The organism is bacterium, assembly GCA_030690305.1.
GTDB lineage: Bacteria > Patescibacteriota > Minisyncoccia > Phycocordibacterales > JAGLPS01 > JBBUCK01.
The window spans coordinates 110,371-168,041 of the sequence record JAUYHB010000020.1 but is presented as its reverse complement, the minus strand read 5'-3'; the positions used below and the strand labels follow the sequence as shown (position 1 = coordinate 168,041).

The 57,671-nt window shown below is 44.3% G+C and carries 53 protein-coding genes, 4 tRNA genes and 2 rRNA genes (2 of these 59 only partly in view); 12 read left to right on the top strand and 47 right to left on the bottom strand.

The features are described from left to right. Together secD and Q8O71_02640 are read right to left on the bottom strand one after the other, a co-directional pair. On the bottom strand, positions 1–1,235 hold the 5' portion of the coding sequence (gene secD, locus Q8O71_02645; protein MDP2705271.1) for a protein translocase subunit SecD. 94 nt of this gene lie to the left of the window's left edge; 1,235 of the gene's 1,329 nt are visible here — the first part of the coding sequence; the start codon lies at positions 1,233–1,235; its stop codon lies off the left edge, out of view. A gap of 41 nt (positions 1,236–1,276) precedes the next feature. Beyond that, entirely contained in the window at positions 1,277–2,626 is a 1,350-nt protein-coding gene (locus Q8O71_02640; protein ID MDP2705270.1) for an exopolysaccharide biosynthesis polyprenyl glycosylphosphotransferase, read from the bottom strand. 125 nt (positions 2,627–2,751) lie between these two features. Between Q8O71_02640 and Q8O71_02635 the strand changes: the two genes are divergently transcribed. After that, positions 2,752–3,903 carry a glycosyltransferase family 4 protein gene (locus tag Q8O71_02635; protein MDP2705269.1) on the top strand — a complete coding sequence of 384 codons (1,152 nt, stop codon included), beginning with the start codon at positions 2,752–2,754 and terminating at the stop codon, positions 3,901–3,903. Here Q8O71_02635 and rodA read toward each other — a convergent pair. The 11 genes from rodA to Q8O71_02580 form a co-directional block, all read right to left on the bottom strand. Next, positions 3,900–5,033 carry a rod shape-determining protein RodA gene (rodA, locus tag Q8O71_02630; GenBank protein MDP2705268.1) on the bottom strand — a complete coding sequence of 378 codons (1,134 nt, stop codon included), beginning with the start codon at positions 5,031–5,033 and terminating at the stop codon, positions 3,900–3,902. The genes Q8O71_02635 and rodA overlap by 4 nt on opposite strands. A 57-nt stretch (positions 5,034–5,090) precedes the next feature. Next, complete coding sequence (locus tag Q8O71_02625; GenBank protein MDP2705267.1) at positions 5,091–6,527, bottom strand: VWA domain-containing protein; 1,437 nt, start codon at positions 6,525–6,527, stop codon at positions 5,091–5,093. 197 nt (positions 6,528–6,724) lie between these two features. Then, positions 6,725–6,832, bottom strand: a 5S ribosomal RNA gene (gene rrf / locus Q8O71_02620). Positions 6,833–6,918: 86 nt separating this feature from the next. Further along, a 23S ribosomal RNA gene (locus Q8O71_02615) occupies positions 6,919–10,266 on the bottom strand. A 388-nt stretch (positions 10,267–10,654) separates the two neighbouring features. Then, the gene (locus Q8O71_02610) at positions 10,655–11,347 is read right to left on the bottom strand and encodes a hypothetical protein (protein MDP2705266.1); all 693 of its coding nucleotides are present in this window, start codon (positions 11,345–11,347) and stop codon (positions 10,655–10,657) included. Positions 11,348–11,481: 134 nt separating this feature from the next. Continuing rightward, positions 11,482–12,099 (bottom strand): hypothetical protein, encoded by a 618-nt coding sequence (locus Q8O71_02605; GenBank protein ID MDP2705265.1) that lies wholly within the window; start codon positions 12,097–12,099, stop codon positions 11,482–11,484. A 153-nt stretch (positions 12,100–12,252) separates the two neighbouring features. Then, entirely contained in the window at positions 12,253–12,630 is a 378-nt protein-coding gene (gene rplL, locus Q8O71_02600) for a 50S ribosomal protein L7/L12 (GenBank protein MDP2705264.1), read from the bottom strand. Between the two features lie 58 nt (positions 12,631–12,688). Continuing rightward, a complete protein-coding gene (gene rplJ / locus Q8O71_02595) occupies positions 12,689–13,177 on the bottom strand; it encodes a 50S ribosomal protein L10 (GenBank protein MDP2705263.1) in 489 nt (162 codons plus the stop codon). A gap of 501 nt (positions 13,178–13,678) precedes the next feature. Continuing rightward, the gene (locus Q8O71_02590; protein MDP2705262.1) at positions 13,679–14,371 is read right to left on the bottom strand and encodes a hypothetical protein; all 693 of its coding nucleotides are present in this window, start codon (positions 14,369–14,371) and stop codon (positions 13,679–13,681) included. 174 nt (positions 14,372–14,545) lie between these two features. Beyond that, positions 14,546–18,097, bottom strand: a complete 3,552-nt coding sequence (locus Q8O71_02585) for a peptidoglycan-binding domain-containing protein (GenBank protein ID MDP2705261.1) — start codon at positions 18,095–18,097, stop codon at positions 14,546–14,548. Positions 18,098–18,781: 684 nt separating this feature from the next. Then, on the bottom strand, positions 18,782–19,585 hold the full coding sequence (locus Q8O71_02580) for a hypothetical protein (GenBank protein MDP2705260.1): 804 nt from the start codon (positions 19,583–19,585) through the stop codon (positions 18,782–18,784). Positions 19,586–19,817: 232 nt separating this feature from the next. Here Q8O71_02580 and Q8O71_02575 point away from each other — a divergent pair, with 232 nt between their 5' ends. From Q8O71_02575 to Q8O71_02560, 4 genes are read left to right on the top strand one after another with little or no spacing between them, the layout of a single operon-like run. Next, a complete protein-coding gene (locus tag Q8O71_02575; protein MDP2705259.1) occupies positions 19,818–22,022 on the top strand; it encodes a DNA translocase FtsK in 2,205 nt (734 codons plus the stop codon). Then, complete coding sequence (locus tag Q8O71_02570; GenBank protein MDP2705258.1) at positions 22,019–22,408, top strand: hypothetical protein; 390 nt, start codon at positions 22,019–22,021, stop codon at positions 22,406–22,408. Before Q8O71_02575 ends, Q8O71_02570 begins: the two co-directional genes overlap by 4 nt. After that, positions 22,368–23,387, top strand: a complete 1,020-nt coding sequence (recA, locus tag Q8O71_02565; GenBank protein MDP2705257.1) for a recombinase RecA — start codon at positions 22,368–22,370, stop codon at positions 23,385–23,387. The genes Q8O71_02570 and recA overlap by 41 nt, the downstream gene beginning before the upstream one ends. Positions 23,388–23,437: 50 nt before the next feature. Beyond that, entirely contained in the window at positions 23,438–24,001 is a 564-nt protein-coding gene (locus Q8O71_02560; GenBank protein ID MDP2705256.1) for an elongation factor P, read from the top strand. A gap of 189 nt (positions 24,002–24,190) precedes the next feature. On the opposite strand, the gene rpsR is transcribed toward Q8O71_02560, so the two are convergent. From rpsR to Q8O71_02525, 7 genes are all read right to left on the bottom strand, one after another. Further along, complete coding sequence (gene rpsR, locus Q8O71_02555; protein MDP2705255.1) at positions 24,191–24,391, bottom strand: 30S ribosomal protein S18; 201 nt, start codon at positions 24,389–24,391, stop codon at positions 24,191–24,193. Positions 24,392–24,396: 5 nt separating this feature from the next. Next, on the bottom strand, positions 24,397–24,852 hold the full coding sequence (locus Q8O71_02550; protein MDP2705254.1) for a single-stranded DNA-binding protein: 456 nt from the start codon (positions 24,850–24,852) through the stop codon (positions 24,397–24,399). A gap of 57 nt (positions 24,853–24,909) precedes the next feature. Beyond that, positions 24,910–25,395: a 30S ribosomal protein S6 gene (locus tag Q8O71_02545; GenBank protein ID MDP2705253.1), complete on the bottom strand. Its 486-nt coding sequence runs from the start codon at positions 25,393–25,395 to the stop codon at positions 24,910–24,912. 98 nt (positions 25,396–25,493) lie between these two features. Continuing rightward, positions 25,494–26,288 (bottom strand): TatD family hydrolase, encoded by a 795-nt coding sequence (locus Q8O71_02540; protein MDP2705252.1) that lies wholly within the window; start codon positions 26,286–26,288, stop codon positions 25,494–25,496. Then, positions 26,285–27,745 carry a methionine--tRNA ligase gene (metG, locus tag Q8O71_02535; GenBank protein ID MDP2705251.1) on the bottom strand — a complete coding sequence of 487 codons (1,461 nt, stop codon included), beginning with the start codon at positions 27,743–27,745 and terminating at the stop codon, positions 26,285–26,287. The genes Q8O71_02540 and metG overlap by 4 nt, the downstream gene beginning before the upstream one ends. A gap of 3 nt (positions 27,746–27,748) precedes the next feature. After that, positions 27,749–28,816: an AI-2E family transporter gene (locus tag Q8O71_02530; GenBank protein ID MDP2705250.1), complete on the bottom strand. Its 1,068-nt coding sequence runs from the start codon at positions 28,814–28,816 to the stop codon at positions 27,749–27,751. A 53-nt stretch (positions 28,817–28,869) separates the two neighbouring features. Beyond that, positions 28,870–30,144 (bottom strand): pitrilysin family protein, encoded by a 1,275-nt coding sequence (locus Q8O71_02525; protein MDP2705249.1) that lies wholly within the window; start codon positions 30,142–30,144, stop codon positions 28,870–28,872. 180 nt (positions 30,145–30,324) lie between these two features. Between Q8O71_02525 and Q8O71_02520 the strand changes: the two genes are divergently transcribed. Further along, positions 30,325–30,654, top strand: a complete 330-nt coding sequence (locus tag Q8O71_02520; GenBank protein ID MDP2705248.1) for a hypothetical protein — start codon at positions 30,325–30,327, stop codon at positions 30,652–30,654. 64 nt (positions 30,655–30,718) lie between these two features. Here the strand turns inward: Q8O71_02520 and Q8O71_02515 are convergent, their stop codons facing one another. The 11 genes from Q8O71_02515 to Q8O71_02465 form a co-directional block, all read right to left on the bottom strand. After that, on the bottom strand, positions 30,719–32,335 hold the full coding sequence (locus Q8O71_02515) for a glycine--tRNA ligase (protein MDP2705247.1): 1,617 nt from the start codon (positions 32,333–32,335) through the stop codon (positions 30,719–30,721). Between the two features lie 150 nt (positions 32,336–32,485). Beyond that, positions 32,486–34,420 carry a hypothetical protein gene (locus Q8O71_02510; protein ID MDP2705246.1) on the bottom strand — a complete coding sequence of 645 codons (1,935 nt, stop codon included), beginning with the start codon at positions 34,418–34,420 and terminating at the stop codon, positions 32,486–32,488. An 8-nt stretch (positions 34,421–34,428) separates the two neighbouring features. Beyond that, positions 34,429–35,037 carry a DNA repair protein RecO gene (gene recO, locus Q8O71_02505; GenBank protein MDP2705245.1) on the bottom strand — a complete coding sequence of 203 codons (609 nt, stop codon included), beginning with the start codon at positions 35,035–35,037 and terminating at the stop codon, positions 34,429–34,431. Between the two features lie 2 nt (positions 35,038–35,039). Beyond that, the gene (locus Q8O71_02500) at positions 35,040–38,573 is read right to left on the bottom strand and encodes a class I tRNA ligase family protein (protein ID MDP2705244.1); all 3,534 of its coding nucleotides are present in this window, start codon (positions 38,571–38,573) and stop codon (positions 35,040–35,042) included. 179 nt (positions 38,574–38,752) lie between these two features. After that, the gene (locus tag Q8O71_02495; protein MDP2705243.1) at positions 38,753–39,049 is read right to left on the bottom strand and encodes a hypothetical protein; all 297 of its coding nucleotides are present in this window, start codon (positions 39,047–39,049) and stop codon (positions 38,753–38,755) included. 284 nt (positions 39,050–39,333) lie between these two features. Further along, positions 39,334–39,903, bottom strand: a complete 570-nt coding sequence (locus Q8O71_02490; GenBank protein ID MDP2705242.1) for a hypothetical protein — start codon at positions 39,901–39,903, stop codon at positions 39,334–39,336. 253 nt (positions 39,904–40,156) lie between these two features. Then, complete coding sequence (argS, locus tag Q8O71_02485) at positions 40,157–41,821, bottom strand: arginine--tRNA ligase (protein ID MDP2705241.1); 1,665 nt, start codon at positions 41,819–41,821, stop codon at positions 40,157–40,159. A 1-nt stretch (position 41,822) separates the two neighbouring features. Beyond that, positions 41,823–42,245: a dUTP diphosphatase gene (gene dut / locus Q8O71_02480; protein ID MDP2705240.1), complete on the bottom strand. Its 423-nt coding sequence runs from the start codon at positions 42,243–42,245 to the stop codon at positions 41,823–41,825. An 84-nt stretch (positions 42,246–42,329) separates the two neighbouring features. Further along, positions 42,330–43,319, bottom strand: coding sequence for an ATP-grasp domain-containing protein (locus Q8O71_02475; GenBank protein MDP2705239.1), 990 nt, complete (start codon positions 43,317–43,319; stop codon positions 42,330–42,332). A gap of 93 nt (positions 43,320–43,412) precedes the next feature. Continuing rightward, positions 43,413–44,051, bottom strand: a complete 639-nt coding sequence (tmk, locus tag Q8O71_02470) for a dTMP kinase (GenBank protein ID MDP2705238.1) — start codon at positions 44,049–44,051, stop codon at positions 43,413–43,415. A gap of 127 nt (positions 44,052–44,178) precedes the next feature. Beyond that, positions 44,179–45,546, bottom strand: coding sequence for an FAD-dependent thymidylate synthase (locus Q8O71_02465; protein MDP2705237.1), 1,368 nt, complete (start codon positions 45,544–45,546; stop codon positions 44,179–44,181). Between the two features lie 172 nt (positions 45,547–45,718). Here Q8O71_02465 and Q8O71_02460 point away from each other — a divergent pair, with 172 nt between their 5' ends. After that, positions 45,719–46,258, top strand: coding sequence for a dihydrofolate reductase family protein (locus Q8O71_02460; protein MDP2705236.1), 540 nt, complete (start codon positions 45,719–45,721; stop codon positions 46,256–46,258). Positions 46,259–46,351: 93 nt separating this feature from the next. Next, a complete protein-coding gene (dcd, locus tag Q8O71_02455; protein ID MDP2705235.1) occupies positions 46,352–47,020 on the top strand; it encodes a dCTP deaminase in 669 nt (222 codons plus the stop codon). 53 nt (positions 47,021–47,073) lie between these two features. Here the strand turns inward: dcd and rplK are convergent, their stop codons facing one another. The 7 genes from rplK to Q8O71_02420 all read right to left on the bottom strand — a co-directional run bounded on the left by rplK (position 47,074) and on the right by Q8O71_02420 (position 50,137). Next, positions 47,074–47,499, bottom strand: coding sequence for a 50S ribosomal protein L11 (rplK, locus tag Q8O71_02450; protein MDP2705234.1), 426 nt, complete (start codon positions 47,497–47,499; stop codon positions 47,074–47,076). A gap of 17 nt (positions 47,500–47,516) precedes the next feature. Continuing rightward, the gene (gene nusG, locus Q8O71_02445) at positions 47,517–48,062 is read right to left on the bottom strand and encodes a transcription termination/antitermination protein NusG (GenBank protein MDP2705233.1); all 546 of its coding nucleotides are present in this window, start codon (positions 48,060–48,062) and stop codon (positions 47,517–47,519) included. Between the two features lie 4 nt (positions 48,063–48,066). Beyond that, on the bottom strand, positions 48,067–48,246 hold the full coding sequence (secE, locus tag Q8O71_02440; protein MDP2705232.1) for a preprotein translocase subunit SecE: 180 nt from the start codon (positions 48,244–48,246) through the stop codon (positions 48,067–48,069). A 233-nt stretch (positions 48,247–48,479) separates the two neighbouring features. After that, positions 48,480–49,280, bottom strand: a complete 801-nt coding sequence (locus Q8O71_02435; protein MDP2705231.1) for an SIMPL domain-containing protein — start codon at positions 49,278–49,280, stop codon at positions 48,480–48,482. 117 nt (positions 49,281–49,397) lie between these two features. Further along, complete coding sequence (locus Q8O71_02430) at positions 49,398–49,565, bottom strand: hypothetical protein (GenBank protein ID MDP2705230.1); 168 nt, start codon at positions 49,563–49,565, stop codon at positions 49,398–49,400. 31 nt (positions 49,566–49,596) lie between these two features. Then, a tRNA-His gene (locus Q8O71_02425) sits at positions 49,597–49,668 on the bottom strand. Positions 49,669–49,747: 79 nt separating this feature from the next. Continuing rightward, positions 49,748–50,137 carry a response regulator gene (locus Q8O71_02420; GenBank protein MDP2705229.1) on the bottom strand — a complete coding sequence of 130 codons (390 nt, stop codon included), beginning with the start codon at positions 50,135–50,137 and terminating at the stop codon, positions 49,748–49,750. A 455-nt stretch (positions 50,138–50,592) separates the two neighbouring features. Between Q8O71_02420 and Q8O71_02415 the strand changes: the two genes are divergently transcribed. From Q8O71_02415 to Q8O71_02400, 4 genes are read left to right on the top strand one after another with little or no spacing between them, the layout of a single operon-like run. Then, positions 50,593–51,033: a DUF4430 domain-containing protein gene (locus tag Q8O71_02415; protein MDP2705228.1), complete on the top strand. Its 441-nt coding sequence runs from the start codon at positions 50,593–50,595 to the stop codon at positions 51,031–51,033. Positions 51,034–51,038: 5 nt separating this feature from the next. Further along, positions 51,039–51,596, top strand: a complete 558-nt coding sequence (locus Q8O71_02410; GenBank protein ID MDP2705227.1) for a hypothetical protein — start codon at positions 51,039–51,041, stop codon at positions 51,594–51,596. After that, positions 51,589–53,853, top strand: a complete 2,265-nt coding sequence (locus tag Q8O71_02405; GenBank protein ID MDP2705226.1) for an ATP cone domain-containing protein — start codon at positions 51,589–51,591, stop codon at positions 53,851–53,853. Before Q8O71_02410 ends, Q8O71_02405 begins: the two co-directional genes overlap by 8 nt. A gap of 31 nt (positions 53,854–53,884) precedes the next feature. After that, positions 53,885–54,433: a cob(I)yrinic acid a,c-diamide adenosyltransferase gene (locus tag Q8O71_02400; GenBank protein MDP2705225.1), complete on the top strand. Its 549-nt coding sequence runs from the start codon at positions 53,885–53,887 to the stop codon at positions 54,431–54,433. 36 nt (positions 54,434–54,469) lie between these two features. Here the strand turns inward: Q8O71_02400 and Q8O71_02395 are convergent. From Q8O71_02395 to Q8O71_02355, 9 genes are all read right to left on the bottom strand, one after another. Then, a tRNA-Leu gene (locus tag Q8O71_02395) sits at positions 54,470–54,552 on the bottom strand. Positions 54,553–54,620: 68 nt separating this feature from the next. Further along, on the bottom strand, positions 54,621–55,079 hold the full coding sequence (rplS, locus tag Q8O71_02390; protein ID MDP2705224.1) for a 50S ribosomal protein L19: 459 nt from the start codon (positions 55,077–55,079) through the stop codon (positions 54,621–54,623). Between the two features lie 46 nt (positions 55,080–55,125). After that, on the bottom strand, positions 55,126–55,836 hold the full coding sequence (locus Q8O71_02385; GenBank protein ID MDP2705223.1) for an RluA family pseudouridine synthase: 711 nt from the start codon (positions 55,834–55,836) through the stop codon (positions 55,126–55,128). After that, positions 55,837–56,106, bottom strand: a complete 270-nt coding sequence (locus tag Q8O71_02380; GenBank protein ID MDP2705222.1) for an acylphosphatase — start codon at positions 56,104–56,106, stop codon at positions 55,837–55,839. Between the two features lie 196 nt (positions 56,107–56,302). Further along, positions 56,303–56,378: transfer RNA gene (locus tag Q8O71_02375), tRNA-Val, on the bottom strand. 88 nt (positions 56,379–56,466) lie between these two features. Further along, positions 56,467–56,538 (bottom strand) — tRNA-Arg (locus Q8O71_02370). Positions 56,539–56,605: 67 nt separating this feature from the next. Continuing rightward, positions 56,606–56,944, bottom strand: a complete 339-nt coding sequence (locus Q8O71_02365; protein MDP2705221.1) for a hypothetical protein — start codon at positions 56,942–56,944, stop codon at positions 56,606–56,608. A 1-nt stretch (position 56,945) separates the two neighbouring features. Beyond that, positions 56,946–57,536 (bottom strand): hypothetical protein, encoded by a 591-nt coding sequence (locus Q8O71_02360; protein MDP2705220.1) that lies wholly within the window; start codon positions 57,534–57,536, stop codon positions 56,946–56,948. 1 nt (position 57,537) lies between these two features. Then, positions 57,538–57,671, bottom strand: partial view of a hypothetical protein gene (locus tag Q8O71_02355; protein MDP2705219.1) — the 3' end only. 406 nt of this gene lie beyond the right edge of the window; the window shows 134 of its 540 coding nt (coding positions 407–540); its start codon lies beyond the right edge, outside the window; it ends in the stop codon at positions 57,538–57,540.

Here is a 57,671-nt window from a genome sequence, read left to right as displayed (position 1 = left end):
ATGGCGGTAAACATGCTAACAAGAACTCCAATGCCGAGGATAAGCGCAAAACCTTTAACGATTGAAGTATTGCTAAACCAATAAAGAATAACGGCGGTAATAAGACTTGAGAGGTTTGAGTCACGAATTGAAGTCCACGCGCGGGAGAAACCTTCTCTAATGACGCCGTCGACACTATTACTGCCCTTTTTAAATTCCTCCTTCATTCGCTCAAATATGAGAATGTTTGCGTCAACCGCCACTCCAATGGATAAAATGAAACCTGCAATGCCCGCAGCGGTCAACGTTACGGGAATCAGTTTGAAAAGCATGAGCATGATGGCGGTGTAGATAGCCAGGGCAACTACAGCCAAAAGACCCGGGAGACGGTACCACGCCAACAGAAACAGTGAGATAACGGCAAAAGAAACAAAACCCGCTTCAATGTCTTTTTGCACAGCATTTTCTCCCAGTGAGGCACCCACCTTTTGCGTTGATATAAGTTCAATCGGAACCGGCAATGCTCCGTAATTCAGGTTGCGGACAAGGTCGCGGGCTTGCGTGGGAGTAAAACTTCCGGAAACCTGCGCTACCCCATCGGAAATTTCTTCTCTGATAACCGGCGTAGAAATGGGAGAACCGTCAAGGAAAATGGCAAGGGTTTTTCCGACGTGTTCACGCGTAATCGTGGCAAATAGTTTTTTTCCTTCATCGTTAAATTCAATGAGAACCGCCGATTCGCCGGGAACGCCCGCCTGGTCGTTATTAAAAATAATCTGCGCCCGTTTCAGGTATTTTCCGGTAAGACCGGTAGGAATAAAAATTTCATCAACAGGCAATTTGGCAATTTCTTCTTCCGATTGCGGAAGATTGTCCGCAAGCAGACGGAATTCAAGAAGGGGTGTTTGACCGATAAGCGCAACCGCTTTATTGACATCGGTAATTCCGGGAAGTTCCACCACAAGGCGGTTTGTACCGCCATCAACCGACCGCTCAACCTGGACAAGCGGTTCGGATACACCGAAAAGATTGACGCGACGTTCGATAACTTCTTTAAGTACGGATAAAGAATCGGCAGTGTCTCCCCCGTCAAGCGAGGCGGTATCGGCATCATAGACAAGACGGGTTCCCCCGTTAAGATCAAGTCCCAAGGTGAACGCAAAACGACCGTTGGGTTGTTCGGTCGAATAGATAAGAAAACCCAAGGCAAGGCCAAGAATAAGGATGAGTGCCGCAAAAATTCTGGTACGTAACATTGTGGATATATACTATTCGTTCCTAAAACAAAAATCAATATTTACACCCCGCTTTTGGATAGAAGCCGGCTTAATGTTTTGAGCCCTATTTTTATATCAAGAATAAAGGAGCGGTTTTTGATGTAATACAAATCATAAGAAAGTTTTGTTTTTGTTTCGCCATACCCCACGGTAAATTTCGGAGGAGTTTCTTGATACAACTGCGCCCAACCGGAAAGACCGGGTTTGATAAGGTGACGGATATTGTAGTAAGGAATTTCTTGTTCGTATAATTTTACGAGGGCGGGGATTTCAGGGCGCGGCCCGATGATGGAGAGATCTCCGACAAATACGTTCCACAATTGGGGAAATTCGTCGAGACGGGTCTTGCGAAGGAAATTTCCGACGCGGGTTACTTTTTCTTTTTTCGCCATACCATCTTTTTCCTGATGCGCTTTCATGCTTCTGAACTTAACTATCTTTATGACGCCGTTATTCTTCCCCGCTCTTTCTTGAACAAAAAAAACGGGTCCGTTATCTTCAAGTTTTATCGCAATGAAAATAAACGGGTATAAAAGCAGAGAGAGCCCACCCACAATAACGCTTACCACAAGGTCCATAATGCGCTTGAGTACGTCATATGTGGCGTGAGGCGAAAGAGAAACATTTTCCAAAAACCAACTGTATTTGAGAAGAGAGAGTGGTACTCTGTCGAAAATATCTTCATAGATTCTGTGCATGTCAATAAATTTGATTTTGGAAAAAATGAGATTGTACAAACTCGGTAAAATCGGCGCCACTTTTTCATTTTGCAGGTCAATGGCAATTACCGAAACATTTTCCGAATACACGAGATTCAGAACGTCTTCCTGGAAATCAAGACTGTCAATCTGGTCAAGGTCGATTGAAGAAATAAAACGCAGGTCATACATGGTGTTGTTATTGACCTCCTGTTTGAGTTCTTTCATTTCGTCCCCACTTCCGATGAGAACGGCATTTTGTTTCTCTCTTGAAGTATTAAAAAGCGAATAACCGTAGAGCCTCCAAAGAAAAATAAGCCAGAATGAAATGGACAGATAAATGAACAGGTTCGTTTTCGGGGTAATGCCAAAATACGGTATGAAATAGAAGAACAAAACGGCAATAATAATATTGGCCGCTTGCGTGTTGAGAATAACCGTCGGGAGCTTGTTTCTTAAGATAAGGGTATGTTTTTCATACAAGCCGGCGATGAAAAACACAAGAATCCAAACAATAAAAAGTATGGAGAAAGGAAGAAGGTGTTCAATTAAAAGTTCCCCGTCCGGAAAATTTCCGTAACGGAAAAGAAGCATAAGCCACAAGGAAAAGAGAAAAAGGGCTATGTCTCCCACAAAAAGGCGTATTGTTTCTTTTCTGCTGTTCCAGTTCATACGGGGAAATATTGGAAAACGCTACGTATACTATACCAAAAAACGCCTAAAGAAAAGGCGCTATAATAGAGTTTAAATTAAGGGATGTCTTGATTTAATTGGAAAAATTCTTAGAGTAACTCACAATGGAAACCATTCAAAAAAAGAAGATTTTATATGTAGTAACCAAAAGTAATTGGGGTGGTGCGCAAAAATACGTATATGACTTGGCTACTTCCCTCCCCAAAGACAGATTTGAGGTCTGTGTAGCATTAGGAGGTTCCGGAGAAAAAAATGCGGAAGGCGGACTTTTAAAAAACCGCCTCGAGGATGCGGGAATAAAAATTGTTTTTATAAAAAACTTTTTGAGAGACATTTCTCTCATCCATGAAATCAAAGCCTTTTTTGAACTTGTCACAATAATTAAAAAGGAGAAACCCGACGTTATTCATCTCAATAGCTCAAAGGCGGGAGGAGTTGGTGCGCTTGCGGCACGATTGACGGGGGTAAAAAAAATAATTTTTACCGTTCACGGATGGCCTTTTAATGAGAGCCGGTCTTTTATTGTTCGTGTTATCCTGTGGAAGCTAAGTTGGTTATCTGCTCTATTGTCCACGCATGTAATCGTTATCGGGGAGCAGGAACGGAAAGATGCGATCCGTATGCCCTTTATTTCAGGAAAAGTCGTGCTTGTGAAAAATGGTATTAAAACTCTTGAATTTTTATCCCGTGAAAAAGCGCGACAAGAACTCACCATCCCTCAAGATGCTCTTACAATCGGTTCTATAGGTGAACTAACCCCAAATAAAAATTATCTACAACTTATAAAAGCAACCGAAGATTTGCAAAAAGAAAAATTGGTTCTCGCAATTATAGGAGACGGTGAACAAAAAACACACATTGTAGACAGGGCAGAAAAAATATTAGGCAATTCTCTTTATTACGGTTACAAAATGCTGGGCTTTAAAGAAAATGCATACAAATACCTCAAAGCGTTTGATATTTTCGTCCTTCCTTCCCTTAAGGAAGGACTTCCCTATACACTTCTTGAAGCGGGACTTGCCGGCCTGCCTTTGATTGCAACAGATGTTGGTGCAATCTCCGACATCATTCCCAATGAAAACTTCGGTATTGCCGTAAAGCCCAGAGACAATGAGGCATTAAAAAATGCTCTGGAGACCTTATTATCGGATGAAGAAAAGCGAAGGAATTTGGGTACAGCTATACAAAAACACGTACAAGAAGAGTTTTCTTTCGAAACCATGGTAGGAAAAACCGTTTCACTATATCTGTCCTAGCCCCCCACCCCAAGCAATTCGTTCTGCATCGCCTCTTTATGGATGGTACTTCGATAACGCCTCATCCCCATGAGAATGCCGAGAGATGCATATTCGGTAAGAAGATGACTGCCACCATAACTCATAAAAGGGACCGTAACCCCCGTTACCGGCAGAAGTCCTATATTCATTCCGATATGGATAATAAAATGACTCATAAAGAGAATGGCAACGCCAAAACCAAAGAGTGTTTCAAAGTTTGTCGCGCCATGAACGGCATTCACGATAATACGCCCAAACAAAAGAGCATATAAAGAAAAAAGCAAAAGCGTCCCTATAAAGCCCCATTCTTCGGCAAACGCGGCAAAAATAAAGTCCGTTTCGTACTCGGGCAGAAACTGCAATTTTGATTGGGTACCATATCCGATACCCTTTCCCCATAATTCTCCCGAACCGACAGCAATCGTTGATTGGTACGCGTTATACCCGGCACCTTGGATATCGGTAAGAGGGTGTATGAAAGTGAGAATTCGTTGTTTCTGATAATTCTCAAAGACATAAAACCAAAGTATGGAAAAAACGGTCAAGCCAAGCAGCAAGACAATAAGAAGGTGCTGCTTGGAAATTCCCGACACAAGCACCATACCTAACCACAAAAAAAATATGATGATGCTTGAACCAAAATCAGGCTGGAAAAAAACAAGCAGAAATAAAACGAGTGCGTAAAATCCTGACACAAGAATATGTCTGATATGCGCGATTTCCACATGCCGGCGGCTGAAATATTTTGAAAGAATGAGGATGAGCGCCAGCTTCGCAGGGTCGGAAGGCTGAAAAGAAAAATTTCCGAAGTCAAACCAGCTCTGGGCGCCTTTCACCGTTGCGCCTAAAAAAAGTACGAGGATAAGAATGGTGATGATGGAAAGATACACGGGTACAACCACTTCGGTTCGCCGCAAAAATCTGAAATCAATAAAACTGAGTGCGTAGAAAACACAGACGGAAAGAACAAGCCAGAATATTTGTTTTTCAAAGAAATAGCTCTCCCCCACAAACGAGTTCATGGTAATAAGACCCATAACCGCAATGGCAAAAGAAGAGGAAAAGAGAAACCAGTCGATATTGAGAAGGTGGGAGAAAAACCCTTTCATAGTATGGGCGTAGTATACCGTGCTTGAGTTTCTAAAGGCAACAAAGGGCCGAAACCTCTACTCGTCTCCGAAAACACGAGGGATGATTGTGATGACGGTCGGACCCTTTCGGCACAAGGCAGTTGCAATTCTTTTGTAAATTCCTTCAACAGCGTTGCGGTCAGGAGCGAAAAAATATTGGTCGGACTGCGATGCAAGTTTTTGAAGAAATGCCTGGTTCACGTTATTCCCAAGACCGATGGCGAAAATCTGTATCCCCTTGTCTTTCGCTTTTTGGGCTGTTTTCAGAGCCTCCGTTTCCGGGTAGGTTTCGTCAGCGGCATTACGAGGATTCTGCGGATGAGTCGCGATGCCATCCGTGAGAACTACTATGATTTTTGAGGAATCTGCCTGAGTGTGGGCGGAGGTCAATTCTTTGTACGCCTCTTCCATCCCATCTTTTATATTCGTGTTTTGGACCGAGTCGGAACGAATAAAAACAGAGCCGATAATTCCTTTAAGCGCCTCAAAATCGTGAGTGAGAAACGAGTCGGCTGGGCGGGAAGCCGAGGTGGCAAAAGAAACAAGGCCTACTTGGTCTCTGTCCTGCAAACGTTCAACAAAAGATTCGGCCGCGGATTTAACCGAGGTGAGAGGTTCAGGGGGAGAAAGGCCATCGTCATCCATGCTTCCCGATCGGTCAATAACAAGCATCGTATCCACCGGAACATTACAGAACCCGAGACCTGTGTCAAAGGGTTCCGGCCATGTGAACGTTATATTTGCCGTTTGGGCTTTTTCCAAATAGTCGATGAAAGTCCGTGACGCACCAATGGCGATCCCGTCACTGTCAAAAATAATGGCCACCGCTTCGACATTTGAAACTGGACGTATCGAATCGTTTGACAGTTGCGCGTCGATGCGGGGCTTCGTGTCGGTTTTTGACAAAACAATGTTAGAGACAGACAGAGGCGGCTCCGGAGTAATTTCTTTTTCCCAGACAAGCCTGCTTGAGAACTCAAATGTAACACGAGTTGGAACCGCTTCCCCAACGGAGACCGCTCCTTCAAAAATGCCGAAGGTTTTTTTTGCGGGAATAAACGTCACACCGGGGCGTTCAGCAATCAGTTCGTTGTTCGCGTCATATAATTTAAAAACATAATGGACGCGGGAAACCAATGCTGAGATATTCGGGTTTTCAACATACGCAACGGCACTATACACTCCTTCCGTAACCTTGAATGTCCGTTCCCAAAGAATAATCGGTTCCAAGACCTCGGCAGCACATAAAATGGCACACTTTCCGCCACAGTCGGTTCCCATCTCGGTTCCGTTTTTCTTTCCGTCAAAACACGTTGGGGTTTCAAAGTATAAAAAAGCAACCGGAACAAACGCAAGGAGAAAGAGAACGGCACATATGATTATGACGTACGCTGTTTTTTTCTGACGCGCCCATTCATTTGAGGGAACGGAGGGTTTGGGAGCCGGTGTTGAAGAAAGGGAATTTGAGTCCATTGGAATTATTATAACAAAAAAACCGTTCGAATTTACTTTTCAAAAACACGATAAAATTCTACTGAATTTTTCTCTGCTCACCTTCATCAGGCTCCGCAAGATTTTTGAAAAGTAAATTCTCACTCAAACGGAAGAGGTTGGGCTAAAACAAAAAACCTCGGTTTTCCCGAAGTGTTTTTGTTTCATCAAACGCTTAGTTCTGGCGACGAGCTACTTTCCCCTCGAAAGAGTATCATCGCCTCTGCAAGGCTTAACTTCTGTGTTCGGAATGAGAACAGGTGTGACCCTTGCGACAAGTCACCAGAACTAAACATTCGATATGAATGTGCGGGTTTTAATTAAATACTGAATTTGATTGCAGAGAGCAGAATAACACGTGTGGTTATAAGGTTCCCTAATAGGATTGACTCATTAGTACTCCTTGGCTAAGCCCCTTACGGGACGTACACCTAGAGCCTATCAACGTGATCATCTCTCACGGGTCTATAACGATTCCTTATCTTGAAGTTGGCTTCCCTCTTAGATGCTTTCAGAGGTTATCCATACCCGACTTAGCTACTCTGCGTTGCCCTTGGCAGAACAGCAGATACACCAGAGGTCAGTTCATTCCGGTCCTCTCGTACTAGGAACAAATCTTCTCAAGAATCAACGCCTGCAGTAGATAGGAGACCAACCTGTCTCGCGACGGTTTGAACCCAGCTCACGTACCTTTTTAATTGGCGAACAGCCAAACCCTTGGGACCTTCTCCAGCCCCAGGATAAGGTGAGCCGACATCGTATACTTCTCCGCCATTACTGGCGGTATGGACTATATCTTCATCCTTCGACAAGCTCAGGACAAGTCCTAAACTGTGTAAAAGGCGGTGGCGTGTTAGCTTTCGCTTCCAAAGCGAAAACTCTGTCCTTCGTTTAACTCGGGACAAGTCTCTACGGGGTCATTCTTTAAACATATCTTGAAAAAATCCAAGCCAAGTCAAAGAAGACTTCCCACGGTGTTGTCCTTAAAAATATTTTTATATTTAAAAGGAGTTCACCGTTATAAGCCACGATTGTATCTTATTCACCAAGCTCCTACACTCGAATAATAAGATTGGCTATATGTCATTACTGACATAGCACCCCAATGTGTTAAGGTGCCGAACTCCGCCGTCGATGTGGACTCTTAGGCGGAACTAGCCTGTTATCCCCAGGGTAGCTTTTATCCGTTAATCTCTGGCCGCGTCTAACGCGATCCATCGGTTCACTATGCTCCGCTTTCGCGTCTGCTCGGCATGTACGCCTCGCAGTTAAGCTCTCTTATGCCATTACACTATCGGCACGGTTTCCATTCGCGCCTAGAGAACCTTTGTAGGCTCCTCCGTTACTCTTTGGGAGGATAGCGCCCCACCAAAACTGCCCACTAGATACTGTTCCTTCGCGTTTTTGCCGCGGAGGTTAGAAAATACATCTCATCAGAGTGGTATTTCACTGACGAGTCTGCAACACCCGAAAGCATTGCTTCAATCTCTCCCACCTATGCTACGCAGGCAAGACGTATTCTCAATATCAAGATGCAGTAAAGCTCCATGGGGTCTTTTCGTCTAACTGCAGGTAACCGGCATCTTCACCGGTATTGTATTTTCACCGAGTGGATCCCCGAGACAGTTCTCCAGTGATTGCACTATTCGTGCGCGTCAGAACTTACCTGACAAGGAACTTCGCTACCTTAGGACCGTTATAGTTACGGCCGACATTCACCAGGGCTTACATCGGTCACCCCAATCCTTGCGGACTGGAACGCCAATGGTTGACCTTCTGGCATTGGTCAAGTGTCACCCCCTATACATCCTCTTGCGAGTTCGCAGGGAGCTGTGTTTTTGGTAAACAGTTCCCAGAGATACTTTAGCTGCGGCCTTTCTTGCGAAAGGCAAGTCTTATCCCGAGGTTACGACTGCTTTTTTGCCTAGTTCCTTGGGGATTTTTCACTCGTTCGCCTTGGTCTACTCGACCCGACTACCTGTGTCGGTTGTGCGGTACGGATCCTTTGCGTTTATGCTTAGAAGCTTTTCTTGGAAACTGGCTTTACGAGATCTCCCTTAATTGCTTAAAGAATTTCCCCATCGCTTGGAATCGGGCTTACGCCCCGCTCTCCGGATTTGCCAAAAGAGCTTCCTGACGATGACGACGTCACATCCAATTGTGCGCCTCGTATACTCAACTTCGTCCCTCCATCGCAACGCAAAAAAGTCATGGAATATTAACCATGTTCCCATCGGCTGCGGCTTTCGCCATTGCCTTAGGACCGACTAACCCTTGGCTGATTGACATCGCCAAGGAAACCTTAGTCTTACGGCGTGCAGGGGTCTAACCTGCATTGCGGTTACTTGTGCCAACATTCTTACTTCGCAACGCTCCAGCATGAGTCACCTCTTTGCCTTCACAGCAGATGCGAAAACTCTCCTACCACGTATCTTACCCGAAGGTAAAATACATCCTTAGTTTCGGTACTACGCTTAAGCCCCGATTATTTTCGGTGCGAAATCTCTTGATGAGTGAGCTGTTACGCTATCTTTAAAGGGTGGCTGCTTCTAAGCCAACCTCCTCATTGTCAGAGAAATTTCACCGCCTTGAGATGCACTGAGCGTAGATTTTGGGACCTTAACTGAAGATCTGGGCTGTTTCCCTTTTGACGAACGAAGCTTAGCCCCCGTCGTCTTACTGCCGAGTAATTTACTTTAAGTATTCGAAGTTTGATAGGTTTCGCGAGATTGCTCCCTGTCGAAACCTTCCAGCGCTCTACCCCTTAAAGGTACACTCGACGCTAGTCCAATAACTATTTCGGAGAGAACCAGCTATTACCAGGTTCGATTGGTTTTTCGCCGCTTATCACAAGTCATCCGAAAGTGTTGAACGACTTACCGGTTCGGGCCTCTTGTCTCCTTTCGGAGACATTCACCCTGCTCATGACAAGCTCACCTGGCTTCGGGTCTTGTATATGCTACTAAATCGCGCTATTCACACTCGGTTTCCCTACGGCTCCGGGGGTTACCCCTTAGCCATGCAGCATACACAAACTCGTTGGCTCATTCTTCAATAGGCACGCTACAACGGTACAAGACCGCCGTAACTCCTTGTAAGCATATGGTTTCAGTTCTATTTCACTGCCCTTACCGGGCTAATTTTCACCTTTCCCTCACGGTACTAGTTCACTATCGGTCTCCAAAAGTATTTAGCCTTACCGGTTAGTTCCGGCGGATTCCCTCAAAGCTACTCGTGTCTTGAGGTACTCAAGAATGACATTAAAGAGATACACTGTTTTCGCCTACGGGACCATTACCCTCTAGGGTTCCGCTTTCCAGCGGATTCGGCTAACAGAATATTTTTTGACTCTTCCTACGGTAAACGTAGATACGTCATCTTACAACCCCGAGCGTCACTCACACTGCACAAAAAATGCAGTGAGAGTGAAGCTCGGTTTAGGCTCTTCCCTTTTCGCTCGCCGCTACTAAGGAAATGCAACCCGCTTGCGCGGATATTGGTTTCTTTTCCTCCAGGTACTAGAATGTTTTGCTTCCCTGGGTACGCACCTTACCTAAAGTGGTAAAGTTTCTGCCTCATGGGCAGAAGGGTTTCCCCATTCGGAGATCTTCGGATCGAAGGTTGCTAGACACCTCCCCGAAGCATATCGCAGTCAAGCCGCGTCCTTCATCGCCTTTTGGAGCCAAGGCATCCACCATACGCCCTTAAATTTCCCATTAGGAAATCTAATAACCACAACGTGTTACCCTGCTCTCTACAATCAACTAACAACTTACAATTTATTTAATTTAACCTGCTTATGGTACGTTACATCTCTGCAACGCATCTTCCTTTCTAGAAAGACCCCAATAAAGGAAGCATTTTTCAACGTACATCTCAGAGAGTAAAAAATCCGCTTCTTAAAGCGGATTTTTTTAACAACAGGGTATTACGCCCGTTATCGTTTCCGCTTGAAGAATAGATTGAAGTTTTTACTCATTGAGAATGCTTACCAGTATAATCTTCCTGCCCTTTTTGTCAACAACTGTTTAAACGCCCCCGTAAAACGGAAACCCCCTCCGCTTTAGGCGGAGGGGGTTTCTTTGGAAATACCTGTTTTTTGATGATTTTTAACCCTTGTTATCGGACACCTCGCGCTTGATTTCGTCAATAAACCGAGCCGCGGCTTCCTGTCCCCCAAGACCGAAGGCAAGGCCTAAGGCAAGAGAGAAAGCAACCACAAACCCGGTAAAGAGAGTGTTAATGAGGGACCCTGCAATCTCCAGCTGAACCATAGCGGCAAAAATAGCGAAGACCCATACGGACCATTTTGCGATAGTTCCCGTAAGATTAGCGGCGTGAATACCGGCCGTTTTAGCCGAAGCCGAGACCACACGCTTTATAATATCGGCGATAACCGCGGCAACAAGCAGGATGAGAACGGCAACGATAACTTTTGGAAGATAGATTAACACCACTTCTTGCAGGAAAATATTTACCTGTTTGAGGCCCAACACGTCAAATGAAGCTACGAGAAAAACGATGATGATGAACCATTCAACCAAGCCTCCGACAAAACCTGCCGAATTCAACTCCATCCCTCCTTTCTGGAGCACTCCCGACAAACCTGTTTTGCTGAGTGCTTCATCTATGCGAATTGACCGAAGAAGCTGGGTTACGACTCTTCCCAGAAGTGCGCCTATCACCCATCCGAAAATAAGGATGATGAGAGCCACGACAATCTGAGGAATAAATTCAATTATTCCTGTCCATAAATTTTGGAATGACTGTAAAATGACGTCACCCCATATATTTGTTGTCATACGCAGAGCGGAATATTCCGCTTATATAAAGCTACTAAATATTAAAACTAACCTAAAAGGTACGTTTGTATCATACCATTCGCAAAAAAACGCCCGAGGGCACCTTTCCAAAGGCTGTGGATAACTAAAACCGGCTAATTCTTCTCGAAGCCGACTTTATCAAGGAGGGTTTCGTGAGGATAATCGGTAATGTCACGGACAAGTCTGTCATACATACCGAGACGGTAGTTGAAGTCCTGGGTCTCAAAAATCGCATATTTAAGTTCCCGGCCGATTTCCGATTCAATATTTTTTATCAGTGACTCAATAATCCTTTTCTTTAGATGATCTCCCACCACAAGCAAATCTACCCTGCTTTCCCATTCATTCAAGAATACCCCCGAGAGAACCACAAGCTTTATTCTTCCCGCACGACTGATTTTTCGGACGATATCGCTCCGCTTAAAGGGAGTCAGGTCGATAAGAAAAGTTTGGAGGGACGCAACGTATGGGAATGACTTATTAAGCGTCCATCCGTGCACCTTTCCTTTGCGCCGCTTTGGGGAATGTGCGGCATCTTCCTTGAAAAACTCTTTTCTTCGGACAACCCCGGCTTTGGAAAATACGGCAAGTTGTTTTTTCGCTTCACGGGTCGTAATGTTGAGACGCCGTGTAATATCTTCGAGTCCGAACGCCAGATCGGGATTAAACAGAAACAACCTCATCATCCTGATTTTCGGTACATCTTCAAACAATCTTTCGAGTATGCGCATATGGTTCAATTGCCTTTTATGCGCGGATTATAACATGGGCACAAAGGGCCAAAACAAGACGAAATCAAAAGGGCATCCGTGTAAAGGGAGATGGCAAAAAAGCCCCGAATGGGGCTTTTTTGCTTAACAGACAGAGCGGTAAAGTCCGGTGTTTTATTTTAATTCCACTTTTCCGCCCGCCGCTTCGATTTTCTTTTTCACTTCTTCCGCTTCTTCTTTTTTCATTCCTTCCTTAAGTACTGCGGGAGCACTGTCAACAAGGTCTTTTGCTTCTTTAAGTCCGAGTCCGAGCACTTCCTTAACCACCTTAATGACGGCAATTTTCTGGGCACCGCTGTCAGCGAGGTGAACCGTGAAAATGCTCTTTTCTTCAGTGGCGGCACCTCCCCCTGCGCCCGGCGCCGCAACGGCTACAGCCGCAGCGGAAACACCGAATTTCTTCTCGAGAAATTTAACAAGCTCATTGAGGTCAAGGACCGACATTTTTTCTATAGCATCGACAATGGTTTTGAATTTTGTCGGAGTTTCCATTACCGCAGATTCTGTTTTTGTTTCTTCCATACGTAAATAATATTTAGATTGGTAAATTTTACTGCTTTTTTGAGGCTATACCGTCAAGAGCGATAACAAGGCCCTGAATCGGAGAATTGATGAGATTGACAAACTGGGCGTACAAGGTTTTTTGGGACGGAATTTGGGCAATCACAGTCATTTCTTCCTTCCCGAGAAATTTTCCTTCAAAAATTCCTCCAAGTATCGATACTTTGTTATCTAGACTTTTTTGGAATTGATATACTCCCCGTGCCGGTGCAATCATATCAGCCCCGTATGCTACTCCAAGCTCCCCTTCCAATGAAGGAAGGTCGCCTGTAAGGGCCTGTCCTTCGAGAGATTTTTTAAGAAGTCTTTTCTTTGCAACCGTATATGTCACTCCCTCGGCACGCAATGCCCTGCGCATCGATGTCTCATCATTAACGTGCATCCCATGAAAGTTAACGAATACGACAGAGGCGGCAGTTTTGATGGCCATCGATAAAGAATCTATTACTTCTTTCTTCTTTTGTTTTGATAATGCCATATGTCTATTTTGAGAAAATTAAAGAGTTGAAACATTCTTTTTTTGCGTCACTCGCTTGAGAGTAAAAAAGATTTTTTACTCTGTCCACTCGCTAGCAAATAAAAAATCGACCGAGAAAGGCCGATGAGGAGAAATGTTCCCGGAATCATCCGAGGAAACTTCTGCGACCTCGATAGGAGCTTATTTTGCCTTACCGGCAAACGCCTACTGTCTTTGGCCTTACAAGTAATGAGTGTAATCTAAATACCCCTTTTGTCAATCCTTCGATGTTACTCAGGGTTGACGCTAAGTTTTGGGTTTATGGTTCAACTTCGCTCACCACCCTGAGCCTTAGTCGAATGGGTCAAATGCGTCAATGTGCCGTTTGTTCTTCGCCAGTTACAGGAATTTCTTGTCCTCCTTTTTTGTAGGCGCCTGCAAGAAGTATGAGAACAAGACTTATAAGGAGAATTCCGAGAAATCCCCAGAGGAACCGAAAAAATGTTTTATCGAAGCCGAACATTAGAGCGTGTCGAGATATGTTCGAAGTTCTTTGAGCTCCATATCTTTCGGATTGGCAAGAATTCCCCGGTCGACAATATTTTTCGCTTTTGAAAGGTTATTATACGCATCCCGGTAAAAATCAGACGTCTGAAAGTACAGATATGTTTGTTCGGGTCCTTGCTCAAGTGCTTTAAGGAAATATTCTTCCGCTTTGGCAAAATCATGGATGTAGTATCCATATAACACTCCGAGATTACCCAATGTTACGTAGTCTCCGGGGGTAAGCTTGGTAGCGTACAGCCATGCCGCTTCTGCGTTTGTGTAATTTTCAAGCAGTTTCCAGTAGAGACCGATTTCAATCCAGCTGGTAACATCCGCGGGATTTTTTTCCACCGTCTCTTGTAAATTTCGTATTTTTTCAATGACTGTCAGTTGGTTTTCTTTTGGATATCCTTTCGGAAATGTAATAGGTCCGCCCATATTCGGTGCAGGCGGCAATGTTTTTGGGTCAATCGTAGTCGGAACAGTACTGATGTCAATCGGATTACCTTCGGCATCAAAGGCTCCGACTCCTATACCGGGGGTTAGGGAGTCAGGATTGTTTTCTTTGGTATCATTTTTCTTGGAAAACCACGAAAACAACAGATAAGCTGAAACGGCAACAACAATCAAGGAGACGAAACCAGTAAAAAGGATATTTTTCTTTTGCATATGAATTATTACCTAGCGCAGTGAGGGTAACAAAATGTTAATAGCTTTCATTGTAAGAAAAAAAAAATTAAATGCAAATGGAATCCGACCAAACAAAAAACCCGCCGAAAGGCGGGTTTTTTGCGAGCATCTGTCTTTCTGCTAGGCAGAGAGGCAGATCACAAGGGCTCGTTATTATTTGGTCAATGTCTGAGAATCCATGCTCGAAGCTCCGAGGCCAGGAACATAGTATCCGTTTGTCCAAGCGTTTTCGTCGGTGTCGTTCGTCGTAGTTGAGTTCGGTGACCAGATGAAATCATCATCCGTACCAAACGCAACGGCGTTTGTTGAACTTGCCAACTGGAACGTTGTTGCTTCGTACATCAACGGATACGCTGCGTCACCTTGAATGTTTGTGACAACTGATGCGGCCGTCGGGCTGTTAGCGAAGGTAATCGTACCGAGAACACGGAAGTAATAGGTTGCTCCCGCAGGAATCTGGAGGTAATCCTGACCCTGTGTTGAAGCACTCATTGTTACTGTCGTGTTGCCACTGTCTACTAGACCGTTGGTTGTGTCATTTAACTGTCCTGCAGGATTGAATCCGTTTACAGGAGAGCTGTATGAACTGTCAGTGTAGGCCATAACCTTCAATCCGGTCACCGTTGAGGACGCTGAAGCAGGTGATGCTGACGTCGCAACGTTTACAGTGAACTGGTAGATACCGATGCTTCCTGTTGAAGCAGCTTTGACGCTGAATCTGTAAAGATCCATCTCTGTTCCAGAAACCAATGAGGTTGAAGGAACTGTCTGCTTAGCAAACGTAGGATATGACTTGAAGACTCTGATTCCGTTAACATTCGTGTCCGCGGTAGAGCTTGAGCCGATAAATCCTGCCGTTGAGCTAAGCGCACGTGTGTGACACGTTGCGGCTGCTGCACAACCATCGTAGTTAACCTTGATGAAGGCACCCGGTGTTCCCGGCTGAGAAACTCCTACCGGTGAAAGGTCAGCCTTTATGGTAAGAAGTTTGTCTGTGTCTTTCGGAAGGGTAACATCCAATGTTGAAGTTGCATAAGCGAGTGAACCCTGGAAGACTGCTGAACCAACCTGCGTTGCTCCATCCCAAATCGTGATTAGGTTTCCGACAAAGTCGGCGTTTGTTGAAGAAGCGGTTGATGTCAACTGTAGGGTCAATTCCTTAAGTGACAACTCTTCGTTATTGGCGTGAACTTTGAGTACTCCAAGAGTAACTCCTGATGAACCAGCCGAAACGAGAGAGTATCCGGGACTTGATGTGTCAAGGGCAACGGTGAATGAGCCAGTTGCAACGGTCATCAATTGACCTGTTGAACCGGAAACTGATTCGGAAACGTCAGCACCTGATGTGACACCGGTAACAGTCATTGAAGCGCCGGCGGTAATACCCCATGTAGCTGTGTCTCCAGTAGATACTGAAGTGGCAACATTACATTTAAGCGCCAAAGTCTTGACTGTTCCTTTCGGAACTGTGTACGGACCGTCGAAAGTGAACGTGGTGTTTGAACCATCATTTGAACTGTTTACAACGTTTGAACCGTTGTTCAATGCTGTTGTTCCGTCAAACAATTGACATGCCGTCATTTCTCCGGCTGACATTGTTGTGACATCCATCAACAGAGGAATCGATGAGAATCGCACATCTTCACCTGAAGCCGAGGCATCAAGCTGGTAGTTCGCGAAGGTAAATCCTTGAACACCGGCAGAGATGGTTTGAGCAGAAGGTGTTGAAGCGACACTCACAGTAAGCGCGGCTGTCTTTATCGTCATGGTGTTCATACTGAACGCCACTCCGGTAAGAGTAACCGTGCTTCCCGTCACTATGCCTTTAACGGTTGACCATGCGGCCGGTGTGGTTGAGGCGGTAACTGTGCCGTTATTAGCGTAGCTTGAAGGTAGCTTACCCTTGAGAGTAAATATGTGCTTTCCGAGAGGATAAGTAATTGTGTCCGTGAAGGTCACATACTGGCTTCCTCCGTATGTCGTTGCCAAAGTCGCATCTAACGGACCTGCAACAACCGCACCGTTTTCGTCAACAACAGTTATGTCTGTTATTACACCACCTGAAGTAACTCCAGATGAAGTAGAAAAGGCAAATCTTGTTGAGCCGACTGAAACACCTTCACCTGTGAAGTTTGTTTCGTATCCTCCAAGGACTTGATTAGGAACGTTGACTGCAATGTTCTGTGAGACAACTGTATTTGATTTTGCAATTGTAGTTGCGGAACCGGCTGTAACGGTTACCAATGAACCGCTAAAGAACGGTGTTCCGGGGTCGGCGGCAGCACCAACGAATTCTGATGCTGTTGACGCTGACGTGTTTGTAGTACCGTTCGGGTTTGTACCGATAATTCCGTATCCGTAGGTCTCACCACTAACATAGACGTCGGTATTCTTTTCGATATCGAATTGAATCGTTCGTCCTGATGCGTTAGTTCCAACGATATCTCCTTGAATGTAGATATCTTTTGAGAATCCTTTATCAATCACAAGACCTGATCCTAGGCTGACCGTGAAGTATTTACCGTCGGCTGAAACAACCGGCGCGTATGCTACTCCGTCAACGTAGACTTTAATGTTTGCAAGGTCAGTCGCTGCGACTGAACCTCCTTGGTTAAAGCGAACCGACAAAAGTCGGATTTTTTCAGCAGATCCCGCTGTGATGCGGACACCTGAAAACTTGTAGTCTGATGTGCCGACCGGCTTACTTAAAGCCGCGTTCGGGTCAAACGATGATACTGCAAATGTTGCGGTACCGATCGAGAGAGTTGCATTCGTTACGTGGTATGCACCAGTGATAGGCAATGAGCCTGAGATGGTGGCTGAGCTGTTAACCGCAACGACTTTCAAACCGATAACTTCACCGGCGTAACTTGCCATGGTGGCGATATCAGTTGTGTTTCCGGCGACAGTAAAGGTTTTTGATGTGCCAGCCCTCACTACAACAGCCTCACCTATTGTGGCTTGGTTGTTTGAGTTAAGAGTCTTTGCGACACCAAGCTGAATTCCTTGGTCGTCAAGAAGAAGGATTCCTGAAAGAACGGCGTTGTGTGAGAGTCCATCGCGCTCAACAACAACACTGTTGATTGTAACGTCAGAAGCTCCTGCTGTGACTACGAATTTTGTGAAGGGAATACGGCTCGCGCCTGAAACAGCAAGTGATGCTGAAGGCTGGACAGTTGTTGAAACTGCCGCACTTCCTGATGTTGTCGGAGGAACGATTACCGTACCGCCACCCATTGTGTTGAGTTTGGCACGAGTCGCTGCTCCCACATATCCGGTCCCATTTATGAGACCGAGCGGTGTCAAAATTTCAGAAGCATATTTGTTCTGGAATCTTGTAACACCTGCCTTTGTAAGAGCACCGAAGTATGAAGTTTCGTTTCCTTTAGAACCAGGTCCTGAAGAAGCGATATCAACTCCATCTGCGTTAAGAACCTTCTGAAGATTCATGACATCCGTACCGGTATCCCCCATTTTGAGGTCTTTGGTAAAGGTGTATGAACCAACTGTTGAAGATCCGCCTGATATTGTTGACAGTTGTGATTGCAACGATGCAATCGTTGAAAGCAAACTGTTGATTTGAGCAGTAAGCTCTTCAACGGTAGCGGCTGAAGCCGGAACGAATCCGACAACGCTCAATACCATTGAGAACGCTGCCAAACCTGAGACCAATTTGGCGGTCTTAGATTTGTGAATATTTTGCATGATTTGGTAATTTCTTTTAATTGTGAATTTCCTCCGCAAATTAATTTAATAAATCGCTAATAATGTTCGCAGAGAAAATATTTCAACACGGAAAATTTTTGTATCGACAATATTCCCGCGCTGATACTACATTTCTGGATTTTCAAAAGATTTTTTCGACGATCTTTTTAAATCCGTAATGACTTTGCTTTAATCCAACCTATCCGTCTCATATGTATCGACACGATCCGGATAGACTTAGTTGGTAGAAGTGAGAACCGAGTTTCTTTCGTAAGCATCAATAAAAGGACAAGGTCATTCGGCAAAAAACTTAATTGTTGGTTTTATTCAGTTTTCAACGTTCTTTTTCTTCCGGTCATTCCGTCATAAACTCCAACCTTTCTGCACACATGACTTAATGGTGCAGTCTAACACAAAAAACAAGCAAACGCTATGTTTAAAGGTTATTTGTGTATATGCTGGTTCAGTCGGCTATAAATGTGAAAACGGAAACAATCGGATAATATTACATTATCTGGTTGTTTTCCTTACTAGCTATTATAGTCGTTCTGAAATAGGCCTGCAAAACTGGCTCTGTTGATAACTCAATTTCCAGGCTTTCCCGAAAATCGGCATAAGAGGAAAATATAGAGGTTTTATCAAAAAAGTCAACGTTTTAGGTACAAAAACCGGACGGACAATCACTTACCGCAGAGAGTAGACACTCCAACGTCTTTCCCCATCCTTCTTAAGGACACCACTCTTTACCAAAGCAAGCAGCTCTCTCTGTATTGTTTTTTCACTACACCCCTTAATCATCGATGAAACGTCTTTTATATTTACGGCATTTTTCACCCGCACAATTTCTATTATGCTCTTTTTTCTGTCGTTTTTCTTTGACGTAAAAGAAGGATAGCCTTGGAAAGATTTCTCATTCGGAGTCCAATTATGTCTGCGACCCAAACTACCTTCTGTACTGTCTTTTTTAGATTCAAAATTATGTCCTTTATATTGGAAACTGTCTTTTACATCAGTTTGAACCCTTTTTTCGATGTCCTTGGGGACATCAACAGAAAAGAAGTCGCTCGCCAAAAGGCGTTTTTCTTTGTTCAGGTTTTCAGTTATGAAAGCTGAGGAGAACGAAATTTCCTTCTTCAAAATCGAGAAGTTCATTTCAGAAATTAAGCCTGAAACATAGCATATGGACAGATACGAAAGAATGGTATCGCACAGGTCTCTCAAGATTGGCAACATTCGGTTTCTTTCCGATATAAAACTGTCTTTTAAATGCAAATTAAACGAAAGAAGCTCAAGGGATTTTTGTCTTATATCCCATTTCACCGGTTCTTTATCTTCAAGGACGGTAGTCACAAGATACAGAGCCGCGACTATTTTTTCAATTTTTTTATATATAAAAAAAATATCCCTGTCTTTTATAGAAACATTGTTTTCGGAGATTATGGTTGATAATTCCTTGTTTTTTTCGTTAATGTCTTTTTCGGGATTCATCGTTTTTTATTGTAGATATTTTTGTCTTTTATATAAAATGTCTTTTATAAAAAGAAATAACTTTGTCTTTTATTATACACCACTGAATTGGGAAAGTAAATAGTGTCTTTTTATGTCTTTTTACAAGATGTCAAGACCGTTAAAACGTTGAAAAATAAGGTTTTTCGGGAATTTTTGTTTGCGTCCCTATATGTTACAATTTAAAAATTAAGATTTGGGAGTCCCGCTTTGTATGGCAAAAAGAAAGAAGAAATCCAGTACAGAACATGAAGGAGAGACAGGACTAAAAGATGAAATCATCCAGGGAATACTTGCCGTTGTTTTTTTTGCCATGGGTATTTTTCTTGCCCTTGCATCTTTCCACGGCTCGTCAGGGAATAACGCGGCAGGAATCGCGGGTAAAGCGGTTTACACACTTCTCACCAAACTTGCAGGCATAGGCTATTTCCTTTTACCGATTGTATGTATTCTTCTGTCACTTTCTTTTCTTAAATCCCTTAAAAAAAGTTTTGCATTTTCCCAAACTCTTGGAGCGTTACTGCTTACCTTCTCCGGTCTTGGCCTCATTAATATTGTTGCCGAAGGCAAGGGAGGATTTTTGGGTAACGTGGTATCTTCCCCTCTCATCTCTCTTTTTGACGTGTATGCCTCATTCATTTTCCTTCTTGCCTTAAGCGTTATTTCCCTCATTATTCTTTTCAATATTGTCCTTACGGTTGATTCGCTGTTTTTCTGGAGATACTTTATGAAGAAAAAAGAAGAAGACACTGTCGGAGTATTATCGAAAGAGGAAAATGAAAAAATACATCTTCCCGGCAATGAAGATCAGATGAACGGCAAGAAACTGGAAGAAAAAATCGAGCAACAAAAGCCTGCGAAGAAAGAAAAAGAAACGGAGGAAGATGGCTTCGCCGTCGGAGCAACCGCATTCAGTCTTGCGGACTATTCCCCACCACCGTTGAGTATCTTTGAAAGGGACAGAGGAAAACCGGGCGTTGGAGACATTAAAGCAAATGCCAATATTATAAAACGTACGTTGCAAAATTTTGGCATTCAAGTGGAGATGGATGAAATTTCAATCGGGCCGTCCGTTACGCGATACGCTCTGAAGCCGGCAGAGGGAATGAAGTTGTCGCGTATCGTCGCACTACAAAACGATTTGGCTCTTGCTCTTGCCGCTCACCCCTTGCGTATTGAAGCACCCATTCCAGGAAAATCACTTGTCGGCATTGAAATCCCGAATACAACCAAAACAATTGTAGGCTTGGGTTCGTTGCTTTCCGAGGAAGAATTTCAGTCTTCCGGAAAATCTTTGTTGATGGCTTTGGGTAAAGGAGTAACGGGGAAGTCTCATTTTGCGAATTTGGCAAAAATGCCTCACCTTCTAATTGCAGGTGCGACAGGTTCCGGTAAGTCGGTCACAATCCACGCGCTTCTCAACTCTCTTCTCTTTAGGAACGCCCCCGAGCACCTGAAGTTCATAATGATTGACCCAAAACGCGTTGAGTTGACCTTGTACAACGGTATCCCCCATCTGCTTACCCCAGTCGTAACCGAAGCAAAAAAAGCTATCCTTTCCCTCAAGTGGGCCGCCAAGGAAATGGACCGAAGATATGACATTCTGGAAGCGGAGTCTGTACGCGACATTGAGTCGTATCATAAAAATATTCTCGAACCCGAACTTGAGAAGATGAAAAACAAAAAACAGGACGGTGCGGAAAAAGAAAAACTGCCCGAACTCATGCCCTATATTATTATCGTCATTGATGAACTTGCCGATATTATGCAGTCGTACCCGCGAGAACTTGAAGCGGCCGTCGTGCGACTTGCTCAGATGAGCAGGGCGGTAGGTATACATTTGATTCTTTCGACGCAACGGCCTTCCGTAAACGTCATTACGGGACTCATCAAAGCAAACATCCCCACGCGTGTCGCGTTACAGGTTTCGTCACAGATAGACTCCAGAACCATTCTCGATGGCGGAGGAGCGGAAAAACTTTTGGGTGCCGGAGACATGCTGTATCTCTCGGGGGATATGTCAAAACCGGTTCGTCTTCAGTCCGCCTTCATTTCAGAGGGCGAGGTCAAGAAAACTGTTTCTTACCTTAAAGACGGATACAAAGACGCACTACCCTCCGAAATAGATTTTTCAAATGAAACCACGCGAAATTCAATCTTTGACGCAAGTTTGGAGAATGATGAAGACGATCCCCTATACGAAGAGGCTCGGGAAGTGGTTTTGGAAGCGGGAAAGGCTTCCACCTCCTATTTGCAAAGAAAACTCCGCGTCGGTTACGCCCGCGCCGCGCGACTCATAGATATTCTTGAAGAGCGAGGTGTTATTGGTCCGGGCGACGGTGCCAAGCCACGTGAGGTCCTCGAACCTCTTTCCAGAGAAAACCAAAATCTCCCCCCTAACGGGGAAGAAACCGTATGAGCGCGCGGGGTTTATTTTTATTAAAGGTATTTGCCGGCTGTGTAGCGGTTTTTGTCTTGGCCATATACTTGTTTCATCAAGGTCAAAGCCTTATTGAGGGGCCGATACTTTCGGTGCGTTCCCCTATAAATGGCGCCACGTTCGCCTCTCCCCTTGTTGAGATTTGGGGTACGAGTAAAAACATCTCCTCCATACAGTTGAATGACAGACCCATCTTTATTGACGAGGAGGGTTTTTTTAAGGAGAAACTGCTTTTGTCTTCAGGCTATAATATAATTAAGTTTTCGGGGTCTGACAGGTTCGGACGAGTCAAGGAAACATTTTTAGAACTTATTCTGAAAGAATATGATAAAGAAAACGAGCAAACAAAAGGTAGCGAAGGATAATATTGCAATATCAGAGACAATAAAAAGCATTAAGACAAAGTTCGGTAACGAAGCCATTATGATGTTGGGTGAAAAACCCAAGGTAAACGTCAATTCCGTTTCAACAGGTTCTCTCGGGCTCGATGCCGCCCTTGGTGTCGGAGGATTGCCCCGGGGACGCATCGTTGAGATTTTTGGTCCCGAATCATCGGGAAAGACGACACTCTCTTTGCATGTGATTGCCGAAGCGCAAAAACAAGGGGGTATCTGCGCCTTTATTGATGCCGAACATGCTATGGATCCGGAATACTCGAAACGCCTCGGAGTGAAAATTGACGAGCTTCTCATCTCACAACCCGACACGGGAGAGCAAGCTCTTGAAATTGTCGAAAGTCTTGTTCGTTCGGGGAAAATCGACGTTATCGTCATTGATTCCGTTGCAGCCCTTACGCCTAAAGATGAAATTGAAGGAGAAATGGGGGCGTATCATGTGGGCAAGCAGGCCCGCCTTATGTCCCAAGCACTCCGCAAACTTACAGCCATTGTCGCTAAAACAAAAACAATCGTTATTTTTATCAACCAAATCAGAATGCAAATTGGTGTGATGTTCGGAAATCCGGAAACAACACCGGGAGGCAAGGCACTCAAATTCTACACGTCAGTACGCATTGATATCCGCCGTATCGCTCAGATAAAAAAAGGTGAGGAAGTCATGGGCTCGCGCATTCGGGCAAAAGTGGTAAAAAACAAGGTGGCCGCCCCTTTTCGACAGACGGAATTCGACCTTATGTATAACGAAGGGATTTCAAGGGAGGGTGAAATTATCGCCCTCGGAGAGAGAATGAAGCTCGTTGAGAAAAGCTCCGCGGGAGGATACTCGTTCGGAGACCTTAAACTTGGACGCGGGTATGACGCGACACGGACATTTTTGAAGGAAAACGCCACTGTCTCAAAAAGCCTTCTTTCGGAAATTAAAAAGAGACTTGCGGAAGGATATTGACGCATAAGTCTTTTATGACTATGCTAGAGCCTTAACCGGGTTTATATTTTATGTTGGCATATAACGAAATCGGCGTAAAAAAATTCATCATTCTTGACGGTGAACCGTTTGAGGTTCTTTCGTCACGCGTATTTCGCATGCAAAAAAGAAAGCCCGTCAATCAAACGAAGCTGAAAAGTTTTCTTTCGGGAAAAGTGGTTGAGCGATCTTTTCACCAATCCGAAAAAGTTGAGGAGGCGGAGGTGGAAAAGGAAAATTTGAAATTTTTGTACAGCAATAAGGGCGAGCATTGGTTCTGCAAAGAAGATGATGCAAGTAATCGTTTTACCCTTTCAGAAAATCTTGTCGGAGATAAAATACGTTTTATGAAACAAAATTCCATCGTTACGGGGATTTATTTCAATGAAAACATTATCGGTGTTGATATACCTATGAAGGTGGAACTGAAAGTCACGGAAGCCCCCGGAGCGGTAAAAGGAAATACCGCGCAAGGTGCGTACAAGCAAATCACTCTTGAAACGGGCGTTATTGTGAGCGCTCCCCTGTTTATAAAAGAAGGAGACATTGTAAGAGTGAACACCGAGACCGGAGAATACGCGGAACGTGTATCATAAAAGGCCGTTCGTAATCTCTTTTTCAGAGTACGGATATTTTCCTACTAGAAAATTCCTCGAGTTCGCGCCGTCGCGCTCGCTAGTCTCTGAAAAAGAGATTCTTCACTCTAACTGGAAGAGGGAGAGAAATCCGCGTAAAAAACAGTGTTTTTATTTATGTAAAGCAAAAAACGCCCCTAAGGGCGTTTTTTAGTGAGAGACGTAAGGCAATAATGCCATATATCGGGCACGCTTCACTGCCATAGAAAGCTTGCGTTGATTCTTGGCGCTTACTCCCGTCTTTTTACTGGAAAGCAGTCGGCCGTGGGGATTGAGAAATTTTTTGAGGATTTCTATATCCTTATAGTCGATGTGCTTTATATTATTTTGTGAGAAAAAACACTGTTTCATATTGGTTAAAATGGAATGTCGTCTGGGTTAATTTCTTCTTGCGGATAATCTATTCCTCCTCCGGGAGCCTCTGCTTCCGGCTGAGGTTCCTTGTCTTTCGATGCTGGCGTAGTGGGAGCAGGAGTGCCTCCCTCTCTACGCGGACCAAACTGAATTCGGTCTGCGATAATTTCTGTTCGATACTTTTTTGAACCGTCCTGGGCATCCCAGCTTCTGGTTTGCATTCTCCCTTCAACAAGGGCGGAACTTCCTTTCTTCAAATACTGGGCAACTGTTTCAGCCTGCTTCCCAAATACAACAATGTTGTGGTAATCGGTATTTTCCTGGCGGTTACCATCCTTATCTTTCCATACGCGATTGGTCGCAAGAGAAAAAGAAGTTACCTTAACTCCCGATGGGAGCGAGCGCATTTCAGGGTCACGCGTAAGGTTTCCGATAAGAAGTGCTTTGTTAAGATACATAATCTAAGTCTTTTGATTGAATGACGTTTTAACTATATCTCCCTTTATTTTCTCTGTCTACGCTTCTGTTTTCGCGTCACCGACAAGTTTTTCTATGCTTTTATCCAACTCTTCCTGGGAAACTTCCTGCTTTGGCATATCTTTTTTAGGCTCCTCCGTTTTTCTGATTAAAGGGGTACGCAATGTGGCAAGTGTGTTTTCCCGTACTGTTTCAATAAGGATAAGACGCACAATAAGGGGGTCGTTCTGTAATTTTTCTTTGAGCGAGGTTACTTCGTCACGTGAGAGTTCAAATTTCATCCATCCGAAATATGCGTGGGTAAAGTGCTCCCGTCTTCCTGCTGACGTTTTGCTTAATGTGTAGGCAAGCGCTTTCATTTTCGGAAAATCTTCCGAAATCAGAACGCCTCGTTTTTCTTCAATGGCTGATTTTATACCGAGTACGGTTTCAGAAAGTTTTTCCTCCGGAAGCGTCGGAATGAGACTGTAACCAACCTCGTATATTCGCATGCTTTCAGCGTTTTCTGGTTGTTCTTTTTTCATAATTTTTTATCTTTAATCTCTATTACCCTTGCGTAGGCGGAAGAGCCAAGATAGGAGAAAGACTATCATAAAGCCAGTTCTCTCGCAAGAAAAAGCTTCTAGTGTAGGGATGAAAGGGGAAAAACCCGGAAGGCATTATCAACCATGGCTTTTTTTGCTTCGTCCAAAGAAATGTTTTTTATCTGTGAGATGCGCTCAACAACATATGAAACAAAAGATGGCTCACATCGTTTTCCCCGAAACGGCACAGGAGCGACAAACGGACTGTCAGTTTCCGAAAGGATTGATTCAAGGGGTATGTAGGAAATGACTTCGTCATAGTCCGGGGTAAACGTGATAACTCCGGTAAATGAGCATGTAAAACCGATGGAAAGGAATCTGCGCGCAATGTCCACGTTACCAGCAAAAAAATGAACGTTGCCTTTCAAATTCCCCCCTGCTTCTTTGTGTCTAAGTTCAAGAATATCGAGCACGTCTTCGTATGCATCCCGACAATGAACCATGAGGGGTTTGTTGTGTGTAAGAGAAAGTTCAATATGCGATTCAAAGATTTCTTTCTGCCGTTTTTTTTCCTCACGCGAATCGTCTTTGGCACGGAAATAATCGAGTCCACACTCCCCTATGGCAACCGTTTTAGGGTCTGTGGCAAGTTGTGAATAAAAAGATTCGTCAAATATTGCCTCCGAATCATCCGTTGGATGCTGGCCGATTGCAGCGAATATGCCGGAAAACAATTGTGTTGATTCTACGGCCTTCTTTGAGCTTTCTTTGTCGGTGCCGACAGTAATAGTCCACGTATTTTGTTCGCGTAAACGCTGTATTACCGCATCTCTGTCGGAATCGAATTCGGGTAATTGAATATGAGAATGTATATCGAAAAAATCGGGCCTCATTGCTTTCGGAGAAAGAGTGGGGTTTCAGGCGCTTTATTTTCTTTGAGAAGAGATAGTATTTTTTTGGAGGTTTCAGGCATAAATGATGAGAGATGATTAGCAATGGTAAATAAATCGGTCAGTAAGAATTCTATATCTATTTTCGCTTTTTCAGGGTCAGTTTTTATTTTTTTAAATGGCTCTTCTTTTTGTATGTATGCGTCATCATACATAATATGGGCGGCCCAAATAAAATCCATTGCTCCCTTTAAATCAAAACTGTTGATTTTTTTCTCAAACTCAGGTGATTGCCCAGCTACTGCGTCTTTGGGAAGTCTTATGTTATAGGTTGAGGCCATTTTCATTACTCTGGAGACCAAATTACCGAGGCCATTCGCAAGATTGGCATTATAGGTTTCCTTAAACCTTTCAGAAGTAAAAATACTGTCTTCAAACGGATGCAATTCTCGGAGCACGTAATAGCGGAGGGCATCGGTGCCGTACTCTTTCACGATTTCAAGCGGGTCTATGACATTACCAAGTGACTTGGACATTTTTACTCCTCCTTCTCCGGTTACAAAGCCGTCAATGACAATTTGTTTTGAAGGAGTAATACCAAGAGACATAAGCATAGCCTGCCACATGGCCGCCTGCTGGCGCAGATTGTCTTTGCCGCAGTATTGCACAACACCCCCGGTTTCATTCCACCATTTATTAAATTTTTCTTTGTCCTGCGGCCAGCCTATCGCGGAAATGTAATTAACGAGTGCATCAAACCACACATACATGACGTGGTCGGGGTCATTGGGCACAGGAATGCCCCAGGACATTTTTTCCTTGAGGCGGGAAATACTGAAATCTTCCAGTCCGCGGGAAACAAACGCTTCTATTTCATTGAGACGTGTCGCGGGTACAACAAAATCGGAACGGCTATGATACAAATTAAGAAGTTGTTTTTGAAATGAGGAGAATTTAAAAAAATAATTTTCCTCGTCCCTTAATTCTATTTCCCTATTGGAATGTAGAAGACATCGTCCGTCAACAAGCTCGGAATCCGTTTTTTCAAGCTCGCACCCGACGCAGTATTTAACGGTATATTTTTTCTTTTCAATAAAACCTTTTTCTTTGCTTTGTCGCCAAAATTCCTGCGCGGCAGAGACGTGCTGTGCGTTGGTTGTACGTATAAACGAAAAAGTGTAGTCCCCCGTTCCCACCGCAAGAGCGGAGCAAAACTCCTTGAAGTGTTCGGCCATTTTGTCAACAAAAACTTGCGTATCGATGTTTTCTTTTTTCGCAATCTCCGCAATTTTTTGTCCGTGCTCATCGGTACCCGTGTTAAAAAAAACGTCAAAATCGAGAGAGGCTTTGTGTCGGGCTGCGACGTCGGCACGAACAAGCTCAACCGCATGTCCTAGATGAGGCTTTGCATTCACATACGGCAGTGTCGTTGTTATATAGAAAGGCTTTCGTGATTCCATGACTTAGGCGTTTTTTTCCGGGTGAAGCATGTCGCGCTGAAGGTCATTTAAAAATTCAAGCAAAATCGCCGCAAGTGGTACGGATAAAAGAATCCCCAAAAAACCGCCGAGTTTAGCCCCAATAATAAGGGCAAGGATAACAACAATTGACGGAACTCCCACCACTTTTTTGACAACAAGAGGATAAATGAGCTGGTTTTCAAACTGTTGGATAATGATGTAAAGACCCATAACTATTAAGGCAAGCGACCAGCCGTCCTGGGAAAAGGCGGTAAGAATTGCCGGAATAGATGAGATAACCGGACCAAAAAGCGGAATAATTTCAAGAATACCTCCAAGAATGGCGAGCAGAAGTGCATGCTCAACGCCTAAAAGCGTAAGGCCGAGGTAAATTAAAACCGCAACCAAAACAACGAGCACCAATTGCCCCTGCATCCACAGACCTATTTTTTTCTCGGCACGGCGCCACAAACTTATGACGTACGAACGGTGGCGCGCCGGCGTTACCATATTCAAAAACACGGGAATTCCGTCTTCCTGAACGGCAAGATAAAAAGAAAGCACGAGTATGAGGAGAAAACTCAATAGTCCTCCGAACACGAGACTTATGGTGTTAAAAATGCCCCCCGAAACGTTTGAAACCACGAGGTTGATTTGCTGGGCAATTTCTTTGAGAGAAAAACTTCCTGAAAATTGTCTTATTGCCGGATTCGCATCAAGAAAAGAACTGGAAACAACGGGCGCGTCGGTATTTACCGTACTGATGTACTGAGACAGAGAAGAAAGCGCGTTTGAGGCTTCGTTGAGAACCGGAACAAAGAGAAGGTAGAACGTAAGGGTAAGGGAAACGGCAAGGCCGAGATAAATCAGAATCACCGCAAGTAATCTCGGGAATCTATATCCCACAAACCACTTGGTTATTGGCTCAACAGCGGAGGCAAACACAACCGCGGTCAAAATAACGAGAAGCAGGTCGCGGAGGATGAAGAGCACGTAGGCAAGCGCAAGAATGGCGATAGCTTTTACCACACTCCCCGCGTCAACGTGGACCGTGACGTCTTTTGAATTCATATTGCTATGATAACACCGCTCTTCTGCGATGAGAAGAGAATGCCTATGGCCTTTTATGAAGGCAGAACAAGTTTTTCTCTAAGCATATCGGGAGAAGAAATGTCTCCAATCACCGCACAGTTGAGGCGAGAGTTGGTTATTATATCCTTGGCAACGCGAATAATATCCTCCGCCGTTACCGCTTTTATTTTATCCGCAAACTCTTCGGGCGTTTGAAGAGGACGTCGGAGCGCGTTCTGGTATCCGTAATACTCCGCTATTGAATCTGATGATTCAAGTTCCAAATACATCGTTCCGACAAGGTAATCTTTTGCTTTGTCGAGCTCTTTTTGCGGCACGGGTTCTTTTTTCAAACGGTCAAGTTCTTGCAAAATCTCTGACAGGACCTCCTCAACGCGTTTTTTATCAACACCAGTTGTAATCGCAAGATGGCCGTGGTCCGTGTAAAAATCGGCTTCCGAACGGGCATAGTACGCAACACCCATCTGCTCACGAAGTTTTTGAAACAAGCGGCTGCTCATTCCCCCACCCAATATGGTACTCAAAACCCGCAGTGTTGGAGCGTCGGGGTGATGTATCGGGAAGGCCCGCACTCCGAGCATCAGGTGCGTTTGGTCGGTGTCTTTGTGCTTGACGAGAATTTCAGGTTTTTCCTGTTTTTCAACAACCGGTTTTTTGTCTTCTTTCGGTGTTGCGGGGATTGCGGAAAACAGCCGGACAATATGTTCTTTTGTCTCTTCTTCATTTATGTTACCCGCAACAATAACAGCGGTTCCGGAGGCAACATAATGAGCGGCGCGGTAATCAATAAAATCCTTGCGGGAAAGAATTCGTATGTTTTCTTTGGGACCGGCAATGGGCCAACCGGCAGGCTGGTCGCCATACAAAAGTTCAAAAAACAAATCATAGATGTGCCGTTGGGGCATGTCCTGATACATGTTTATTTCTTCTATAATGACGCCTTTTTCTTTTTCAATTTCTTTTTCATTGAATACCGGATTGAGATAAATGTCGGAAACAACATCAAGCAGGGTGAGAAAGTGTTTCTTGTGCGCTTTAGCAAAATATCCGGTAAACTCCTGTGAAGTAAACGCGTTTGACTGAGCACCGAGGGCGTCGAGTTCGTGGCTGATGACAAGTGCACTCGGGCGTTTCTTTGTTCCTTTAAAACACATGTGTTCGAGAAAATGCGACAATCCATTTATATTTTTTGTTTCGTATTTCGAACCTGTTTCAACCATGACCAAAACGGTTACCGTAGGGGCATCGTGCAAAGGAATAGTGATAATTTTGAGTCCGTTTGGAAGAGTGGTTTGATTAAATTTCATGGTCTAAAAAATATTAGAAGCGTAATGGCGATTGTAGCATATATTAGGGCCTTGATTAGAGAAAATAATCATTGACTTTATGTAAAATAATGATATAATTAAAGGTAGAAGTGAACAGTTAGCCTCTGTTTTTTAATATGTTCTTAATATAGAATTTATCATCAGAAAGGAGGTGGCTCTATGAAACTTATTGACCTGCCCCTGGAAGAACGCAAGCTCGCCGAAAAAATCAGAGCACAGATCGAGGAGCAACACGCGTTGTGTAACATAAAGGAGGAGGGAGAAGTACCTAAAGAGGAATTCGAGGAATTCCTGTCATCTCAAAGCAGGGAAATTCTCTCGGATTTCAACAAGCATGTTACCTGGGAGGAGTTCAGGAATTTCGGAGTCAGACGTCCTCCATCTTTGGATGATTTTACGGAACATTATATCGCAAACGGAGGTGCGAAGGCGTTCCGTGAAAAGTGGAACATTTCAAAAGGTAGAAAGAAGGTAGAAAAACGGCCTTAAATATCAGATTTTAAAAGGCCGTTTTTTTATTCCAAAAAGGGCTTTTGCCCTTTATTTTTATATACTATTCAGCTTTTAAGGAAGACGAGAGTTCGTCAATCGAAATTCTTTCCTGTTTTCCGCTATTTCTTTCCCGGACGGTTGCGGTTCCGTCCTCAAGCGTCTGGAAATCAACGGTAACGCAAAACGGCGTGCCTATTTCGTCCTGCCTTCGGTATCGTTTTCCTATATTGCCATTGTCGTCAAAAATAGCCGAGGGAATGGTTTGTTTAACTTTCGCAAATACGCTTTTTGCCTTTTCAATGAGTTCGGGGCGATTTTTAAGCAAAGGAAAGACCGCCACCTTAATCGGGGCAAGGGTGTACGGAAACTTCAACACTACCCGTTTCTCCTCCCCCATCTCATCTTCGGTGTACGAACTGGCAAGAACAGCCATAACCGTTCGGTCAATGCCGAAGGTGGGCTCGATAACGTGCGGGAGAAAGCGCTCATTTGCTTTTTCATCGTAGTAACGCAAATCCACCCCGCTTTTTTCCATATGATTTTTGAGGTCAAAATCGGTGCGGTACGCAAGGCCGTATAACTCTTTCTTTCCGAACGGGTACTCAAATTCAAAATCAATCGTTCGTTTGGAGTAATGCGCACGGTCTTCGGCAGGAACTTCGTATTCGTGAACGGACGCGGGTGACAGTCCGATGCGTCCCATCCATGAAAGCATTTCCTTGCGCCACATTTCAAAATGTTTTTCCCACTCATTTTCCCGGACGAAATATTCTATTTCCATCTGCGAAAATTCGCGCGAACGGAACATAAAGTCGCGGGGAGCGATTTCGTTTCGGAAGGCCTTCCCTATTTGAGCAATACCGAACGGTAATTCCGGATGAAACGAGTCGATAATATTTTTAAAATTAACAAACATTCCCTGTGCGGTCTCCGGACGAAGATAGGTCATGGAAGCGTCGTCCTGTGCGGCCCCTATATGGGTCTCAAACATCATGTTGAAAGCAGTTGGAGATTTCCATTTTTCTTGCGCTCTACATCTTGGGCATGATACAAATCGGTTTAAATAATCATGAAAGACTAAGCCAATATAACTTTCTGAGTTTATTAATTCTTTCAAAATATCCATCTTTTTCTCTATAACTTCCATCTTTGCTTCGTTTGCCTCTATGGCATGATTGATTGCTCTTATGTAGATTTTATTAAAAGCAATTTTTTGCTCAGAAGTAATTTCTTTATCATCTTTTATTTTCTCTAAAATAGGATCGAACTGCTGAAAGACCTCTTTTGCTTTAAAAGAGGGTAATGCTTGAATTTCATCATCAATTTTTTTTGCACGTCTATACCATTCTTTTTTTACCGCCTCAAGATCCGATGCTGTGTTTATTAGATAATCTGCCCTAAATTTCTCTTTACATTTCTGACACTCCACCAAAGGGTCGGAAAAACCTTCAACATGCCCACTAGCCTCCCATACTTTCGGATTCATAATCAAGGCACTTTCCAACTCATACATATCATCTCTTTCATCCACGAACTGCTTTCTCCATAAAGATTCGATATTGCGCTTCAAAACCACACCCAAAGGTCCGTAGTCCCACGTTCCCGCCAGTCCATCATAAATTTCGGAGCCTTGGTATATAAAACCACGGCGTTTTGAAAGGGATATTATTTTTTCCATTAGTGTCTCCGATGCCATAGTCATTAACTTTACGTTCTCCCTCCGATTTCACAAGTGGACAGGGGTGTCATTGCCTAGCGTAGTGAGTGAAATTGAGAATGTTCTTACATTATCATTTCCGAACCAGCGACGGCAACAAAAGCCTGGCTTTTATTGCGTGACTCTGTCGTGGCCTTGAAATGCGTTCGGGTCGGTACTCATTTTGGTCGTAAGGGCGTTGATTTCGTTTTGAATCGTCGTGCCAGTGAATGTGTCTTTGCCGCTTATTTTTGTCGCATTCAAAAGAATAGGGCTTGCGCCTATTTGCCCCAAACTCGGCAAGAAACTTACCTGGAGCGCCACTTGACGCACTGGAAGGGATATACCAGTGCCCGCGGGAACATCTCCGATATTCCATACGAGTTCGCGGGTGGACGGATCGAATGTAATGCTTTCGGACGCAGTATCGATCTTATTGAGCCAAGACACGTACGGAGGAAGCGACGTATGCAGTACAACGTCCGACAAAGAGTTCACGGAGTTTGTGACCGCAAGAATAACGCTGTACGTTGTCGGCACTTCGGCTTTGGGAGGAATAGGCCCGCTGTTTGAGAAAGGACCCGTCGAATATACGACACGTCCGGTCGCAACAAGACCGGAGGAAACTTTTATCCTCTTTGTTACAGTCGAAATCACTTCCTCCGATGTACCATCGGAGGAAAAACGGGTGCCTTTGAATGTCGCTTCGATAAGCACTTCGGGATTGCGCAAAGCGTTTACCGTCGACAATTCCTTAACAAGTGAGAAATCAAAACTGACCGAGCCCGTTTTCTTGGGTCCGAGGTCGCCGAGGAAAGAATACCCGTTCTTATCCCACAAGACGGTATTGTCTATTGAACGGTAGAAACCTCCGTTTTTGGCAACGACACTTGCTCTGTCGAGCGCCGAACCTGAAAGCTTGACCTCAAGTGTTCCGTTCAAGACGTTAACAGGCAAGGTGTTGAACCATTCAATGGTAAGCGGGATTTTGGTCCCAATGGGAGCGATGTATTCTTGTGTATCTTCTTGATTTATTTTTAACGCAAGGTCAACGGACGGCTTCTTTATGAGAACCGACTGAAGTATGGAAAGAAAATTAACGCCGATTGTTTTATTGTCATCTTTGCTTGCGATGCCGACATCGAAACGAAATGTGCGTTCTTCTTCGTTTTGTCCTTCAATCCGCCCCGTAATAACTATCTTTCTTTGCCCCGCCGGTTCAAGGTCCCCTACTCTCCAGAGCATATTTTCCGATATGCTTTGCGGGACGGAGGAGTCAAAACGGAAACCGAACGGATATTCGGTCTTGAGCAAAAGATTCCGCAAAATATCGTTTGAGTTTGATGTAACTGTCATTTCTATCTGAAACGGCTGATTGGCATTTACTTCCGGGGGATAATTGAGGCTCAGTGTTACGGGAGACGAACTGATAGTTACGTCGTAATTGATTTCTTTTGCGAAGATGGCGTTTGATCCCGTGATGCGGTACTCAAGAGTGATTTTAATCGGTTTTATATTCTCTTTCTCACCGAATAAAACGGCTTTGACGGTTTTTTTGACAACTCCGCCCGCGGGAATAATCTCGAGGCCTTCCCTGTCACGAAGAAGTTCTTCTTCCAAATTTCCGACGGTTTTTGTTCCGAGGGGATATTCAACCGTAAGGACGGCGGATTCAAGCGCGGCGGTGTTTTTGTTGTGTATGAGAATATCAAGCGTCAACTCCTCGCCTCCCTGAACGGAAATTGGGCCAACCACGGAAATATCAACATTTTTTGAAGAAACGATAATGGAACCTCCGTAAAACATATACACGGCCGTAGCGACGGAAAGAAGAAAGAAGGCGGCGGCGCCAACAAAAAGAATGGTGAGCCATGAGCGTTTTTGGGGAACTTTTTTCTCTCTAAGCGCCTCGTCAACAGAAATTTGGTCGTGTTTCCACTCTCCACCAACCTCATACTTTTTCTCGCTCATTTTCGAGTGGTCGTACGGAGACTGCGGTATGAATTTCCTCGAATAAAGATTATCTTTGAGTTTGTTTATTTTATTTTCGGGAGAGGTCGGTTCCATTTGAAAAATTATAGCACGGGGGATTTTTTAGGCAGTAGTTGGCTTTCAGCCAAGGCGGTGTTTATGAAGCGGAGCGCTTTTGCCTGCACGGAAAAAACCGAATCAAGCATTTTGTCGTTAAACTCCGCATCTACGCTTATCACGTCGAAATCGGGTGACGCGGGAAGGTAGCCGAGGTTTTTGAGCATTTTTAGAACCATCAGATGCTCTAGTGCGTTGATTTCCCGTTCGGTATGATTGCTTTTAAGAAATTGAAATCCGTTTTTTAGAATGGAAAACAGTTCGGCGTTCTTCTCTTCTCCCACGACAAGGCTGCGGACAAGAGAAAGGATACGGACAAGCGCGAGCGACTGCCCGGATAAATGACCGAAATAGTGCAAAAAATTCGACTGGGTATGGGCAAAAACTATTCTCCACGTCTTTCCGTGCACCAAAGACACGTGGGTGTGCGAGTAGGGTTGAAGCGAGTACCGTAATTTTGATTTTTCTTCCCGTATTCCCTGGGCAAGGGCGTGTATGAGCCCGAGGTCGCGGGTAAAAAGATATACGCGGCGGCTCCCTTCTTCATGGGCGGTTCCTCCAATGACAAATGCTTCAGTGTGATAGATGTGATACATAATTAACGCTCCACGGAAAAAACAAATGACATACCACCGATATTGACAGCTTCTCCTTCAATAGATTTGTATTTGATATCGGAGAGTCCCGTAGTTTTTGAAAGTCCGGCTTTATATTCATCAACGAACTGTTTCCCTGTTTCGTCCGTGGAAACAATAAGCATTATTTTGTCTTTCGCATCAAACCCTTTCGCTTTTCGGAAATCCTGAATAGCGCGGATGAGGTCGCGTTGCTCTCCTTCGATTTTAAGTTCGGATGTTATGTTTGTATCAAGAAAGACCTCGTCTTGCTGTTTATCATCAAAACGAATTTCTTTTACATTCAACTCATCGAGAATAAGTTGGAGGTATTCGTTTTTCCCTTTCAGAGAAAGCGTTTTAACAATTATGTGTGAAAGCGGTTGACGGACTTTTATTGCCGACTTCGCGCGCGCTTCAAGGCCCAAAGAAACGACATGCCTGGCTTCTTTCATGTTCTCGACAATGCGGGAATCCGCTTTCTCTTTTGTCGGCCAGTTTTCAAGATGGACACTTTCTTTTCCTTTTTCTCCTTCCACTTTAAGATAAATTTCTTCGGCAATAAAGGGCATGAATGGGGCCATTAATTTTGAAAATTCCTGGAGTACAAAACGCGTTGTCGCAAGTGCCGCAGTTTTGTCTTTCTCGTCGTCTCCTTTGAATCGTTCTCGGGAACGGCGAAGATACCATGTGGAAAGGTCGTCAACAAAATCAAGGATAGGCCGTGTTGCCGCATCAAGAGCGTATGTCTCCATGGAATCGGTAATCATGTCGCGCGTTTGAGAAAGGCGGGAAAGAATCCACAAGTCGAGAATGTCTTTTGAATTTGAAGCGCTTTCTACGGAGGATTGGGCGTACATTTCATAAAATGAGCAGACGTTCTGCAGACGCAGGCTCAGTTTTTTGACCACCTCGTCAAGACCTTTCTCGGAAAATGCCAGGTCTTCTCCGCGAACAACGGGAGAAGAAAGCATGTAGTATCGCATCGCATCGGCACCATATGTATCGAGTATTGCTTCGACATCGGGGTAGTTTTTGAGACGTTTGGACATTTTTTGTCCGTCTTCGGCAAGAATAGTACCGTTTACGACAACATTTTTGTACGGCGTTTTTCCAAAGAGGCCCACGGAAAGCATGAGGAGCGAGTAAAACCATCCTCTCGTCTGGTCAATACCTTCAGCAATAAAATCCGCGGGGAAACGAAAACCTTTTTTAGCGTCAAATTGTTTTGTTTCAAACGGGTAGTGGTGACTGGCGTACGGCATCGAGCCCGATTCATACCATGTGTCAAACACCTCCGGAATCCGTTTCATTTTCCCTCCGCATTTGCACGTAAATTCAACGTTATCAATGTACGGACGGTGAAGGTCGAGCTCGTAGTTTCTGTGAGAAACCGGCGCAAAATCAAGGACCCGCGCTTCTGCGGTCTTTAAAAAGTCTTCCCCACTGTGCAGGGCGAGTATTTCTTTTTTGGAAGCGCCATATGCGGCCGCAAACAACATCCAGGCGGGAAATTCATGTGTGATGATAAGAATTCGCTTTCCGTCGTATTCTTTATCAATTTCGTATATAAACTCTCCCATCCGTTTTTTGACGTCGGTGAGATTTTCTCCTCCCTGCGGTCGTTTTTCCAGTTTTTCTTCCCTGGTGGCGAAGTTCTGATATTCCGAAACCAATTTGCCATTGTATTCCCCAGTCTGCACTTCCTTCAATCTGTCATCGGTTATCACCTCTTTAACTCCGATGATTCCGGCAACAATGTCGGCAGTTTCTTTGGTGCGGGTAAGCGGTGAAGCGATGATAATGTCTATTTTCCCCTTGAGAGTCTCTACTGTTTTCTTTACCTGCCCCTGGCCCTTTTCTGTCAGATGGCGAATGGTGGAATTGTCTCCATTGATAAGCCCGAGAACATTACTTTCGGCTTCGCCGTGACGCATGACAATATATGAATTCTTGCTTTTTGTTTTCTTTTTAAGTTCTTCAACGGAACCGATAACGGCAATTTCTTTGCATTGATTGCAAATCCATACGGGCAACGGAGCACCCCAATAACGGGAACGAGAAATTGCCCAGTCACGGGCACCCTCCAGCCACTTTCCGAATCGCCCGTCACGGATTTCCTCGGGAACGAAGCGGACTTTTTTGTTTTCTTTTATAAAATTGTCTTTATATTTCGTGACAGCGACAAACCACGATGCCGAAGCGTAGTTAAGAAGCGGGGTGTCACACCTCCAGCAATGAGGATATGAGTGAATGATTTTTTCTTTGGCAAACAAAAGTCCTTTTCCCGCGAGATGTCTAATGATTTCAATATCCGCTTTCTGATGGTCGTCTTTTGGTTTTACAAATTGCCCCACAAAATCGGTAACTTCTTTTTCAAACACCCCGTGACGGCTGACATGCTGGATAAACGGCAATTTTTCTTTCTGCGCGAGGTTCAGGTCATCTTCACCAAAGGCCGGGGCTATATGAACAATTCCCGTTCCATCTTCGGTGGTAACAAAATCTGCCGCATATACTTTCCACCCTCTTTCTTTGTTCTCAAGAGGGATGTTTTGGTAGTAATCAAAAAGAGGTTTATATGATTTTCCAATAAGGTCTTTCGCTTTTATTTCTTTTATTCTCGGGGAATGCTGTTCTCTTGCACCACCCAACCATTCGTGATCATCAGAGGAAAAAAGTTGCATGAAAGAAAGAGAGTTCTGTCCTTTAAAAAGGTGATTAAGAAGTGCTTCTTTTGCAATTACATAGGATTCAGATGAACCACTAAACGCTTTAACGATTAGGTAATCAGTATTTGGATTAACTGCCAAAGCGACATTCCCAGGCAACGTCCACGGCGTCGTTGTCCATGCCAAGAGATATGTTCCAGGTTCGTCTTTTAGCTCGAATTTCACCGTTACGGAAATATCGGTGATGTCTTTGTATCCTAAAGCCACCTCCAGATTTGAAAGTGTTGTTTCGCAGTGCGGACACAAATGCATTGATTTGAATCCCTGATAAATCAGTTTCTTTTTGTGCAATTCGGAAAAAGACCACCAGACGGACTCCATGTATGAGGGCGACATGGTGATGTACTGGTCATCCATATCAACCCATCGTCCGGAACGCGGAATGAGCCTGCGCCACTGTTGGTCATAGCGTAAAACACTTGCCCGTGCGGCTTCGTTGAATTTCTCAATGCCGAGCGCTTCAATTTCCTTTTTGTCTTTTATCCCGAGTTCCTGCTCGATAAGATTTTCAATCGGCAAACCGTGGCAATCCCAGCCCCATCGGCGAAGTACGCGCTTCCCGCGCATCGTTTCAAACCGCGGAATCACATCTTTGATTGTTCCAGCCAAAATATGCCCGTAGTGAGGCAGACCTGTTGCAAAAGGAGGTCCGTCATAAAAAGTAACATCCCCGTGAGGGGCTTTTTTCTCAAGGCTTTTTTGAAAAATCCGATTCTTATTCCAGAAATCAAGAATTTCCTCTTCCTTTCTCGCTATTTCGCTTTTTTTAGGAGGATTTTCCGACATACCACTAATCTTAGCCGTATAACCCGTACGGAGCAAGCCTACCTGCCTTAGTTTTACTCTGGTAAAGATGTGGCGAATTTTAGTTTACCCTGAACTTGTTGAAGGGAAATAAAAAAAAACCGCCTTCCGTTTTTTAGACGAAAGGCGGGGTTGGGAAACGAAACTAAGTAATCCCAATATTAAGACGAAGAAACTCGCGAACAAAGATTGATTTGGAGTCCGTCCGAACGAAGAGTGGCTTTAAGACAGTCTCCTATCCGGAAACCTTTTTCTTCAAGGCATTTAATCCACTTAGGAGATACACCATCGTGGAGAGTAAGGGTTGAGAAGAAAATAAAATCATCCTTTTCTCTCCAGTTAGAATCTGGTTTAGAAACTGTTAATTCACCAGAAAGAAACTGTTTGACACCTTCTATTCCTCCAAGTTTGTTGATTACTGCCTCGATTGTGCCTAAGTCCAGATTTGAATACTTCATGACACACTCTCCTTTCCAACTGTTAGTTGGGTTTAAGCGTTTCTGATAGAAACGCTTATGATTTGTTTATTCTGTATCAAAAAAACTTCGACTATAATTGTACCAAATTATTTACTGTTTGTCAAAAACAATTCTGGCCCTATATTTAGGTTTATTTCCCCTTTTGCACTTTAAGCGAGAATTTACTTTTCAAAAATCTTGCGGAGCCCGAGGAGGGTAAGCAAAGAAAAACCCTCATTGGTCTGGTCAGACCAATGAGGGTTTTATTTCGGTAGTACTGAAGACTACTTTTTCATAACGGCATAGACACTTTCTTCAGACCAGAAACAAGACTTGATTTCTGTATATAGCCAAGCCCACCTGCCTTTAACTTCACACAAATAAAGCATTACATCACTCAACCCATTGATATAATAAATCGTTCCTGGAAAATGGACATTCTTACCTCTCCACTCATCAGGAATGAGTTTAGGGTAAAGCAACAAATAAGCTAGAACATTTGCGTTCAGAACGGGTTTACTCTCAATCTCTTCTTGGATTTCATTTCTTGCGATATACCTATCAGACTTCCCATTGGAGAAGACCTGAAGTTCAACCTTCTTAGGATCCCATTGGAATAGTCCGCCCTTCCGGAACTTCTGAACTCTGCACCCATCGTGAGGGGTATAACAATAATTTTTACAATCAATTACATGTTTCAGTATTCGAACTTCGGCATACCCCTTGATAACAGAAAGTACTTGAATAAGTATGTTACCTTGACTTAGTTTCTTCACATCTTCAGACGTCCATCTGTTCCGCTCAAAAGCATAATCCAACTCGGCGGCCTGTCGACTTGTCATAATAGCACTCATGACATGTCTCCTTTCGTTGGCAACATGTTCTAGGGAACGCGTTGCAGAGTTAAAAATCAAAGAACTATTTGAATGCAAAAATATACCTAAATACTAAGTGTGTCAATGTCTATTTTGTGCCACCTTCAGGTTTTTTTCTCCAAGTTTAAAGCAAGTGGTCTTTTTTCAGAGACTAGCGACCGCGACTGGTGGGAGCTCGAGGAATTTTCTAGCAGGAAAATATCCGTGCTCTGAAAAAAGACCAGGAGCGACCTTACATCTTGTCGGGTGCTGGAATTCCGAGCAAGGTTAAGCCGTTTTTAAGAACTGCCGCAACCGCAGAAGTAAGAGCCACTTTATAGGCTGATGCGAGGTCTTTGGAATCGACAATTTTTTCTTTGGCATAAAAACTGTTAAAAGCGCCCGCAAGTTCCGTAAGATACGTGACAACATAATGCGGTTCGTGCTCTTTGCCGGCATGCTCAACCACTTCGGAGAAGTGAACGAGTAATCTCTCAAGACTGCCTGGATTCCCCTTCCTCGCATCTTCTTTGATTCCCTCTTCCCGTGCTTTGACAAGTATTGATTTTGCCCGTGTATGCGCGTACTGCAGATAAGGGCCTGAATCACCCTCAAAGGAAAGCGATTTATCAAAATCAAAAATAATATCTTTTCCCGACGCCTGTTTAAGAATCGAATATTTTATCGCCCCAACCGCCACCTGTTCGGAAATTATTTCTTTCTCTCCGTCCGTTAAATCCCTGTCGGATACTTTTTCTTTCACTTTTTCCCTCACTTCGTCAATCAGAGATTCCGCCGTGATGACATTACCTGTTCGCGATGACATTTTTCCCTCTGGTAGGCGGAGCATTCCGTGAGAAATATGAAGGGTTTTTGAGGCCAAGTCGGGTGAAATAAGTTCAAGCACTTTAAGCAGTACTTTGAAGTAATCATTCACCTCATTACCGGTAATTACAATCGATTTCGTGTATGCGTATTTTTCGTATTTTATTTCCGCAAGACCCAATTCTTTTGTTTCATATGTGGGGAGCCCGTCGGAATTTAAAAACACACGAGTATGAAGTCCGTACGGTTCTCCTTTAAACACGACCGCCCCGTCACTTTTTTCAAATATTCCGGGAGTATTCTCCTGGACAATCCCCTTTCCGAATTCTCCCGTACTGCTTTCGAAAAAAAAGAAATCGAACCTCGTTCCGAGGCGCGTATACATTTTTTCAAATTGTTTTAGGCTTTCGCTTTTCCCTTGGTCATAGAGTTTGTTTATTTCCGTATCGCTCCGGGCGTATATTTTTTTGTTGAGTTCGGCAATTTCTTTTTTTGCTGTCTCGTTTTCGTCATATTGTTTCGCTCCCTGAGCGTAGGTTTGCCCCCACGAGGATGCGGGGTCTTTGAGTTTGCCCCACAAGGCTTTTGCAACATGAATGCCCACATCGCCTTGGTAATTTGCACGTCTGACTTTCGCGCCGTTCCATTCCAAAAGCCGTGAAATTGATTCACCGATGGTATTGGACATCAAATGACCTATGTGGAACTCCTTGAACGGATTTGGGTCGGTGTACTCAACCATTACCCCCTCTTTACTTAACGTTTTGTTTTGGCCAAATGAATTTTTTTGTTTGAGAATCTCCTTTACCGAGTCGGCAAGAAACTGCTTCGAAAGAAAGAAATTGATAAACCCGGGGCCGGCAATTTCGATTTTTTCAACCTCTTCGGGTTTGTGTCTTTCAAGTTCGGAAGCAAGCTTTAAGGCAAGGTCGTGAGGAGAAAGCGAAAAGTCCTTGCAGTATGTAAGGGCGACATTGGTGGAATAATCTCCATGGGAAGAGTCGGCGGGACGCTCAATAGTGACTTTTGCCGGGTTTTTGATTCCGACTTTTTTGAGCATTTCTTTGATAACCCGTTCCAGTTTTTCTTTCATGTTATTTGCCTGTGCTTCCAAAACCCTTGTGTCCTCGGTCCGATTCGGAAAGGGAGTCGGCCTCGGTTACTTCCAAACGTTCAATTTTTTGCACAAGCATTTGGGCAATCTTGTGTCCCTTTTCAAACGTATAGTTTTCGGAAGAAAGATTGATAACGCCCACTTTTACCTCACCGCGATATCCCGAATCAATGACACCGCCAAGGGTTTTGAGACCATGATTGTGGGAAAGTCCACTTTTATCCCACACAAGCCCGACGTAACCGTCCGGAATTTCAAGCGCGATACCCGTCGGCACCGACGTTCTTTCACCGGGTTTAAGGGTTGTTTCCTGAGAGGCGTATAATTCCAACCCGGCATCCCCTTCGTGCACATAGTGCGGAAGAATGGCTTCAGGAAAAAGCTTTTTAGCCTTCAAAATCATGGATTTATAGTAACACAAGAAAAAAGCCTCCACTTTAGGCGGAGGCTTTTTGTACTGAATTGTAAAGACTTAATCTGTGAGAGATCACATACCGTAGCGCTTTAAGGCAACGTCCACAATCTTGTTTATCGCCTGGGCATAAGTCAAACCCGCAGCTTGTGGAAATGTGCCGAACACATCTTCCGGACCCAGGTTGGGAAGCGGATTGATTTCAAGGACATACGGGTTTCCCTCGGTATCAACCCTGAAATCCACCCTTCCAAAATCGCGGCAGTCCACGGCCTCATACACGGCAACGGAAACGTCTTTCAGTTTCTTCTCAAGGCTCTTGGGAATGTCTGTCGGGCAAATACAGCCCACTGACTTTTCGACAACATCTTTTGATGTGTAAAAACGGTCACCGAGCTCAAGTGTGTTGTTCATCATGTACTGTATAACCGGCATTGGTTCGGGATTTTCATTCCCGATTACCAGCACGGTGAATTCAGTTCCACTGATGAATTCCTCGACAAGAGCCGGTTGTTTGTACAGCATGTGCACAATATCAACTTGCTCTTTCAACTCCTTTGGAGTCCGCACAAGTGAGGCTTTGGTAATTCCTTTCGAGGTTCCTTCCCGTGAGGCTTTTACAAAAAGCGGAAAACCGATTGTGTTTAAGTTCTCCAGATTGTTTCCCGGCTTTGCTTGAAAATAACGCGGTGTCGGAATTCCTTCGGCAAAAAAGAACTTCTTTGAAGCCAACTTGTCGAGAGTAATCCCCAACGTGAGACCGTCAGAGCCGATAAACGGAATACCGAACATTTCCAGAATTACGGGCACTTCGGATTCTCGGTTACGCCCCCTCAAGCCTTCGCAGATATTGAGCACAATATCCACATCAAGGTTTTTGATTTGCGATAAGAGCGAAAAAGCGTTACCGATGCGTTTCACCGCATGGCCACCATCTCCGAGAGCCTCCTCAACATGCCTAATTGTAGCTTCTTTATCGAGTTCTGCGGCAGCATCCACGGGATCGTTTGGAGAATGTTGCCAGTCGCTTTTCAGGTTGTAGGTAAACCCAATCTTTTTTTTCATATGTACAATCTCCTTTCTGAAACCAGATTAGCAGTTTTCTAAGGCAAGTCAATTCAAATAAAAGTAAGCCACAAAGAAAAAGCCCGTTTGATATCAAACGGGCTTTTGAGAGATTAGTTTCCTGTGCTTAAGAACAGAGAGGACCTCCTCGTACACAAGACGGGGATATTGATCGGTAGTGTCAATCACTGCGGAGGAAATCTGTTTGGAAAGCGTGAGATAGCCTTTGCGCACTCTTTCATGGAATGAAAGTTTTTCTTTATCAAACCGCGTCAGTTTTTCTTTCCCTTTCATCCGGCGCGCAAGTCCCACTTCGGGTTTTACATCAAGGATGATGTAAATATCCGGTCCGTATTCCCCGACCGCCTCCTGGTTCATTTGGGAAAACAGGCGTCGAAGTTCCGGCCGTTGCCTGCCGTAGACCTGATAAGCGATTGTTGAAAGGTCGAAACGATTCGAAACAACAGTCTTACCCTTTTCAAGAGCAGGGATAATGAGTTCACGCATATGCTGTATGCGGGCGGCACAGAAAAGAGCGATTTCCGTTTCCGGAGTCATACCTTTCGAACGGTTGTCCATAAGAAGGGTTCTGATTTTTTCGCTGATGGGGGTCCCACCGGGCTCACGGGTATATACGGTGTCGGACGGAAAATGTTTTTTGAGCATTTTCACAATTGTATCTTTCCCGGACCCTTCCCCTCCTTCAAACACGATAAATTTTCCTTTTTTCATATGTACGTCCTCCTAGATAAATTTTTCACTATGTAGGTTGTTCCACAGAGAACAATAGCATTGACGCGTGCAAAAGCAAGAAAAAAGACGGGGTATTTCTACCCCGTCTTTTGGTGTGTACGACTGATTATTCTTTTTTTACAATGTCTTGTTTTCCTCTCTTGATGTCAAAACGGCCGGCCCCTTCCTGAATATGGAGGCGCAGCCCGTGTTGTCCGAAATAGTCTTTGAGTTCTTCGGCCATCATCACCGCTTTCTTTTGAAGCGTTGGATGAACCGAAGGAGAAGAACGTAATTCGACGAGGTATGCAAGCGACGGCAAATCGCCGCTGATGCGGATAGGAACCCTGTACCCCATCGGCAAATAATACTGTCGTTCTTCCGCCGAAACTTCGAGACTCTCAATTATTTTGAGTTGTCTTGCGATAAAACATTCGGCCTTCTCTCTTAGATCACACGGCAATTGCTCGAGATACCATCTTTCAAACCCAAAATGCGGAGTGAGAAGCGGCATTCGTTGCACAATTGCCCTATGACGCTGGATATCGCGGAATGACCCGAAATCAAGAAGCAGGTCAAATTGAACCGCGCCGCATGCCCCAATGAATTTCGGTAATTCGGTTTGAGGCGGACGTCGTTCAAGAACCGCTTTGTAATACTCGAGCTGTTCGACATTCACGCCGTTGTGGGTAAGACTGCATTCGGAAAAACAGGGGTTGTCGACGGAAAAATAGTATGAGTGTTTCATCCAGCATTCATTGTATTTTTCCGTTTCGTCATATCGTTTATGCTGGAAAGAGTTCGGAAAACTTTCCTGCAGAGCTTTTTCCAGGGTTTCCGCAATATCACGTACTTCGGAAAGCGGATGATGTCTGAGAAGGGTAATTTTGTCCGCGAACTGCCGAAGGTTTGAATGCCACGCAAGGTTAGTGGTCGCACCCGCCGGAAGAAAACATCTTAGAGTGTCAAATGACCGGGCAATAATTGCCTTCTCGTAGATTTTTTCATTTTCTTCTGCGGGCTTTGGAAACTGTTCCCGGAGATGGGCCCTGACAGGCTCTTGGAGAGCGATATAAAAATTCCGCCACTCCTCAAGCACGGCTTTTCCATTTTCGGTCCCGTACGGGTTTGCAAACCGCTGCAGACCGAAGTCAAGATACCGGGTTGAACACTCTTGTCCCGAATAGAGCATCCAGTCCTGCACCGCCTTTGCTGCAAGCATGGAGACTCCTTCGATAAAGACGGTTCCTGTTCCGCAGTCGCCGATTGACTTGTGGCCGTACCCGACATAATAGACACTCATGAACTTGTCGGGGCCTTTCTCGGCAAGAACCTTCATATGAGAACGCACCCCCTCTGAAGATCGCGAATGAAGCGCCTGAAGCATCGCTTCGGCTTCGGGATGGATGTGCGCCCCCGTGTTTAAAACGAGAACTTCCCCACCGTCTCTAAGCCGCTGTACAACATGTTCCAGACCACCTATAGTTTCTTTCATATTACAACCTCCTTTTGGGTTTTTATTATCAAAGAGAAAAATAACGTTTCTCGAAACATACTACCTTTTTGGGCTCTTACGTCAAAGGACTACATAATTTGACATAATGCCGGAAAATCATTAGCCTCATAGAAAGGAAATTGTTCTTTAATCTTTTAAAAGGAGGCGAAGGATGAGACAGGAAATCGGAATTATGGTCGCTGTCGACAAAAACTGGAGAATCGGAAGAAAATCCGATTTCCCTCTCGGAACTCTTGAAACAAACATGCGCTGGCTTGGAGCAGTGGCAAGTGAAGCAACGATTATCTTTGGGAGAAGAACGTATGAGTCCGTAGTCGCTTTCGACCCGCTCGTTTTTGGGCGCCCGTTCATTGTTTTAAGCAGGAGCAACAGCCTTGAAGTAAAAGGCTCGGTAGTATGCCACTCTGCGCTTAAGGCCCTGGATACGGCGCACAGGCTCAACAAGTCGAAAGAAATTGTTGCGGTTGGAGGAGGAGAGATTTTCAAGGAATTTTTTCCTCTTGCGTCACGGCTTTATATCGCTCAAAGTGGTCGGATAGTAAAAGGGGCGATGAAAATTTCATCCCTAATTACGATGGACAAGTGGTATTCCGGAAAACGTGAGTGCCATAATCTGGGAGGAAACGAAACACAGCAAAGTTTCAGCTTCATCACCTTTGAAAAAAGAAAAAACCATCCCGCGGCTGTATAGCTGCGGGATTTTCTTTTGGATTGACAAAAATTCAAAAAACGCTAGCTTCAGTGTTTAGACACAGAAACCATTGAAAACCAAAGGAGGCTATATATGGCACTTTCCGATAAAAAGATTCTGGGAGAGATAAAAAAGGGAAATATTCTTATTTCCCCGTTCAATAAGAACCATCTCTCAACTTCAAGTTACGACGTTACTTTGGGGGAGTTTTACTACAGAGAACAACCCCCCAAACCCCATCACCCTTTTTTCAATATCTGGGAAAAAGAAAATGTTGAAGAAGTGTGGGGCAAGCCTTTCCGGGCTGAAAAATTAGGGAAATTTTCCAAGGCTCCCAAGAAACTTTCCGGAATTGGGAAAAAAGATCGTGTGATATTCCTTCGGCCAGGTGAAACAATCCTTGCTCATACCAATGAATTCATTGGGGGAAGAAACACTGTCACTACGATGATGAAAGCGCGGTCGTCTCTCGGACGGTGCTTCATTGAAGTCTGTAAATGCGCCGGCTGGGGCGATGTGGGGTATATGAATCGTTGGACAATGGAAATTACCAACAATTCCACGCACTATACGATTCCTCTCGTTGTCGGGAGACGTGTTGCTCAAATAATCTTTTTTAAGACCGGTAAAATTCTTGATAGAGATTATTCAAAAGAAGGCAAATATCAGACTCATTCTCAGATCGAGAAAATGAAAAAAGAATGGAAACCGGAAATGATGTTGCCGAGATTGTACAAAGACTCCGAAATAAAAATAAAATAGGTTTTTAAAAACAAAAGCCTCTGCGTAGTGCAGAGGCTTTTTCATTTTAAGATTTACCCTTTCACTTCAATCCCCATCGAACGGCAGCTTCCTTCGACTATCTTCATCGCCGCTTCAATGTCATTTGCATTCAGGTCGGGCATTTTCTTTTCGGCAATTTCTTTGACCTGCGCGCGGGTAATTGTGCCCGCTTTGGTAACAAGATTCTTTCCCGCACCTTTTTCAACCTTGGCGGCTTTCAAAATAAGGCTTGTCGTCGGAGGAGTCTTAATGACGAAATCAAATGTTCTGTCTTCGTGAACCAAAACTTCCGCTGTTACCGTTTCGCCCATTTGTGCCTTCGTCAGTTCGTTAAAACGCGTGACAAATTCACCAATGTTAATACCTGCCTGGCCCAATGCGGGGCCGATTTGCTGGCCCGGTACGGCCTTTCCTGCCGGAAGTTGGAATTTTAGTTTTTTGACTACTTTCTTTGCCATAATTAGGTGAGGATATATTAAATTTTCTTAACTTGCAAGAAATCAAGTTCAACAGGCGTCTCTCGTCCGAACATCGAAACAAGTACTTTGACCTTCCCACGTTCTTCGTCAATCTGACTTACCTTGCCCTCAAGTTCTTTAAACGGACCGTCAACAATCATTACCGTGTCGTCGGGAGAGAGTGCGATATCGTGCTTGACCGTCCCCGCATTCATTCGTTTGAACAATTCTTCGATTTCCTTGGGTTCAATCGGAACAGGGTAGACTCCGGAACCGACAAACCCCGTAACACGGGGGGTGTTTCTCACCACGTACCAAGAATCGTCGGTCACAATCATGTCAACGAGAATGTAGCCGGGGTAGATTTTCTCTTCCTCCTCTACCCGCTTTCCTCCTTTGATTTTTATTTTTTTCTCGGTCGGAACAATGACACTGAAAATCTTGCCTTCCATACCCAGAGACTCAATGCGCTGTTTTAGGTTTCGCATGACCGCATTCTCGTATCCGGCATACGTATGAATGGCATACCAATTCCGGCCCTGTTGAATTTTTTGTTTTGTCATAATGTTAAATGACGAATTTTCCTAGGATTTGTGAAAAAACAAAGTCAAAAAAGCCAAGGAAAAACGCGGTAGCAAACGATGCGATAATCACAATCGCCGTGAACACGACAACCTGTCGACGGGTCGGCCAGCTTACGTGTTTTAATTCCCCTCTTGTCTCTTTTATATAATCAATAATACTCATAGTGTTTTTGTAATAAAAGGTGTATTCACCCCTTTTTACGACTTCGACTCGGACGCTGTGTGAGAGACTACCTGCCCACACACTCCTCGCTTGTCGTAATAAAAAACGCCCCGAAGGCGTCACAGATATAGTACCACCTCAAGAAACAAAAGTAAACCGGTTTGAGGCATTGGGTACGCCTAACAAAATACCCTGTATATACAGGGTATTTTGGGAAACATTTTCACGGATTCCTATTTTCCGAGCTCGTAAACAATGGTTACGTTTGAAATAACTTTATTCTCGCCTGTAGGTACGGAAGGAACCGCCATACTTGAATCGGCACTTACCGCACCACCCATCCCCATCGCTTCTTTGTAATAAATCGGAGGATAATTTCCGGATTCGTAGAAGCTCACGACTCTAAGCAATCTGACACCGAGGTCTTTGGACAAAGTTTTGGCTTTTTCTTTTGCGTCAGCAATAGCTTTCTGTCTTGCCTCGCGGGCGTATTTTTCTTCGTCCTCTACCGTAAACGAAAGTCCGCTGATTTCGGAAATTCCGATTCCGCCCATCGCACCGAGTATTTCACCCGCCTTATCAACATCTTCAATTTTTACTTGAATCGTTTGTGTCACCGTATAGCCCACAAGTGTGCTTCTGCTCGGAGGACAGCTCCATTGAGTGCAAACGGTGTTGTCATATTCATATTTGGGATACACGTTGTATGAAACGGTTTTGACATTTTTGTCGGGAATCGACATTCCTTTGAGCTTATCGAGCGCAACATCTATTTTCTCCGTTACCTTGTCTTGGGCATCTTTCACGTTTTTCGCTTCCTCCGTCACGGAAAAAGTGAATGTTGCGATGTCGGGAATAACGACAACTTCACCCGTACCGCTAAAACTTACCGTATTAACGGGAGGAATATCGGCACCGACATAACCATATTCCTTGATAACCTTTAGGGACGTGGTCACCAAGAAAAAGGCGAGCACTATTCCCAAAAAAAGACCGAATTTTATTAATTTTTGCATATCGACGTTATTATTCATAATTTTTTCCATACCCTACAAGACGGGTATGTGTGTAGTTTCTTACTTAATAATTTTGTTTATTGTACTAGTTTATTGTACTATTTGTTTCTCTTTTTAAAAAAATCTCAAGATTTTTTACAAAAGTTCAACTTCAAGAGATATATCATCTTTAGGCGGCTCGGCATTAAGCGTACGGGAAAAGGAAGAAGCAAAAGCCCATAACGCCAGTATTGCAATAACTATCGCAACGGTAATAACCCAAAAAACAACATGCCTATTTGTTTTTTCGATGCTGTTTTCCATTAGAAATACATTATACGCCAAAAAATATCGGGGTGCCTACCCGGATTTGAACCGGGACCGAGAGCTCCACAAACTCTAGTGCTAACCATTACACTATAGGCACCATGTGAGGTCAGAATAGCCTACTTTACCTGTTTTTTCAATTTTCTTTCATTCCCAATAAACTAAAAGCCAACCGGATTTTATCGGTTGGCTTGTTTGTGCGTTGAGCCGGCATGGGTGTTGAGGATTTCAATAACTCTTTCTTTGTGCAGAGGCTTCTCACACTCGTAATCGCACCCTACCGCAAGAAGGCCTTTTTGGCAGTCGGTATGGTTTGAAATTGCAATCATCGGACCCTTGTATTTATAGGCTCCCCGTATCTTCACAACAAAATTAACGATTACCGAAAAATTCAATGGATACGCGTCAATTGCAATAACATCAAGGTCGGAATGCTTCACAAGAAAATTAGAGGCTTGTTCACAAGTGAAGGCGCTTAAAATTACAAAGTGGTCTTTGAGTGCTCTCTCATAAATGATGTGATGAATTTGAAAATCATCAACAATAAGAATTTTCCTCTTGTCCATCATCTCCTCCTTTTAAAAGACGGTATGTGAAAGTGCTTAAGTATTTAAGCCAAAAGATACCATTAAACATTGTGAAATTCTACCGGGACATACCTAATGTAAAGTGGTTTGTTGGGGGTTTCCAATAGAAAAGAAGTGGAGCATACTATTTTCTCTCCGCTAAAATAGCTTTCATACAGGCCACTTTTTTTGATACCACAACGTGTATTTTAAGAAAAATAGTGTGTAGAAAACGTCCGGTAAAATTTTTTATTACAACAGATAAAAAGGAAACGGGCGAACAAAAGACACGGGGGTCTGAAAAACGCCTTGCCATCTTTTTTTTCATGTGCTCTATCGTTCCTCTAATGCGGGATTTTTACGAGCTTTTTTAAAATCTCTTCCCTATCCACAGGACGCATGTAGTCTATCGGCGTATAGTAGATAGACACAAGTTTTTTTCTAATCAATACACAATCATGAACAAGCAAATCATACAGTTTGCGTCGGGCATCGTCATCGCTTTTTTGTCGGGACTCGTTGTCGGGAGCAGTTCGTGGCTACCGGAGAAAATTTCTTTTCCGACGCAACAAAAAGAAGGGGTCGCTCACCTAATGATTGATTATTCGGACGGCGCCATTGTTACATGCGAGAAAACTCTTCCGTCATCCTCCACCGCTTTTGACCTCTTAAAATTATGCTCGCAAGACCAGGTGAACCCCTTTGTTCTTGAATTTGAGGATTACCCCGGTCTTGGCGTATTTATCAAGAAAATAGGCGATAAAACAGGAGGAGAGGATGACAAATATTGGGAGTTTTGGGTTAATCACACCCATCCGGAAGTAGGCGCTTCGGCATATACGCTTGAAGGAAACGAATATGTCGAATGGAAGTTTATAAAATCTCAATATTCAATTTAAGTATTATGACACAGCATAGTAAGCGCATGTTCTCTTTTTTCGTCCCCGTCGTGGCGCTTGCTTTCATTTCCCGATTTGTTCCTCATATTCCCAACATCACGCCCCTTGGTGCACTTGGCATCGTTTCTGGCCGTCAGATGAGTTTTTACAAAAGTATTGCACTGACACTTTCAACCCTTTTTGTGTCTGACATGCTTATCGGCTTTTACCACCCGCTTGTCGTGGTGTCGGTATACGGGTCTTTTGTGCTGTACGGCGTATTTGGAAAAATTTCTGAGAATAACATCGCAAGTCTTGTATACGCGGGAGTGGGTGGAGCAGTCTCGTTTTTTCTTATCACAAATTTTGCCGTCTGGCTTGCAAGCGACTGGTATCCGAAAACTGCACAGGGACTTATGAGTGCCTACGCCTTAGGGCTTCCTTTCTTTCGCAATATGCTCATCGGAGACATTTGTTTTACGGCTCTGTTGGGCTATATATATGAAGTTTTTACAAAGACACGCCAATTACCAGCGCCTATGATGCGGTCATGGGCATTTAACGCAGAAAAATATCATGCCTGAGAAAACAACGTCCCATTTTACGGAAGTAATAAAGCGCGACGGTCGCCGCGTTCATTTTGAGAAAGAAAAAATAACCAATGCTATTTTCAAGGCGATTGAATCAACCGGTGAAGGGAATGAAAAAGATGCGGAGAAACTTTCCAATCTTGTCATTGCCGAGCTCAATCGGAGATACCTCCCCGTACACACGCCGCACATAGAAGAAATTCAGGATGTTGTTGAAGAAATTTTCATTACCAAAGATTATGCAAAAACCGCAAAAGCATACATCTTGTATCGAAATGAACGCATGCAAGTCCGGGCTAAGAAACGTCTTGTACCCGAGCACGTACAAAAACTTGTTGCCGAAAGCAGAAAATATTTCAAAAACGAGTTGGCGGAATTTATTTATTATCGTACTTATTCACGATGGATTGAAAATGAGGGGCGGCGGGAAACATGGGTTGAGACCGTGGACCGTTATCTCTCTTTCATGACTGAAAATCTTGGGAACAAAATAACCAAGCAGGATGTGGCTAAAATACGGGAAGCGATACTTGAGCAGCGTGTTATGCCGTCAATGCGCCTCATGTGGGCTGCCGGGAAAGCGGCACGCACCACGAACGTCTCCGCGTATAATTGTTCGTTCATCGCCCCACAAAAAATACGCGACTTTGCAGAAGTTATGTATCTCTTGATGTGCGGAACAGGTGTCGGCTTTTCCGCGGAAAGTCAGACTGTCCAGAAACTTCCTATCATTAAACGCCAGAATGGTGCAAAGAAACTTAAAACGTATGTTATTGAAGACAGTAAAGAAGGATGGGCCGACGCGCTCACGTTGGGTCTGACGACATGGTACAACGGCAAGGATATTGATTTTGATTATTCGGGCCTTCGGCCTGCGGGAGCGCGCCTTAATACCATGGGAGGAAGAAGTTCCGGCCCCGACCCGCTCCGTTCTCTTCTTGAGTTTTCTCGGGCAACTATCATGGGACGTCAAGGGAAACGCCTTACCAATTTGAATGTACACGACATCGTCTGTAAAATCGGCGAGGTGGTAGTTGCGGGAGGAGTGCGAAGAAGTGCCCTGATTTCCCTTTCCGACCTTGATGACAACGAAATGAGGGACGCCAAGAAAGGTCAGTTCTTCCTCACGTACCCGCAACGCTCTATGGCCAACAATTCGGCCGTATATATAGAAAAGCCGAGCGCCGAAGACTTCTTGGATGAATGGATAGCTCTCGCAAAAAGCGGTTCGGGTGAACGTGGAATTTTCAACCGAGGAGGGCTACAGGTCCAGTTGCCGGAACGTAGGTGGAAAGTGTTTTCAAAACATGCGGAAACTTCGGGAACAAATCCATGCGGAGAGATTGTGTTGCGGTCAAAGCAGTTTTGTAACCTCACCGAAGTGGTTGCGCGCAAAGGAGACACGGAAAAAACACTGCTTGAGAAAGTTGAACTTGCGGCAATTCTCGGAACATACCAGTCAACTCTTACATCGTTTAAATATCTCTCCCCCGAATGGAAAAAGAATTGCGAGGAAGAGCGTCTTCTTGGGGTTTCCATCACAGGGCAATGGGATTGCCCGGCTGTAAGAAATCCGGAGACGTTGAAGAAAATGAGAGCAAAAGCGGTTGAAGTAAACCGGAAGTATGCGGAACGGTTTGGAATAAATGCTTCAACATGCGTAACATGCGTAAAACCGTCAGGAACCGTTTCTCAGCTTGTTGACGCCGCCTCCGGCATGCACCCCCGTTATGCCCAGTATTACATTCGCCGTGTCCGCATTTCGACTACCGATCCTTTATTCCAGATGTTTAAAGACCAGAAGTTTCCTCATCATCCGGAAGTCGGACAATCCGAGGAAAACGCCACAACCTATGTCCTTGAATTTCCCGTTAAAGCCCCTGATGGAGCCATTTTACGAAATGACAAAACGGCAATTGAACAATTGGAATACTGGAAAGGGGTAAAAGAAAACTTCACCGAGCACAATCCTTCGGTAACGATTTATGTCGGTGATAACGAGTGGATTGAAGTAGCAAACTGGCTATACAAAAACTGGGACATCCTTGGAGGGCTCTCCTTCCTTCCCCGTGACAATCATGTATACAAACTCGCGCCGTACGAAGAAATTACAAAAGAACGGTACGAAGAACTTCTCTCGAAACTTCCTAAAATAGATTTTTCCCAAATCGTTGTCTATGAAAAAGATGATGAAACCATGGGAGCAAAAGAACTCGCCTGCGTCGGAGGAGTCTGTGAGATATCGTCATAGGAACAACTCTCGCCGCTCAATTTAAAAATATATGCTCTATACCCGAAAAGGAGACGGAGGAACAACAAAAACGTTTGGGTGCGACCAGCGTATTTCAAAGAGTTCGGCAGTTGCCGAAACGTTGGGCTCTCTGGATGAATGCAATTCTTTTTTGGGTATATGCAAAACAAATCCTGATGCAAAAAACCCGTTAAGAGACGAGCACAGTTTCGCAAGCATAATTGACTGGATACAACAGAATCTTTTTATCGTGCAAGCGCATGTCGCCGGAGCGGAAAAGACAATTTCGCAAGAGAAAATCACCTATATGGAATCCGTAATTGACACGATAGAGAAAGAACTGCCTCCGATAAAAACATTTTTTGTGTCCGGCGGAACGTCGCTTGCCGCGCATCTTGATTTTGCGCGTACCCTCGCACGGCGTGCAGAAAGAAGAGCGGTCGCGGTTTCCGAAGAACAAAAAACAAAAATAGACCCAATGGTTCTCGTTTTTTTGAATCGGCTTTCTTCGCTCTTATACGCTCTTGCCAGATTCGCAAACCACAGATTTGGTATAAAGGAGGAGTCGCCGCATTATTAGATTAAACCGCCAGTAAAAACTGGCGGTTTGTCATAGTGCCCAGGGAGGGAGTTGAACCCTCACGCCGTAAAAGGCCACGCCCCTCAAACGTGTGTGTATACCAATTCCACCACCTGGGCATTGAGACTTTCTTGAGGGGAATGTTGTGTATTATGCCTAACTTCCGTCCTCTAATCAAGAAAACGGCCTAGGCCGTTTTCTTTTCTTTTGATTCTTTTATTGATTCCTGTGCTACCTCTTCCGTCTTTACTTCTCCGCTTTCTGCCGGAGCAATCATTTCTTCAACTTCGGGAACCGCTCTGATGTTTCGCATCTGGCGGCGCACTTCCTTGGCAGCTTTGTATTTAATGTGATAGAGCTTTGCCCGACGTACTCTTGAGCGCTTTACGACTTCTATTTTGTCTATCATGGGAGAAAATAACGGGAAGATTTTTTCGGTTCCGATTCCGCTTGAAACATTACGCACCGTAAAAGTGCCTCCGGCCTCTGCTCCGTGTTTGCGTGCGATGATGAGACCTTCAAAAGCCTGCAATCGGAATTTCTCTCCTTCCTTGATTTTTTGCCATACGCGGACCGTGTCTCCGGAGCGTATATCAAGCTTTTTTCGTTCCTCAACGTTTATAGGTGAAATTTTTATATCCGTCATAATCATAGAGAAACAATCTATCACAAGAAGTTTCGTTTGACAACGCTCACAAGGACTCGACTGCCGTTTGAAAATCGGATGGATAAGGGGCTTCGAGAGTGATTTTTTTACCTTTTAAGCCCGTAAAAGAAAGGGATTTGGCATGAAGGGCAAGGCGGTTAAAGCCAAGGATTGGCGGCAATTTAGGGGCATACAAGCGGTCGCAGACGATAGGACGTGAAATCGCCTTAAAATGAACGCGTATTTGGTGAGTTCTTCCTGTTTGTGGGCGGGCTTCTATGAAAGTAAATTCGGGATTGTGTTTGAGCACGCGGTAATATGTTACCGCTTCCCTCAATTCCCCGCGCGCCCCGCGTTCGGCAGTACGTTTTCTAAAATCGGTACTGCTTCTTCCTATGGGAAGATTAATCATTCCGTCTTCTTTTTTTATTTCTCCATAGACAAAAAAATGGTAAACCTTCGCGACTTTCCTGTTTTTAAATTGCCGTTTGAGATGAAGGAAACTTTCTTTTGTTTTTGCGACAAGCAACACACCTGATGTTTCCCTGTCGAGGCGGTGTACAATACCCGGTCGCAATACGGTTTTTCCGGAAGAAAGCATGGTCGGTTCCCCCACCAACTCAATCCCCGGATATCGTTCTGCTGCCCACTGCGCAACGCTATATTCTTCCGTTTTTCCGTCAGAATGAACAATGAGCCCCGCGGGCTTATTTATCGCAACAATATCGTCGTCTTCGTATAAAACAGGAATTTCCATTTATGAAATCGAGAAAAAATTATATCCGCCGACCGCTTCCCTCCACGCGACCGACACATTTGTAACCTGGGCGGACTGGGGGCCTTTTGATAATTTCGTTATAAAATTTTCAAGCGCGGATTTCCCTCCTTCCGCAACAAGAAATACCGAACCGTCCTCTTGATTTTTTATGTCACCAACAATTCCCAGTTCATCGGCGTTTTCTTTAGCAAAGTCCCGGAAAAAAACTCCTTGGACTTTACCGGTGACGACACATTCGATGCGATGCATGTATTTGAATTTTGACTTGGTGCGGGCTCTAGGGCTTGGCCAAGAACATTTTTCACCGCCGTCGCAGTGAAAAATTTCTCGGCCCTGATTTTGCGACCCATTCTGCTGAACGGGTACCCGCGCAAAATCTTTCAAGTCCCTCAGCATAACTATCGAAAGTACAAAATCTGATAGAACGATCTATCAGATTTTGACTTGGTGCGCGCTGAGGGACTTGAACCCCCGACCTTCGCTGTGTAAAAGCGTTGCTCTACCAACTGAGCTAAGCGCGCGTTTTCACTGCCTTTGCATACTCTTGAGCCTATCAAAATAGCGTAAGTGCGCAAATTTCTTACCGAATTTTTTACTATTACTTCCGAATGCCCTCGGTAGGAATCGAACCTACATTAACGCCTTAGAAGAGCGCAGTTCTATCCATTGAACTACGAGGGCACAATCACTCTTAAAGCACGGCATTGATTGTGAGAATATACTACACGAAATTGCGAAAGAGAAAAAGTCAGAGGAGCGGATCCGGAACCGGAAATGGGGATTCTTTTATTTCTTCAAGGTCAGCGGCCTTTTTTTCAAAAGAGTCGATGACATCTCGGATAGCCTTCCTATCAAGGGTCTTTGTTTGAACAGGGTCGGACTGCGCTTCAAAAATATCCCCGGCGGTGATACGAAGGAACAGATAGAAGTTAAATGACCCGCCGATGAGAACAAGAACAATAAATATCACAAGTATCGCCGACCAGTCACGACGAGAGTCGAATGTTTCGTGTGAGTAGTCATACGTTTTCTTTTTGGAAAGCTTTTTAAGGAAGTCCCCTATTATATTTTTCTTTTTTTCTTCCATATTATCTGAGCTTAAGCGCCGTTAATTCAATGCCGCTTTTCCAGACTCTGTTTTTAGGCAATGTCACCCCCTTCGGCGGGGTGAAGGAAAGGGATGATTCCGACGTGGGAGAGTAAAGAAAACTTACGCGGTCCATATTAATGCGGAACGGCATGTGTTCGATAAGGGAGAGGAAGTGGACGGTCGCGGTCCATGACCCCTCGGTTGAAAGTTTTATGCGGAGGGTTTCTTTCACGTCTCCTTTATTGTTTGCCTGCGTTCCCCCCTCAACACCGACAAAATCTATAGACATTTTCACGCCACTTGTGCGTCCATATGACTCGATCGTTTCGATAAAATCAACGATACCGTCCCGTCCGACAAAATATGATTCGAGTTTCTCGATATCCCCCTTCGCGTCGGCGAGCACCGTTTCAATGGATTGCAGAGTGTCATTCGTTTTTATGTCTGTTTCCAGTTGATTCAACAGAAGGGACGTGTGTTCCTGGGCGCTCTTCATCATAAAGAATGCGCCAAGATACACGCCAAAAGAAAGGATGTTGAAGACAACGAAGATGAGTATATTTTGTTTTAGGTGCGGTGAAAATTTCATGTTAAAAATCCCCTGTTACGCTGAAAGAAAATTCTATGTCTTTGTTTTTGGCGAAATTAGACACAGGAAGGCTTATATCTGAAAAAACCTGCTCTTTGCCTATTTCTTGGGCAAACGTCAGAAGCGATTCGCGGT

What these genes read in the sequence shown, in the direction of transcription:
- Q8O71_02605 (MDP2705265.1), bottom strand. Translation starts at nt 12,099, where the DNA reads ATGCGCATACTCGAAAGATTGTTTGAAGATGTACCGAAAATCAGGATG.
- recA (MDP2705257.1), top strand. Translation starts at nt 22,368, where the DNA reads ATGATAAAGAAAACGAGCAAACAAAAGGTAGCGAAGGATAATATTGCA.
- Q8O71_02590 (MDP2705262.1), bottom strand. Translation starts at nt 14,371, where the DNA reads ATGCAAAAGAAAAATATCCTTTTTACTGGTTTCGTCTCCTTGATTGTT.
- secE (MDP2705232.1), bottom strand. Translation starts at nt 48,246, where the DNA reads ATGAGTATTATTGATTATATAAAAGAGACAAGAGGGGAATTAAAACAC.
- rodA (MDP2705268.1), bottom strand. Translation starts at nt 5,033, where the DNA reads ATGAAAGGGTTTTTCTCCCACCTTCTCAATATCGACTGGTTTCTCTTT.
- Q8O71_02610 (MDP2705266.1), bottom strand. Translation starts at nt 11,347, where the DNA reads ATGACAACAAATATATGGGGTGACGTCATTTTACAGTCATTCCAAAAT.
- Q8O71_02385 (MDP2705223.1), bottom strand. Translation starts at nt 55,836, where the DNA reads ATGGAAATTCCTGTTTTATACGAAGACGACGATATTGTTGCGATAAAT.
- Q8O71_02495 (MDP2705243.1), bottom strand. Translation starts at nt 39,049, where the DNA reads ATGAAGTATTCAAATCTGGACTTAGGCACAATCGAGGCAGTAATCAAC.
- Q8O71_02635 (MDP2705269.1), top strand. Translation starts at nt 2,752, where the DNA reads ATGGAAACCATTCAAAAAAAGAAGATTTTATATGTAGTAACCAAAAGT.
- Q8O71_02640 (MDP2705270.1), bottom strand. Translation starts at nt 2,626, where the DNA reads ATGAACTGGAACAGCAGAAAAGAAACAATACGCCTTTTTGTGGGAGAC.
- nusG (MDP2705233.1), bottom strand. Translation starts at nt 48,062, where the DNA reads ATGACAAAACAAAAAATTCAACAGGGCCGGAATTGGTATGCCATTCAT.
- Q8O71_02530 (MDP2705250.1), bottom strand. Translation starts at nt 28,816, where the DNA reads ATGAATTCAAAAGACGTCACGGTCCACGTTGACGCGGGGAGTGTGGTA.
- argS (MDP2705241.1), bottom strand. Translation starts at nt 41,821, where the DNA reads ATGAAAGAAAAACTGGAACGGGTTATCAAAGAAATGCTCAAAAAAGTC.
- Q8O71_02580 (MDP2705260.1), bottom strand. Translation starts at nt 19,585, where the DNA reads ATGAATCCCGAAAAAGACATTAACGAAAAAAACAAGGAATTATCAACC.
- Q8O71_02475 (MDP2705239.1), bottom strand. Translation starts at nt 43,319, where the DNA reads ATGAAAAAAAAGATTGGGTTTACCTACAACCTGAAAAGCGACTGGCAA.
- rplL (MDP2705264.1), bottom strand. Translation starts at nt 12,630, where the DNA reads ATGGAAACTCCGACAAAATTCAAAACCATTGTCGATGCTATAGAAAAA.
- tmk (MDP2705238.1), bottom strand. Translation starts at nt 44,051, where the DNA reads ATGAAAAAAGGAAAATTTATCGTGTTTGAAGGAGGGGAAGGGTCCGGG.
- Q8O71_02465 (MDP2705237.1), bottom strand. Translation starts at nt 45,546, where the DNA reads ATGAAAGAAACTATAGGTGGTCTGGAACATGTTGTACAGCGGCTTAGA.
- rplJ (MDP2705263.1), bottom strand. Translation starts at nt 13,177, where the DNA reads ATGGCATTATCAAAACAAAAGAAGAAAGAAGTAATAGATTCTTTATCG.
- Q8O71_02415 (MDP2705228.1), top strand. Translation starts at nt 50,593, where the DNA reads ATGAACAAGCAAATCATACAGTTTGCGTCGGGCATCGTCATCGCTTTT.
- Q8O71_02360 (MDP2705220.1), bottom strand. Translation starts at nt 57,536, where the DNA reads ATGAAATTTTCACCGCACCTAAAACAAAATATACTCATCTTCGTTGTC.
- Q8O71_02430 (MDP2705230.1), bottom strand. Translation starts at nt 49,565, where the DNA reads ATGGAAAACAGCATCGAAAAAACAAATAGGCATGTTGTTTTTTGGGTT.
- Q8O71_02520 (MDP2705248.1), top strand. Translation starts at nt 30,325, where the DNA reads ATGAAACTTATTGACCTGCCCCTGGAAGAACGCAAGCTCGCCGAAAAA.
- Q8O71_02545 (MDP2705253.1), bottom strand. Translation starts at nt 25,395, where the DNA reads ATGAAAAAAGAACAACCAGAAAACGCTGAAAGCATGCGAATATACGAG.
- Q8O71_02625 (MDP2705267.1), bottom strand. Translation starts at nt 6,527, where the DNA reads ATGGACTCAAATTCCCTTTCTTCAACACCGGCTCCCAAACCCTCCGTT.
- Q8O71_02515 (MDP2705247.1), bottom strand. Translation starts at nt 32,335, where the DNA reads ATGGAAAAAATAATATCCCTTTCAAAACGCCGTGGTTTTATATACCAA.
- rplK (MDP2705234.1), bottom strand. Translation starts at nt 47,499, where the DNA reads ATGGCAAAGAAAGTAGTCAAAAAACTAAAATTCCAACTTCCGGCAGGA.
- Q8O71_02420 (MDP2705229.1), bottom strand. Translation starts at nt 50,137, where the DNA reads ATGATGGACAAGAGGAAAATTCTTATTGTTGATGATTTTCAAATTCAT.
- recO (MDP2705245.1), bottom strand. Translation starts at nt 35,037, where the DNA reads ATGTATCACATCTATCACACTGAAGCATTTGTCATTGGAGGAACCGCC.
- Q8O71_02435 (MDP2705231.1), bottom strand. Translation starts at nt 49,280, where the DNA reads ATGAATAATAACGTCGATATGCAAAAATTAATAAAATTCGGTCTTTTT.
- Q8O71_02410 (MDP2705227.1), top strand. Translation starts at nt 51,039, where the DNA reads ATGACACAGCATAGTAAGCGCATGTTCTCTTTTTTCGTCCCCGTCGTG.
- Q8O71_02400 (MDP2705225.1), top strand. Translation starts at nt 53,885, where the DNA reads ATGCTCTATACCCGAAAAGGAGACGGAGGAACAACAAAAACGTTTGGG.
- Q8O71_02525 (MDP2705249.1), bottom strand. Translation starts at nt 30,144, where the DNA reads ATGAAATTTAATCAAACCACTCTTCCAAACGGACTCAAAATTATCACT.
- Q8O71_02540 (MDP2705252.1), bottom strand. Translation starts at nt 26,288, where the DNA reads ATGAGGCCCGATTTTTTCGATATACATTCTCATATTCAATTACCCGAA.
- metG (MDP2705251.1), bottom strand. Translation starts at nt 27,745, where the DNA reads ATGGAATCACGAAAGCCTTTCTATATAACAACGACACTGCCGTATGTG.
- rpsR (MDP2705255.1), bottom strand. Translation starts at nt 24,391, where the DNA reads ATGAAACAGTGTTTTTTCTCACAAAATAATATAAAGCACATCGACTAT.
- Q8O71_02460 (MDP2705236.1), top strand. Translation starts at nt 45,719, where the DNA reads ATGAGACAGGAAATCGGAATTATGGTCGCTGTCGACAAAAACTGGAGA.
- Q8O71_02490 (MDP2705242.1), bottom strand. Translation starts at nt 39,903, where the DNA reads ATGAGTGCTATTATGACAAGTCGACAGGCCGCCGAGTTGGATTATGCT.
- Q8O71_02510 (MDP2705246.1), bottom strand. Translation starts at nt 34,420, where the DNA reads ATGGAACCGACCTCTCCCGAAAATAAAATAAACAAACTCAAAGATAAT.
- Q8O71_02550 (MDP2705254.1), bottom strand. Translation starts at nt 24,852, where the DNA reads ATGTATCTTAACAAAGCACTTCTTATCGGAAACCTTACGCGTGACCCT.
- Q8O71_02560 (MDP2705256.1), top strand. Translation starts at nt 23,438, where the DNA reads ATGTTGGCATATAACGAAATCGGCGTAAAAAAATTCATCATTCTTGAC.
- dcd (MDP2705235.1), top strand. Translation starts at nt 46,352, where the DNA reads ATGGCACTTTCCGATAAAAAGATTCTGGGAGAGATAAAAAAGGGAAAT.
- Q8O71_02380 (MDP2705222.1), bottom strand. Translation starts at nt 56,106, where the DNA reads ATGCATCGCATCGAATGTGTCGTCACCGGTAAAGTCCAAGGAGTTTTT.
- Q8O71_02500 (MDP2705244.1), bottom strand. Translation starts at nt 38,573, where the DNA reads ATGTCGGAAAATCCTCCTAAAAAAAGCGAAATAGCGAGAAAGGAAGAG.
- dut (MDP2705240.1), bottom strand. Translation starts at nt 42,245, where the DNA reads ATGATTTTGAAGGCTAAAAAGCTTTTTCCTGAAGCCATTCTTCCGCAC.
- Q8O71_02365 (MDP2705221.1), bottom strand. Translation starts at nt 56,944, where the DNA reads ATGGAAGAAAAAAAGAAAAATATAATAGGGGACTTCCTTAAAAAGCTT.
- rplS (MDP2705224.1), bottom strand. Translation starts at nt 55,079, where the DNA reads ATGACGGATATAAAAATTTCACCTATAAACGTTGAGGAACGAAAAAAG.
- Q8O71_02575 (MDP2705259.1), top strand. Translation starts at nt 19,818, where the DNA reads ATGGCAAAAAGAAAGAAGAAATCCAGTACAGAACATGAAGGAGAGACA.
- Q8O71_02585 (MDP2705261.1), bottom strand. Translation starts at nt 18,097, where the DNA reads ATGCAAAATATTCACAAATCTAAGACCGCCAAATTGGTCTCAGGTTTG.
- Q8O71_02405 (MDP2705226.1), top strand. Translation starts at nt 51,589, where the DNA reads ATGCCTGAGAAAACAACGTCCCATTTTACGGAAGTAATAAAGCGCGAC.
- Q8O71_02570 (MDP2705258.1), top strand. Translation starts at nt 22,019, where the DNA reads ATGAGCGCGCGGGGTTTATTTTTATTAAAGGTATTTGCCGGCTGTGTA.